Here is a 57259-nt window from a genome sequence, read left to right on the forward strand (position 1 = left end):
TCGGGCGGCCGATGCGAAAGCTCGCCGAGGCCGTGCCCAGTCCAGAAACAACGATGCTGGCCACCGTCTTCGAGATTGCCGAGGCCTCGGGCGGCCGGGTACGGGACAACCTGCAGCGCATCGGCGGGACCATCCGCCGGCGCCTGGAGATGGCCAAGGAGGTTCGGGCCCAAACCGCCGAGGCTCGCAACGAGCTGCGCATGGTACTCGGAATCTTTGCGGTGATGCTGGTGGCCGGCCGGATCTTCATGGCATCGGACATCCTGCGTGCGATGAGCAACACCACCGGCGCCATCATTGCGCTGGCAACCCCCTTTGCCGTGCTGCTATGGGTCGAGTCGATCCTTTCGATGGGCCAGGAGTAGAGCACAAAAAGGAGGGAAGACCCGTGCCCCTGGTACTGGCCGTGCTTGCCGGCCTTGCGTTCGTGACGGCCGGAGCGGGATTGCTCCTCTTACCTGTCGAGCGTACCAAGGCCCTCCATCAAGCGCTTTACGGAGCCCGTCCGGAACGAGTGGCACCACCGACTGTCCGAAGCCTGGGGCCGCTCATCATCGCGATGGTCCAAAAGCTGGCCCGCCGCGGCCGCTCTGAGCAGGACGAAGGGTCGGAGGACGAAAAACTGGCGGAGCTTGTCGCCCAGGCCGGGGCACCCTTTGGCTGGGGCGTGCGCGAATGGGAGCTGGTGCGGCAGATGGCCATGGGTGCCGGGGCGGCAATCGTCCTGATCGGCGTGGTCGCCCACGACATGCGCCTGATGGTGGCCGGCGCCGCCGTGACCCTGGGCGGGATGAAAGGGATCGACAAATACCTCCACACAAAAATTGCCCGCCGCCAGGCCCTCTTGCAGCGCCAGATCCCCGATCTTGCGGACGTCGTGGCCAGCATCACGGCGGTAGGATTGCCCCTGGCGGCCGCGCTGGAGCGGGCGGCCGCGTCCATCCCGGCGCCGCTCGGCACGGAGCTGGGCCAGGCCGTCGAGGCGATTCGCAACGGCGTTCCAGCCCCGGAGGCGCTCCACGATATGGCGAAACGCATCGGTGGCGAGGATCTCAAGCACCTTGTCGATGCCATGGTCGAGGCCCAGCGGAGCGGCGGCGAAGGCCTGGCGCGAGCAATGGGCGAGCAGGCCGAGATGTACCGGAACATCTACCTGCAAACCCAGAAGGAGCGCATCGCCGGCTTGAAGGGGAAGATGATATGGGTGCTTTTGGCCGCGGCGGCCCCCATTCTCGTGCTCATGTTTTCGATGTTCGCCGGGAACTTTGGTGCGATGGGTTCGTTCTAGCGCCTTGCGATCGCACCACTGCTGTGGTATATAGTGTCTTGGAAAACTCACCAAGCGAAGGGGCAGAGAGAGCGTTCTCCTGTGGGGGAACGCTTTTTTGTTTTGCGCGGAAGGGGGTGAGGGGGATGGGAGCGATGTTCAAGCAGCTGCTCACCGTAGCCAGGAACGGGCTCCGCACGGTGATCCGTGACGAGCGGGCAGCCGGGTTTGCGGAGTATCTGATCGTGACCCTCGTCATGGTGGCCGCCGGTTACGCCATCTTCAACGGCGTCATCAAGCCGGCCATGTCGAACCTTGGCAATCGGGCCAAGACGGCAATTGATGCAGCCCAATAAGAGCAACACCCTCGTGGATCGGATCGGCGGTCGGTGGGAGCGGCGGGGAAGACGGTTCCCCGCCGCTCCCGCCCAAGGGGGTGAGACGATGGGTAGAGTTCGCCGCAACCGTCGTCGGGAACGCGGCAGCATAACCGTGGAAGCTTTGATCTGGATTCCGCTGTTGCTCTACGTGGCCATGATGACCCTGGACTTTGGCATGGTGATGTCGGCGAAGACCGTTGTGACGGAGGCCGCTCGGGAGGCGGTACGCGACGTTTCGGTATCGCCCGGTTGCCCGTCGGCCGATACCGTCTGGAGCCGTACCGTCGATCCCATCATTCAAAAGGCCCTCAAGACCACCACCCCGTCCTGGGGCGCGGCGGGTGCGGCGGTGCCGGGCTATCCCGGCAAGACGTACCTCACCGTCCGGTGCTATAGCAACAGCGGCCTGCCTTACGTGGAAGTGACCGTGAATTACCTGCAGGAGGCGGTGGCGCCGTGGCTCCCTCGGGTAGTCGGCTCCGCGCCCAACCCCGATCACTGGCTTGTGTCGACCACGCTGGTCGCCTTCGACGAGCGCTAAGGAACGAGCAAGGCTCCATCACCGCCTTTTCGCTCGTTCTGCTCATGATGATGGCGACGGCCCTTTACGTCTTTACCGCGATCAACGCGGGCGAGCTGGCCAACAGCCGTATCCGGATGATGCTCGATGCTGCGGCCACCGCCGGTGCAGCGTATGGTGCAACGATTTCGTATAGCGTGACGCCGACAGGTACCTCGGTGTGCACCGTCGACATCGATCCGCAAAAAGCCGAAGCGGCGGCGCTGACGGTGTGGAGCCTCAATGCAAACCACACGGGATGGGACGCCATCGGGGTCGAGAATACGGGGCTTGCGGTCGATGTCGTGACGCAAGGGGGGCAAAAGGCGGTCCGGGTGCGGGGCGACTTTCGCCAGTACCGGCCGATTGGCCCCGGGGGCCTGTTCCGCGACCACTTCGTCCTGCAAACCATGGCCACCGTCCGCTGCCAGTAACATCGCTTCAGTGCCTAGCGAAAAGGAGTTTTGTCGCCCACCGCGAAGAATTCCCCTATCCCACGTGAAGTCTTCTGCGAAGGCCCTCCACGGGCCTTCCGAGCACCTCGATCGGGTGCCGTCCTGATGGGCGGCGCTTTTTCTTTTTCCCCTTTGAAGGAGGCGAGGAACATGCCGCTCGTCCCGCTCGTCGGAGCGGTCGTCACGGCCGTGATCGTCCACGAGCTGGGCCACTGGCTCGTGTGGCACCTCCTCGGAAAGGCGCCAGCCCGGTTGGTGATCACTCCGGCCGGCCCGGGTGTGTACGTGCCCGAGGCCATCCGAATCCGTACCCCATGGACCGTCCGGGCTCTGGCTGCGGCCGCTGGGCCGCTGGCCAATGCCCTGGTCGCCGTTGGGTTAGCGTGGTCTGGCGATGGCAATGCGGCGTGGATTCACGCCGCATTTGGGGGTGCCAATGCGTTGCCCATGGTCCTGGGGCGGGCCCCATCGGATGGGGCGCTACTCCTGGCCCTGGCCGTGAGCCGGGGCGACCATCGCACCGCTGCAGCCTGGCTCGAGCAGGCACGGCCGGCCCTGCAACGAGCCGGAATCATGGTCATGGCAGTTCTTGTCGTCGTCACCCTCGTGCTCCTGGGTAGTTAGTTTAGTGCAGGCACTCAGGTTCAGGAGGGGGGTGGGCACCTCGCGGGGCGAACCCCGCGGGGTGTTTGTTTTTTATGGGACGGTAGAAGTGGCGTGGCAGGACCTGGTACGATAAACCAGGACTGCAGCCGTCGAGGAAAGGAGGCCGGGGAAGGCGTATGATGCACCTTGTACAACAACTTTTGACGCCCGGTGAATTTGTGACGCGCTGGATGGCAGGGGTGGGGCTAGAGGGCTGGTTCACCACCATGTCGGCTTTCCAACTCCTGGCCCTGACGATCGTAGCGGAACTGCTGTCGGTGGACAACAAGATGCTGTTCGTCGACGCCAAGGTCCGGAACACGATCCCTTGGCTCGGCCTGCCGGTGATGTGGGCGACGGTGTTTGGCACGCCGTCCATGCTGGCCCTCATCCAGGCGGTCTACACCGGCACGGTCGACCCATCGAGCGAGATCTTGCGCCGGGCGGTGCTGTGGTCGATTGGCGCCGTCGGGATCACGGGCCTGTGTTTTGCGCGGCGGTGGATCGTGCCCTGGCCCACGGCCCTGGCTTTTCTGTACGCCCTCGCCATGATGGCAGCCGAACGGGTGCTCGCGGCATAGCGACATCGTAGTGCGCAGGGAAGCGGAGGTCGCCGCATGGACCACAGGCGCGGTTGCGGCTTGTACCGGCAAGCGGGGACGGATGTGCGACTCGTCGCGGTCCGGCCCGGCCCGGAAGATTACTTGCTTGACGTGCTGCTGTATCCGGGGCTCTGGCTTTCCCGCCCAAGTGAAATCGGGCTGGCGTGGGTGCGCGAGCAGCCCGGTGCCGGGGAGGACGGAGGCCCGCTCGGGTCGTGGGAGCGGCTGGAGTGGATCATCCCCCCCGGGTCGGACCGGTTGCCGGATTGGCTGGCCCGGCAATGGTCGGCTGCGGGCCTGGGGCCGTTGCCGCCAGCGGATACGCTCAACGGCGTGCCGCTTTTCCTCTGGCTGGGCTTGCTGCCGTCGCGGGTCGTGATGGAACGGTTGCAGATCGCATCGCAGCGGCGGCTCACAAAGCTGTTGCGGGAGGCGGCGATTCCACAGCCGGTGCCGGTGGGCGAGGCGGAGGAAGGCCAGCGGCCGGCCATGCGCCTGTGGTGGCTCGGCGACGTGCTCCGGGCGGAGGCCACGGTCGAGCCGGAAGAGCCCGTCTCCCGCTGGTTTTCAAGGGCTACCTTAAAGGCCGTGCTTGATGTGCTCGGGCAAGGGCGCAGGCACGTCACCGTGGAGGAGGCAGCCCACCTGATTGGCCGCTCGGTCTTCAGCGTGTGGCGGTGGATCCGCCAGGGGCGTCTCCAGGCCGAGCGCAACGAGGAGGGGCGCATGTTGGTGGACCTGCAAAGCCTGGCCCATTACGTCCGGGAGCGGCTGGATCCGGAGGAGGGGCGGCGGTAGTCTTCGCGATTCCAACCCACCCAGGGTGCCTGGTGGACGGCACCCGAAGGACCCTTAATCGTACAGACTTGTACAGGCACCACGTGCCGTCCGGGCGGCGATGTTCCAATTCGGCGACGGCACCGCGCTCCAGCACGATACGGTAGACGGTGCGTTCGGTCGGCGGGTCCTCGTCCCACCAGACTCCCATTTCGCGCCAGACCTCCAGGACATCGGCTACCAGGTAGATCCGGCCTCGCCACCGGAATCGGCGCGGCCCGTCCGGTCCCGCTTCGCCAAGCTCGACCGCCTCGTTCACGATCCGTGCCATCGTGTTCCTCCCCTCATCTCAACTTGTGCCCCCTCCGCATCTTCTGCAAGGCCAACTTTGTGTTGCTGCCCAGGCATACGACCACCTGCGCTGGCGATGGTGTGGTAAAATGCGGTGCGTGCACATGCTGTTGCCAATACGGAACGGCTAAAGCGGGGTGGCTCGCCCCGAACCTTGAGGGCTACGGTCTCGCGCTCCATGCAGCGCTGGGGGTGGATACGCTCCTCGCCTGGGAGACGATCCGAGTTATGGAGTAGTTGACCCTCCCTCAAGTCGTGGACCCACGACCGTGGGCCGGTAGGGCACCTTCTGCCACCGCCCGTGGCGGCCTTTCCGCTCGAGTCGTCCCTCCCTAACCTAATTCGGTAAGGCTGCCCAGTCGCCTCGCCTGCCGGATACATACCCAAAAGGGCGCCCGGAGGAGTCAGTCCTCCGGGCGCTTGTAGGTGGGAATGTCCACCATGACGATCTTACCCGTGTCCTCGTCTTCAAAGATGGTGAGATTGCGCTCGCCCCGGAACCGGACGCGGACGATGGGCTCGTGCGCCATGATAACCTCAATCTCCTGTACGTTCGTGGCGTTTGCTGGGTCGGATGGGCCCACCGGGAGCACCACCGTCGCATCCGCGGGGATGTCGAGGAGGCGGTGTTCGGTCCCGATCCGTAGCCGGTCCCATAGGTCCCGCGGCTCACGGTCCGGATTCGGGCTGTACGGGTCCTCCGTGAAGACCAGGCGGCCCTTTGCAACAAGCAGCTCCTGCACACCAAACGCCCTCGTCTCTCCGTTTTCGCCCCTCAAGAGCGACACGCCCATTGCGCTTCACCTCCTCTTCCAGGTTCTCGTCGGTCTACGCCAGCCTGTTCACCGCTTCCCGCAGCCGCAGCTGCGCCACGTGGGCGTAGATCTGGGTCATCGCCACCGTCACGTGGCCGAGCAGATCCTTGATGACCAGAAGGTCCACCCCCGCCTCCGCGAGTCGCGTCCCGAAGGTATGCCGGAGCCTCCGGCCTGGACGTGGGACTCGGGGCAAGAAACCCCCTACAGAACCTGGTAGAATGTCTCTGTGATGTAACGGTGCACCACGCAGCGGGGGAGGGGGCGTTTCTTGTACGCGGTGGGCTCGTTGGTTCGCTTTCGAGAGCGCGAGTGGATTGTACTGCCGTGTGAGGATCCCGACCTCGTGATGCTCAAGCCCCTGCAGGGTTCGGACGACGAGATCACGGGTGCCTTCTTGCCCCTGGAGGGAGCGGCCCTCGAACCGGCGTCGTTCCCATGGCCCGATCCGCAACAAGCCCGGGAGTTTGCCGCTGCACGGCTATTGCGGGATGCAGCACGCCTTGTGGTGCGTAACACGGCAGGACCGTTCCGTTCTGTGGGGCAGATCGCCTTCCGCCCCCGGCCGTACCAGATCGTTCCGCTGCTGATGGCCCTGCGGATGAATCCGGTACGCCTGCTCATTGCCGACGACGTGGGCGTCGGCAAGACCATTGAGGCCGGCCTGATCGCCAAAGAACTTTTGGCCCGGGGGGAGGCCCAGCGGCTGCTGGTCCTCTGCCCGCCGGTGCTCTGTGAGCAGTGGCAGCGGGAGCTCGCCACCAAATTTGGGCTGCAGGCGGTGGTCGTCCGCACCAGCACCTATAGCCAGCTGGCCCGGGATCTGCCAGCCCACCAAACGGTCTATCAGGCCTACCCATTCATTGTTGCCAGTATCGATTTTGTGAAGACCGAGCGAAACCGCATGGCCCTGCTTGCCGACCCGCCCGATCTTGTCATCGTGGATGAAGCCCACGGCGTCGCCCGGCCGCCAAGCGGCGCAGGGCGCGACGTCCAGCTGCGGCACGAACTGGTCCAGGCCCTGGCGAGTGATGCGAAGCGACACCTGATCCTTTTGACCGCGACGCCGCATAGCGGCATCCGCGAGTCCTTTGCCTCGCTGCTGGGATTGCTTCACAAGCCCCTGGAGACGCTGGCGATGGCGGAGCACCTGCCTCCGGAGGACCGGCGGCAAATCGCCCGGCATTACATCCAGCGCCGCCGCGAGGACGTGAAAGAGTGGTTGGGGGGCGCCGAGGTCTTCCCGGAGCGGGACCCCATCAACCCCGACAAAACAGGCTACAACCTGCATCCGGACTACAAAGCCCTGTTCGACGACGTGCTGGCCTTTAGCCGCGAACGGATCCAGCGCACCGACGGTCCGGGCTATCAGCAGCGGATGCGCTACTGGGGCGCCCTGGCCCTGCTTCGGTCGATCATGTCAAGTCCCGCAGCCGCCGTTCGCGCCCTCGAACGCCGTATCGAACGGCTCGAGGCCCGGGAGCTTGAGGCGGAGACCGTCGATGCTGTACGCCGGCCGGAAGTCCTCGACCTCGACGACGTGGTGTTTGACAGCGTTCCGCAGGATGCCATCGCTGACCTTGTGCGCCTGGAGGGCGACGCCCTGCGCAACCGCCTGGCGCGGTTCCGCAGCCGGGCCCAGGCCCTGATGGGGGCGAAGGACCACAAGCTCGCCATGGCCCGCCACATCCTGGCTGGCTGGCTGCAGCAGGGTTATCAGCCGATCGTTTATTGCCGGTTCGTCGACACAGCCGAATACGTGGCCACGGCGCTGAAGGCGCTTGAGGCGACGTTCGAGGGGCTGGCGGTCGGCGTGGTCACGGGCCTACAGGCGGACGAAGAGCGGGAAGCCCGCATCCGGGCCCTCCTTGAGGCGCCTCGGCGGATTCTGGTGGCAACCGACTGCATGTCCGAGGGCGTGGACCTGCAGTACGGCTTTAACGCCGTGCTCCATTACGACCTGCCCTGGAACCCGAACCGGCTCGAGCAACGGGAAGGACGGGTGGACCGCTACGGTCAGCCCTCGCCGAAGGTCCCGACAGCGGTCCTTTGGGGGATGAACAACCCCATGGACGCCACGGTGCTGGATGTCCTGATCCGCAAAGCCCGGGAGATCTACAACCATCTGAAGATCGCCGTGCCCGTGCCGATGGACAGCACGGCCATCATGGAAGCGCTGGTCGCGTCGATCTTCGAGGGGCCGAGACGGGAGGGGGTCGGTCAGCAGCTGAGCCTGACGCTGCCGGCCGTGGACGATTTTACGCGGCGGTGGGAAACCTCGGCCAGGCGGGAACAGGCGACCCGAAGCCTGTACGCCAAACTGTCCCCCCAAGCCCAGGAGGTTCTTCCGCTCTACGAGGCCGCTGAAGCCGCCGCGGGTACGCCCGACGATGTCAAAGTCTTTGTTTTCGGGGCGTGCCGGCGCCTTGGGATCCGGGTCGAAGAACGGGGCTCGCGGTTATGGGTTGAGCGGACGGCACTGGAGCCCTGGCTGCCGCCCCGGTCCGGGCGTGGACGGGCACCGGCGCTTGTGCCCGTGGTCTTTGATGAGCCGGTGCCGGAGGGGGCGGTGCTGCTTCACCGGCTCCACCCCTGGGTGGAGGCGTTGGCCCAGCAAGTCATCGGGGAGGCGTTGCGTCCGCATGGTTCGGACCGCATAGCGCGGTGCGGAGCCTTTCAGACCTTAGCGGTGAGCCGGCGGACGGCCGTGCTGTTGCTCCGGATTCGCTACCGGATTGCGAGTTCCCGCAGCCGGTTTGAGCAGTTCGCCGAAGAAGTTGTGCTGGGCGGCTTTCGGGCCGGGCCCGACGGGCTGTCCGTCGAGTGGTTGCCGCTGGACGGCGAGGAAGTCCGCGACCTGTTGAGCGCCCAGCCGGATTTAAATATCGCACCGGTGGAGCGACGCCAGCAGCTGGAATGGGCCCTTAAAACGGTCAAAGAGGAGGACCGGGCCCTAAACCGGCTCGTTGCGGGCCGCATGGCCGCGCTGGAGGAGCTGCACAACCGGCTCGTTGAGACGAACGGCGGAGGGGTGTCTGTGGAGGCGTACCCGCCCGATGTGCTGGGGGTTTGGGTGCTCGTTCCGGTGCCGGGCCGAAGGAGGCAGGGGGCATGAAGGACGCCGGGATTCGCATCGAAGGCGGGTTGCTTTCCGCGGATGTCATCGAGGCCATCCGGACGGGGGAGGCCCCCGGCCAGAAGGGGAAAGATTTTGGGTTCGGCCCCCGCGAGCGGCTTGAGGAGATCATCCTCGGGCACTGGACGTATGCAAAGCGCCTCTGGGGCGCCTTCGGGGCGCTAAAGGCCATTGCGGCCGAGGACCGGGCCACGACGCTCACCCGCGAGCGCTGGCTGATCCCACTCTTGAGCGATGTGCTGGGCTATTCGCTGGAATACCAGCGGACCGCGGCTGTGGTGGGGCACCAGCGTTATGCGATCTCTCACCGAGCGGGCACGGACGAGGGAGCGGTACCGGTCCATCTCGTGGGCTGGGATACTGATCTGGACCGCCGGAACGAAAAGCGCCAGGAGCGGCGAAGCCCCCAGTCGCTCATACAGGACTATCTGAACCGGACGGACAACCTCTGGGGTCTTCTGTCCAACGGCCTGAAGCTCCGGCTCGTGCGGCAAAACCTCCGGATCACCCGGCCGATGTACGTGGAGTTCGATCTGGAGGCGATCTTCGAGGGCGACCGGTTCGAGACGTTTGTATTGTTGTACCGGCTGGCGCATCGGAGCCGGTTTGACCGAACGGACGGCAACCCGGCGAGCAGCTGGATCGAACAGTACGCGCAGATCACCGTGGCCAATGCCCACCGCGTCCGGGACCGGATGCAGGCGGGGGTCAAAGCGGCCATTGAGGCCTTGGGCCGAGGCTTTTTGCGGCACCCACAGAGCGCCGCGCTGCGCCAGGCGCTGGACGAGGGACGCCTGACGGCACAGGATCTGTATCAGCAGCTCCTGCGCCTGGTGTACCGGCTGATCTTTCTGCTTGTGGCCGAGGAGCGGCACCTGCTCCATCCCAATCCCAAGGCCCGGGAGGCTCAGATTTACGCGGCGCACTACAGCCTGCGCCGGCTGCGGGAGCTAGCGCAGCACTGGCGAAAGGTCGAAGGGGCGTATGGGGACCGCTGGCAGGGTCTCGTGACCTTGCTCCGTACGCTGGCGGAACCGGGCAAGAACAATCCCTTCAGCATCGCACCCCTCAACGGAGACCTTTTTGGGCCGAACGCTTTGCCGGATCTGGAGGCCGCGTCGATCAGCAACCGAGACCTGCTGGAGGCCCTATGGCATTTGACGACGTTCAACGACGAGGGGGTTCGCCGGCGGGTCGATTTCGCCGCCCTGGACGCCGAGGAGATCGGCTCGATCTATGAGGGGCTTTTGGCCTACGCCCCTGTCGTAAACCTCAAGGGCGGCGAGGTCCCGTTCCAGCTCGTAGCCAAAAGCGAAGAGCGGAACCGCTCAGCCTCGCACTATACCGATTCGGCACTGGTGAAAGAGATCCTCGACCACGCCCTGACCCCCGTGATCCAAGAACGGCTATCCCAGGCGGGCCCCGATCGGCAGGCCCGCAGGGCGGCGGTGTTGAGCATCCGGGTATGCGATCCCGCCTGCGGATCGGGCCACTTTTTGCTCGAGGCGGCCCGGCGCCTTGGCCGGGAGCTGGCCCGGATCGAAACCGGCGAGGACGAGCCGACGCCGCAGGCTTTCCGGCGGGGGGTGCGGGAAGCCATCCGGCATTGCATCTACGGGGTCGACAAGAATCCGCTGGCCGTGGAGCTTTGCAAGGTCGCCCTCTGGATTGAAGGCCATTGCGAGGGTGAGCCGCTGTCGTTTTTGGATCACCGGATTCGCTGCGGCGACAGCCTGGTCGGCATCACGGACCTGGAGGTGCTGGCGGACGGCATCCCGGATGCTGCGTATCAGCCCAAAGAGGGGGATCAGCAAAACCTGGCCCAGAGCTTAAGGGACCGGAATCGTGAGGAACGGGCCGGCCAGATGGCCGTGTCGATCGGAGCGGTGCCGCCGGCGGAGACGGTTGTCAAGGAGCTGTCGAACGCCCAGAAGATCGTTGGCGCCATGTCCGAGGCGACGGCCAACGACGTGCGGGCCAAGGCCGCGGCCTATGCGAAACAGCGCGAGCCTGGCACGCCGTGGTGGCGGGTATGGACTGCCGCGAACCTCTGGACCGCGCCGTTCTGGATGCCTTTGACGCGGGCGACGGGTGGGCAAGTCCCCACGACCCACGATGTCCGTGCTTGCCTGGCCGAGGAACCGGTGCGCCAGGCCGCGGTCGATGCGGCAAACCGCATGGCCGACGAGCTGCGGTTCTTCCACTGGCCCGTGGAGTTTCCCGAGGTGTTTGCCGAGGGCGGCTTCGATGTAATCGTGGGAAATCCGCCGTTTTTGGGAGGCACGAGGATTAGCACGGTATTCGGCAATCGTTACCGCCATTGGCTGGTCACGCAGGTCGCGGGCGCCAAAACGAATAGAGCGGATCTCTGCGCGTTCTTCTTCCGGCGGGCGTTTGGGCTGCTCCGGCCCGGGGGCCGGATGGGCATGCTCGCGACCAACACGATTTCACAAGGCGATACACGGCAAGCAGGCCTGGAACCCATTTGCCGACAGGGAGGCACCATTGTCTGGGCCGTACCAAATCGCCCGTGGCCAGGGGATGCAGTCGTTCACATTGCGGAGGTCGTGATCGTTCACGGTGAGTCAACGGAACCACCGATGCTGGATTACAAGGAAGTGCCAGTCATAACGCCATTTTTGGACGACGGGACGGCCGGTGCTGGCAACCCTGTGCCGTTGCACAACGGAATGGCGTACGAAGGTGTGAAGACGCGAGGGTCCGGCTTCCTCCTTACGCCAGAACAAGCACATACCCTGATTCAGAAGGACCCACGTAACGCGGACTGCCTATTCCCGTACCTCACAGGCGAAGACTTGAATAAACGGCCCGATCACTTGCCCAGCCGCTGGGTCATTGACTTCCATGATTGGCCGCTTGAAAGGGCAAAGGAATACCCGGACCTTTTCCACATTATTGAGCAAAAGGTAAAACCGAAGCGCGAGAAGGTGAAGCAGGACGCGCACCGCAGGTATTGGTGGCAATTCGCAGACCGACGTCCAGCCATGTACGCCGCCATTTGGTCCTTGCCACGTGTCTTAGTGGCGTGTATCGTAACGAAACACTGGGCTTTAGTGTTCGCGCCGACTAATCCGCGGACGGTGTTTTCCAACAAAACCGTAGTGTTTGCCCTCTCGACATGGGATGCATTCTCGCTCTTGCAATCCTCTGTGCACGAGCTGTGGGCGCGGAAGTATAGCTCGACCCTTGAAACACGGCTCAACTACGCGCAGAGCGACTGTTTCGACACCTTCCCATTCCCTCCAAAGGAGGCGATATCACAGCTGGAGGCCATTGGGGAGGCGTACTACACGCACCGGGAGAACATACTGCAAGCCCGTAACATCGGCCTGACCGATTGCTACAATACCTTCCACGACCCCGAGTGCACGGATGACGACATCGTGCAGCTCCGCGAGCTGCACCAGGCGATGGATCAGCAGGTTGTGTTCGCATACGGCTGGACGGACCTGGCCCTGCAGCACGGCTTTTACCCGCACCGGGTGACGGGCGAGGTCCGCTTCACCCTGGAGCCGGAGCAGCAGGCCGAGATCCTCCGTCGCCTTTTGGCCCTCAATCACGAGCTGGCTGAGAAGAACGCCGGCCAACCGCACACCTGACCTGGGCGGGAAGGGGAAGACCGGATCATGGCGATGAACGCGTTCGAGCTTCGGAACCGGGTCGTGGGTGATTACGAACGGTACGTGAAGAGTTTCGTCCGGATCCGCGACGAGCGGCTGCGGGAATACGCCGAAGCCCAACTCGAATCGGGCCGGCTCTGGCCTGACCCGCTGCTGCAGATCAACCCGGCGTACGAGCGGGGGGCGACCCTGGATGAGCTGGCGGACCAGGGCGTGGTGCATCCCACGACGGCCGCGTTCTTCCGCCGTGACGGCCGGCCGATCCGCCTTTACCGGCACCAAGAGGAAGCCCTGCGCCTCGCTAAGCAGGGGCTGTCCTACGTAGTAACGACCGGGACCGGGTCGGGAAAGAGCCTGACGTATTTAATCCCCATCGTAGACACCCTGGTGCGGCAGCCGAAGCCCGCGAATACGCCGGCGGTGCGGGCCCTGCTGATCTACCCGATGAACGCCCTCATCAACAGCCAGGAGGCGGCGCTGAAGACCTTTGCATCCGCCTACGAGAAGGCTTACGGCCAAGTCCCGTTCACCTTTGCCAAGTACACCGGGGAGACGCCCCTGGAGAAACGGCATGACATCCTTGAAACCCCGCCGGACATTCTGCTGACGAACTACATGATGGCGGAGCTGCTGCTCGTCCGACCCCACGAGCGGCGGCTCGTGGAGGCGATGGCGGGGAATCTGCAGTTCCTTGTGCTGGACGAGCTGCACACCTATCGGGGGCGGCAAGGCGCGGACGTGGCGATGCTCGTGCGCCGCCTGCGGCTCAACGCGAACAACGACAAGCTGGTGTGCGTCGGTACCAGTGCTACCCTTATCAGCGAAGGCGGCCGGGAGGAGCGGCGCCGGGCGGTGGCGGAGGTGGCGCGTCGGCTGTTCGGCGTGCTGCTGGGGCCCGAGCAGGTCGTTGACGAGACCCTCCAGCGGATCACCGTTGTGCCGGCCCCGTCGGACCGCGACGCTCTTCGGGCCGCCCTCGATGCGCCGCTTCCGCCGGACGACGACGAGGAGGCCTTCCGGCGGCACCCTCTGGCGGCCTGGGTGGAAACCCACTTCGGCGTGACCGAGGACCCGGAGGACGGCCGGCTTGTGCGGCACCAGCCGAAATCGCTCAGTGAAGCGGCCCGGGAGCTGGCCAATGTCACGGGCCGGCCCGTGCCCGAGTGCGCCGAGCGGCTGCAGGCGATCCTGGACTGTGGCAACCGGATCCAAAATGCGGACGGCGAGCCGCTCTTTGCCTTCCGGCTGCATCAGTTCGTCGCCGGGGGAGCGACGCTCTACGCCACGCTGGAGCCGCCGGCCGAGCGGCGCTTCACGGCCCGCCCCCAGCAGGCCATCGAAGACGATCAGGGTGCGATCAAGCCGGTTTATCCTCTGGTCTTTTGCCGGCACTGCGGCCAGGAGTACTACCCCGTCCAAAAGGCGGTTCTCGCCGACGAGGACGGCACTCGCCTGGTGCTTCAGCCACTCGCGGACGAGGTGTCTGCCACGGACGACGATGAGGACGTCGAGGTAATCGTCGAAGGCCGCCGGCACGGGTATTGGGTGGTAGACCCGGACGGGACCTTGTGGGAGGAAGGAGACATCGAGCGGCTGCCGGACAGCTGGCTTGAGGTCCGCCGTAACAAGGTCCGCGTCCGCTCGACGTATGTGCCGTACCTGCCCGAGCCTCTGTGGGTATACCCCGACGGCCGCATCGCCCAGTCGGAAGCCGATGGGGCCGTGCGGGGCTGGCTGTTGCCGAAACCGTTTCGATTCTGCCTTCGTTGCGGGGCCGTGCATTCGCCGAAGCGCAACGACCATGCCAAGCTGACCGAGCTCGGCCAGACCGGGCGGAGCTCGTCGACGACGATCCTTAGCACGTCGGCCATCACGCACTTGCGGTCCTTAATCCCCGACGACGGAACGGCCCACAAGCTCTTGAGCTTTACGGACAACCGGCAGGACGCCTCCTTGCAGGCGGGCCACCTGAACGACTTTGTCCTCCTGGTCCGCGTTCGCGCCGCCCTGGCGAAAGCCCTCCGAATGGCCCCGAACCACGCCCTACCGCCGGAAAAGCTGCCGCAAGCCGTGGCTGCCGCCCTGGCGCTGGATCCGGAAGAGTACGCGCCGGCCAAAGACGGCAGCGCGTTCGAACAATCCCAGAAAGCATTGGAAGCGCTGGTGGAGTACCTGCTGTATGCCGACTTGGCCCACGGCTGGCGAATCGTGCAGCCGAACCTTGAGCGGGTGGGCTTACTGACCGTGGAGTTCGAGGGCTTGCGCGAGTTCTGCCAGGATCACCCGCGCTGGTCCGTGAACGAGGTCCTGGGGAGTGCGACGCCGGACGAGCGGTATCGTGTCGTGCATGCGATCTTAGAGTACATGCGGCAGGAACTGGCTCTTGATGCGCCGGTGCTCAACCCCAAGAAGCAGGATGAGCTCAAGCGATACATCGGACAGCACCTGCGTCGGGATTCGGCACTGCTCCAAGGGCAGATGGGGGTACAGTGGATCGAGAGCCGTCTCTTCGTGCCGGAGGGGGCTACAAGCGGTGACGACGGGGAGGACCGTCTCCGTCGCCTGACGGCCCGCAGCGCCATTGGCCGCTACCTTGCCACAGCGTTCGCACGCCAGCCCGGCGAGGTGTTGGCGACCGAGGCAAGGGCCAAACTCATCGAGGCCCTGATTGAAATCTTGGCAGGCCACTACCTCGCTTGGGTACGGGTAGGGCCGCGAGAAGGATTGCAGGTCCGGCACGGGATGCTTCGGTGGCGGATGGGGCAGGGCACGCCACCCGTGCCGAATCCCGTTCGCCAGGCCTGGATGCGTGAGCCAGCCGAGGTGACGCCGCCTGCGACGAACGCCTTTTATCATGCACTGTACCAGTTGGATCCGGCGGCCTTCCGGGCCCTCGAGGCGCGGGAACACACGGGCCAGGTCCTGCCGCGGCGCAGGGTGGAGCGGGAGAATCGCTTCAACGAGGGCACGCTGCCGGTGCTGTGCTGTTCGCCGACGATGGAGCTCGGCATCGACATCCGGGATCTGCACGTCGTGCACATGCGCAACCTGCCGCCCACGCCGGCAAACTACGCCCAGCGGAGTGGCCGGGCCGGCCGCAGTGGTCAGCAGGCCCTCGTTCTGGCCTGTGCCGGCCAGCGGAACTCGCACGACCAGTACTACTTTGACCGGCCTGCGGGGATGGTCGCCGGCGCCGTTGCGCCACCAGCGTTCGATCTGACGAACCAAGACATGGTGCGGTCGCACCTGCAAGCCATGTGGCTAGCCACGACGGGGATTGACCTCGGCAACAGCATGGAGACCGTTATCGACATCCAGCAGGAGGCGTTGCCGCTGCGCGAATCGGTCGAGGCAAAGCTGACCCTTTCTCCGGAGCGCCGGGCCTGGCTGCACGAGCAGGTCAAGCAGCTTCTCAACAGCCTCGCCGAAGAGCTGGAGCAGGCCGGCTGGTACCAGCCCGGCTGGGAGGACCAGGTCCTGACGGAGGCCCCCGTGGCCTTCCGCGCCGCCTTCAATCGGTGGCGGACGCTCTTCCAGCAAGCGCGGGAACGGTTCGTTCCCCAATCTGCCTTTGCCCAGGCGGACGAGACGGCGTGGATCACGATGCGGCAAGCCTTGCGGGAAAGGGCCGTGCTGCTCAATCAAGGCGAAGGGTCCGAGCGGCAACCGGAAGAGTCCGAGTTTTACCCGTACCGGTATCTGGCGGCAGAGGGCTTTCTGCCCGGCTACAATTTCCCGCGCCTGCCGGTCTACGTCTGGGTCGAGGTTGATGATCGGGATCAGCTGATTAGCCGGTCGCGATTCATCGGGCTGGAGGAGTTCGGCCCGCGGAATCGTCTCTACCACGAGGGCCGGCGGCATATCGTGCACAAGGTCGTCTGGCGCCACGGGGCCGGGCAAGAGGTCTTGCGGTCGGCCCGGTTCTGCGCGCGGTGCCATTATGTCGTGAGCATCGGCCCGCAGGCGCCGGACCGTTGCCCGCACTGCAACGCCGCGCTCGAGGGCGGCAACCTGATTGAGCGGGATGGGCTGCTTGAGATGCATTGGAACCGTGCGGTGCCGGAGGTGCGGATCACCTCGGATGAGGAAGTCCGCCAGCGCCGACCGTACAACATCGAAACCTTCTACCACTTTGCCCAGCGCCCCGATGGGCGGCCGCTGCTCGAAACAGCCCAGGTGGAACTGGACGGAGTGGCGTATTTGCAGTTCAAGTATGCCCCCCAGGCCACCCTGTGGCGTATCAACCAGGGGCCCATGGCGGACGACGCGGGCAAGAAAACCGGCGGCTTTCGGATCGACTTGCGGAACGGGATGTGGCACCGCCTGTCGTCGAGCGCAGGGACTGCCCAGACCGCGGCTTATGCAGAGGCAGCCACACCGAATGAAGAACAACACGTGGTCACGGTGTTCCCGTACGTAACGGATACGCGGAACTTGCTGCTCATTCAGATCGAACCCAGCCGTCTGCCGTCGGGGAAGACGCCGCGGCGCCGCTTTGTCACAACCTTTGCGCACGCCCTCGCCCGGGCGATCCGCGTTGTCCACCAACTTGAAGACCAGGAGCTCGCCGTCGAAACGCTCGATGAGGACGCCGGCCGGATCCTACTCTATGAGGCTGCAGAAGGCGGGCTTGGCGTGCTGGGGCGGCTCGTGCGGCAACCCCATGCCCTCGCTACGGTGGCTCGAACCGCCTTGCAGTTGCTCCACTTTAAGGAGGATGGCAAGGACACGGAGGAAGACCGGGAGGATCGGTGCGTCCGGGCGTGCTACCGCTGCCTGATGAGCTATGGCAACCAGGCTCACCATGTGCTCCTGGACCGGTTCGCCGTACGGGATGCGTTGCTTGACCTGATCCGGGCTGGTGTCGTGCCGACGACCTATCCTGTGGTCGACGAGGCGACCTACCAGGCGATGCTGTCCAAGACGCACCCGGCTTCGAAGATTGAGCGGCTGTTCTTGCAGCGGCTGTGGGAAACGGGCCGGCGACTGCCCGATCCAGACAAGGTGCACTACCTGGTACCGGACGCCCAGGTCGAAGCAGACTTCTACTATACCATGACGACCGGAGCCGACGTGTGCGTGCTCTGCCATGGCGGCGTCCACAACGATCCGCAGGTCCAGGAAAAGGACCGGATCCGGATCGCGAAGCTGCAAAACTTGGGCTACCGCGTGATCGTCGTGACCGAGGCGACGCTGGACGAGGTTCTGGCGACTTACGAGGATGTGTGGGGCGCCGGTACCGGACCAAAGGACGCCTGACCTGAGCCGAACCGGCTCTTTCGGACCGGGGCGGTGCCCACCGCCGGGTGATGGCCGCCGCCCTCGCGGGGTGGGCGGGCGGGCAAGGGGCAGCGGGCATCGCCCCTCGACGATTGGGGACGCCCCCACGGCCCCCTGGCCCGAAGGTCAAAGCCGCTGCCCCCCGCCCAACGGCGCCAGGGTGGGCGGGCGGGCGAAGGACGACCGCCCGATGCCCACGGGGCCCTAAAAGGTGACGGCCCCCATGCCCAGGACCGTCGCCCGCCCGGGCAACCGGCCAGCCCCCGGCGGCCCGAGGGCGGGACAGGAGGTCGGCCACCATGCGGAAGCCACTTGTCATCGCGCTCATCGCGCTGCTCGTCCTCGCCGTCGCCGGGGGCGTCGCTTATACCCTGCTGCCCAAGGGCAAGCCCGCCCTGGCCGAACCGCCCCGGGCGGAGGGGGCGCAGGGCGATGGGAAGACGGGCGGCAACGAACAAGTCGCCGCGCCGAAGCAGTGCTTGGATGTCGAGCCCAAGCCCGTTCGGTACAGGTTCGATAGCCCGGACTTCCCTGTCGGGAAGCTGGGCGAGTGGTACGAGGTGAAGAACGAGCAGGGACAGACGATTCTGCGGGTGAAGGTGGACATCGAGGATGCCGTTGCGTTGGCGGGAACGGACAAGGATGTGAATGTCCGGGCGCTGTTTCGGCTGACCCTGGACAACCTGACCTGCCGACCCTTCGAGTGGGATGTGATGGGAACGCAGGGGATTTGGTATGGATTCCGGCCAAAGTCCAAGCTTCGATCCGTTGAAAGCGAGCTTGATGGATGGTATACCGAACCTACCCCTACCGGCACCACTTGGGGCATTTTCTTGGCGCGCAACGGCAAGATCGTGTATCCACCTGAAGAAGAGGCTAGCGTCCCTGACTTCGAGGAGAATGAACGTATCTTCATGGAGCGGTACAAGCTGCGGGTTCCCGAGGAATTCCCTGCTAAGGAGTTCCCGCCGGGCCGGAGCACGGGGGAGTTCTACATCGGGCTGCACGATGTGAACGGCGCAACCAAGGGCATTTATCCCGATAACTCTCACCTGGGGCCCAAGGGCGACGGGCATATCCCGCTGGTCCTGGGCGGGTACATGGGATTCGCCAAGATCGACCTGGGGACGGGGAAGGATTGGGCGCGGCAGTTCGTGGGCGACCCCGATGACCCGAAGATGCAAGACCCTACCCAAAGCAGGCTTCTTAGCGCGGAGCGCAAGACAGCGCAACAGTAACACCTAGACCAGTACCTCGCGGGCATTGGGCAAAGGGGGCCGATCCGGCCCCCTTTGCCTGTTGAAAGGAGGTTCACTGTTTATGTTCCGACCGTGGCGTCAACGCAGTTTCTCCACCGCCTCCCGCAACCGCCGCTGCGCCACATGCGCGTAGATCTGGGTCGTCGCCACCGTAGCATGGCCGAGCAGGTCTTTGATGACCAGTAAATCCACGCCTGCTTCCGCCAGCCGCGTGCCGAAGGTGTGCCGGAGCTTGTGGGCGCTCGCTCGCCAGAGCCCGGCCCGGACCAGGTGGCGCTTGACGGCAACCTGGGCTGCGTTCTTCGTCAGGGCCTGGCCGGTGAGCGTCCACCAGAGCGGATCCTGCGGCGCCTTCGGCTTCTTCGGGCCGGGCCAGGTTGCAAGATAGCGCAGCAGGGCTTCCTTCGTCCGGCGGTGGAGGGGGAGGAGGCGTTCCTTGTCGCCCTTGCCGATCACCCGCAGGGTGTCCTCGTCAAAGTCCACGTCCCCGTACCGCAGCCCCACGGCCTCACTGATCCGCAGGCCCTGATACAGCAGCAGCGTGATGAGGGCGTGGTCGCGCTCCTTGAGCCGGGCGTGGTGGGCTTTCTGTCGCGGCGTGAGGCCCTCGTCCGAGAGGACGATCCGCAGCAGGCGCTCGGCCTCGGCCTCGGAAAGGTAGACCGGCAGCCGCTTGTGCCGCTCGCCCCGGACGGGCCGTTCCAGGCCGGCAAAGGGATCGCGGGGCAGAACGCCTTCCGCGACCATCCACCGGAACCAGCCGCTCACCGTGCTCCAGCGCCGGTCCCGGGTCGCGGGCGCCAGCTCCCGGTCGGCCAGGTGGGCGAGCCACCGCCGGGCGGCGTCCCGGTCGAAGCCGGCCAGGTCCGCGTCGGTCAGATCCTCGGGTTGCTTCCGCAGCCGGCCGGCCAGCCAGCGGCAAAAGTCGGCCAGGTCGCGGCGGTACTCGAGGAGGCTTGCGGTTTGCAGGCCCCGTTCGACCCGCTTCGATTCGACGTACTGTTCGGCTCGCAGGGGGAGAGAGCTCAACGCGGGGCCTCCCTTCGACGAAAGCTGGCAAGCGAGAAAGCTGGCAAGCGAGGCGGTCCGCATGACGGCCGCCTCACGACCCGGACGCCACAGGCACGGTTCTACGGGGTGTTGTTTGCATCGCCCGCCAGCTCCCGCTCCATCTCCTCCCGGGAGGAGCCCATCCTGAACGCTTCGGCATCGATCCGCAAGAAATCCAGCAGGGACCGTCGTGAGAGCACGCGCGCCTCAAAGTGTCCGGGGCCCCGCGCTTCCAGAATCAGCATCAGCAGATCGCCAGGCTTGACGCCCACAGCCTTCCGAAAGGGCACCGGCAGCGTGAGCTGGCCTCTGTCCTGGACCCGAAGGACAGCCACGGCCCGCACCGGCACTTCCTCCTCGTGGCCCCACGACCGTGGGCCGGTAGGGCACCTTTTGCCACCGCCCGTGGCGCCCCTTCCGCTCGAGTCGTCCCTCCCTAATTCGGTAAGGCTGCCCAGTCGCCTCCGTTAATGCGGCCAGGGTATCTTCCACCGCGGCCTGGGTCCAGGCCGGCCAGGCGTCCTCCCGCCAGCTGAGCAGCCATAGCAGCGCCTGCTCGGCGCCGAGCACCAAGGACCGTTCTAAATGCTCGGCGGCTGCCGCTTCCACGTATGACTCCGGGGGCGGGGCATCGAAATCGGCCGATCGGGGTCGGGAGCCCAGCCGGAACATCGCTTCGGCCGCGGTGGCCACATGAATGCTCGCCTCCCAGAGCCGGTGCGTTCCCGGCATCGCCGGCACCGTGAGGGGCTGCAGGCCCTGGCGCTTCTGCGGCGCCTCTCCACGGGCGAAGGCTTCGATGTCCTGGCGACGCCACACCGGCCCGGACCGGAGTACGACCAAGGGCGCGGGTAGGAGGCCCCGGGCGTGGTAGACCGACACTCGGCGCCGGTCCCAACCGAGCAGTTCTGCAACTTCTGCGACCCCGACCAGGTCCATGCTTTCTCCACCTCTGTTGTCGTTGGCAACAGCGTGCCACGACCATCCGATTGCGTCAACGACCTACTTGGGCGATTAGGATCGGAACATGCGCCATATACTCTGAGACAGCGGTGACTTTATTGAAAAGCCACCGGGCGGGGGGTACGATGATAGGGCGAGGTGATCGGGCCGTGGCAATTGTCAAGATCCTGCAGCGGGGACAGATGACCCTGCCCAAGGCCATCCGCGAGCGCGTGGGCCTTGAGGAAGGGGACGACGTGCTGGTGTACGTCAACGGCGAGGGAGAGATCGTGCTGTACCCGCTGCCGCGGCCGCGGAGTCTCAAGGAGCTGGGCAGCGTGCTCAAGATCGACCGGCCCGTGGACACGGGGGAGGCCCGGGAAGCGATCCGTGCATCCCGTGCTCGGCGGTGGGGCGAAAAGCAGGGCGTGGACGGGGCGGGCACAGAGGCGCTGGCGCAGGCGGCCGTGGGCCGGGAATCGGCCGAGGACCGGGTGAGGGAATAGCTCGTGAGCACGTGGTTGCTCGACGCCAACGTCATCGTGTATTGCCTGGCTCGCCATCACATCCTGTCGAACCCGCGGGTCGCCCACCTTCACGAGCGCCTGGATGCGCTCGACCGGGCCGTGGAGCGGGCCATCGCCGCCGGGCACCGGCTGATCGTCACGCCGGTGGTGGTCGCCGAGGCGCTTTACGTTTTGGAGGGCGCCTACCGTTACAGTCCTCCCGAGGCGGTTTCGGCCCTTTTGCAATTCGTCCGCGCCCCTGAGGTCGACGTTGAAGACGAAGAGGCCGTGCTGGCCGGACTCCGCCATCACGCGGCGGGACAGGTCGACTTCGTGGACGGATACCTGGCAGCCCGGACGACAGAAGAGGACGTCCACCTGCTCACGAATGACCACGCGATTGCGAGGCGTACCGATGCCCGCGTTGTGGAGTGGTAGGGACCCTGTCCCGGGTCGACCCTAATCGCGGGGAAGGGGGGCGAAATGCGTGATTACCTTGGCCCGGGTGGGGCCGCGCGGTCTGGTCACCATTCCCGCAGCCATGCGGCAGGCCCTGGGGATCCAACCTGGCGACACGCTCCTTTTTACCGCGGACGGGCCTGATGGGGGCCGGTTTACCGTCATCCGAACATCGCGTCCCCTCGCCGAGTTCTTTGCCCGGCACCAGGTCGAAGGGCCGGTCCCGGCGAGCCTGGAGGAGCAGGTCGCCGAGGACATCGCGTGCGACGTGGTCAGCGACAGCTGAAACTGGAGTGGGGGGTGGGGCGATGCGGAAGTGGGTCGGTTTGCTCGTTCTGGCCGGATTGCTCCTCGCCGTGGCGGGACCGCTGGCAAGCCAGGATACGCCTTCGGAGGCCGCAAGCAAGTACACGAAGGCGGTCGTCGTCCGCGTCGTCGACGGGGACACGATCGACGTGCGATGGGTTTCGGGGCCGCGGCTGCCATCGAATCGGATCCGGATGATCGGCGTGAACACCCCCGAGAGCACGACGCGAGTGGAGCCGTACGGAAAAGAGGCGGCAGCCTTCACGAAGAAGCGCTTGCAGGGCCGCACGGTGTGGCTGGAAAAGGACGTCTCCGAGAAGGACCGGTACGGCCGGGCCCTGCGCTACGTGTGGCTGAAGGAACCGCCGGCAAAGCCCACGTCCGCCCAGGCCCGGCAGTTCATGTTCAACGCCATTTTGGTGGCCGAAGGCTATGCCCAGGTCGCCACGTTTCCGCCCGACGTGAAGTGGACGAAACTATTTGTGGACCTGCAGCGGGAGGCCCGGGCGAAGGGGAGAGGGCTCTGGAGGCCGGCCAAGGCGTCCGTGCCGGCCGGGGCGGTGAAGGGGAGCGGCGGCTACAGCTGCCCACGGGGATATCCCGTGAAAGGCAACATCGCGTCCAGTGGCGAGAAGATCTACCACGTGCCGGGTGGTGCGTACTACGCGAAGACAAAGCCTGAATACTGTTTCCGGACCGCTGCGGACGCCCAACGAGCAGGTTTCCGCCCATCCTCGCGTTGAATCCGCATGATGGCGTGGGAGGCCCTGACGAAACCGGGTCAACTCCACCTGGCCCGAGGGAGGGGGGCTCCGGTGAGCGAAGACAGGGCGGAGCGGATCGGATGGCTCATCGTCCTGTTGCTGTTCGGAGGCCTGATCCTGGCCGCCTACCGGGCGGACTGCAATGCGGCCCGGGAGGAACTCGGCCGGATGCTCAACGACCTGGAGGACACCTACATCGAGTACGAGGTTGCCGATGACCCGCAGCTAAAATGGGCCTACCGGATCCTGTACGAGGACAAGAAACGCCGGTACGAAGCACCCCGGGAAGCTTACCGGCAGTACCTGCGCGAACGTTGCAACAAGCTGTGGGGATGGCCGTAGTCGCTGCGACCTGGTCCGTGAGTGCCTCGAGCTCCGGGGTCCGCAACCTATGGGGGCGATCAACATGAGGCTAGTCCTACCACTTCTAGCCTTTACGCTCCTCCTCGCCGGCTGTGGGAGCAACTTGCAACATGCCAACCAGCAGCTCGAGCAGCCCAAGAAGGAACGGGCGGAGTTGGCAAAGATTGGACTTGCCCCGGTTTAGTGGACACCCCGATACTTGGGGCGTAAGCCCCGGAAAGGGTGATCCCCATGCCGGCTACCAAGCCGCCGTATCCTCCCCAGTTCCCGGCCCCCGGCGGCCCCGACTCATGCCGGGACCGCCGAAGCCCGTCCGGCGCTCACTCCGGGTCGGCCCACGGCCAGAGCCCGTGCTCTCGCATCACGCGCTCTGCCTCTTCGATGCGTCGCTCCCACGCCTCATCCCACAAGTGCCTCTCTAGGACCCGAGACCGCCACTCATCGGCGCTCAACCCATCGGCATGGGCCCGCATGGCGTCTGGCAGTAGGGCGCCCCAGACATGGACCGGCAGCCCAAGATCCTCTGCGCGTCGCATGGAGTCCATGATGCGGACAGTCAGATCATCGTCGGCCATCTTTGCCATCTCACGGGTCGCCCGCTCCTCGATCTGGAGCTCGATCCATGGTTCAATGGTGCCAGCCAGCCAGACCGGACCCATCGCCAGCTCCTCATCGGGCGGGGGGAGCTTGCCACGGTGATGCCACTGGGCGACGGTCTGCCGCCGCTCGCCCAGAGCCTCCGCGATCTCCGCGATGCCGTATACCTTGCGCTCTCCCATTACGCGATCGCCTCCAGCACATCATCGTAGTCGATCTCGACCAGCTGGCCGCCCAGCACCCGCCAGAACCCGCGCTCCTCCTGGCGGCTGCTCACCGCGAAGCGGTACTCATAGATGGCGCCCTCCTCAAGGTCGATGGCCCACTCCATGGTGCGGTAGACATTGGTCCGGCGCGTGGTCACGTCCCGACGGCGGACGAACTCACGCGCCAAGCCGTACTTGGGATCCCGCCCCGTGATCCGTGCCACCCAGTTGGTCGAACGACTGTAGACATACCGCTGAATCGTCGTCGCCTGCATCGGCACCGCCGCCCCGTGGTGTAATCTCTGATTACATTGTGCTGGCCTTGGCCCATGGTGTCAACAGAGATCACACAATTTTTCGTCCGGCGCCGGCCCGGCGTTGGCTCGCGTGCCAATCGCGTGCCAAAGAGCCGGGGACAGGGGCCCGAATCGGGGTCCATGGAGAAGGTGGAGAAAACGAAAAACCCGCGCCAGACAATGGTTTGTCGGTCTGGCGCGGGTTTGTCCGGTGCCCTTGCGGGAGCCGGATTATGACTGCCCATTGTGCTGTAGTCGGCCATGGCTGCACGGGCAATGGGTCGGAGATGGACCACAGAAAACACGGGCGATTTGTCCGCTACGCCTGCAGCGTCCTGGCCGGGGCGTTACGGTGAGGTCAGGAGGTGTTTTGCTGTGGAGAGAGTACGCCACGAGGTTAACCAGGGTAGCGTTGCGACGACCGGAGATTCGGCGACGACCGTGACGACCAGTACGCCGGAAGCGCTCGACCGGTTGCCGACACTGGTCCCGGTCCGGGCTGTGGCCCGCAAACTCGGTCTGAACGAGCGGACGTTATACCACTACGCCCGTACGGGTGTGGTGGGAAGTTACCGGTTGGAGGGCCTGGTCATGTTGGACCTCGAAGAGGTCGCTGCCTGGCTCCAGGCGTCGTACCGCCCCCCCAAGCGGTCGGGTTAATATGGCTTGTTGAAGACGGTGGCCCGGTCCGTAACTCCGGACCGGGCCATTGTTGCTTTGCTGGCTGAGGTGGCCGCTGTGAGCGGCCAGGGGCCGGGTGGAACGGTTCTGCTCATGGGCGGGATGTCGGGGTAGCCGCTGTGTGCGGCCAGGGAACATGCGATCGATCTGAGCGTGGGAGCATTGCCGGGGCATCTCTTTCATTCAACAAAATGTTCATTTGGTGCAACGATTAATTGGCCTACAAGGCCCCTTTCAAAGCGCCCCCTATCCTTCGGGCGGCCGCTAAGGCGCCGGACCCGCTCGTTGGCGCGGTATCGGCGCACCTCGTTACGGACTTGTTTGCACGTTGAGCCGACCGGGCGGCGAAATCATGAGAATGCACCCCGCCCCAATCCTCGGGGCGGGGTGTCGGCCGTTTAATTTGCAACAGCCTCCTTACTGATGGTGATCTGGCCGCGCCGGCCCAGACGCACGAGCTCCACGGTCGCGACCTCCCTATCGGTCACATCGGCCGGATCACATAGCCCGCGGGCTGAGCCCTGGTACGGCCTGCGAACGGGGCGATCCGGTGCGCACCACAATCGTCCGGGCAATACGGTCGTGAAGGGCCTGTTTGCGGGGTGTCCAACCTGCCATAAGAAACCCAACACCCAAGGTGAAGTATGATGCAAGCTTGGAATAGTGCCGGGCCGTTGCATCACCAAACGTCAGCGGGGTCCCGTCATCGGATAGGGTGCGAAGTCCCACAAGCCACTTGCCCACAGTGGCTTGAAGCCGGGAACTCTCCATCATTGCATAGTAAAACCAGGTGCCAACCCAGTACCCCAGCGGCCCCCGGACCAACCCCGTCACGACTTCGGGCGTCGCGATCGTCGCAAGGACTGCGTCGAACAGCACAAAAAGGACACCAAGGACCAGCCCATCGATCCAGTACGCGGCTGCCCGATGCCAGAACCCCGCATAGACGAACCGCTCTTCCATCACCACCACCCCCCTATTGAACCGGCAACCGTCCCGGCGGGTCAGAATCCAACTAGGCTTTGGCGGATGGAAAGGTCCACCTGGCGTACCCGCTCCACGGACACGACCAGGTGCCCGAGCATACCAACTAGCACCAAAAGCACCAACGCCACCACAAGCGCCTTCCTCCCCATTCACGACCCCCCTCCTCGCCGTTTTGGCGCCTGGTGGAACCTGCCGGTTACGCGGGCCGCGCCCGCCACTGCAGAACGTCAGGAATGACGTGGGATCGCAAGACCCGCTCCAATGCCCCCTGTCCCCCGCGGGCGGTGTAATAAACTGGTGCATCGGCCAGTTTGTCGAGCAGGTACTGCGTTTTATGGCTCCCGTAGGCCGTCACGTAGACGATGGCATCGTAACGGCCCGTCAGGGTCGAACGGACCTCGTGGGTCCGGGCCGCGTCCACGAAAATCATTTCCGCGCCAAAGCGGCCAAGCACCGCCCGGTAGCCTGCCTCCCGCACGGGATCGCCGCAAAGCAAGATCCGGCAACCCTCGAGCGGTTTATAGCCAGCCAATTGATCGTTTGCAGCCTGCAGTGCATCAAGCTCCGCCCGGAATTCCCGCACCATTTGCCGGCACGCCTTGGCGACGCTCCGCAGGACCTGGTGCAGCCGGTCCCTTTCGGCTTCGGCCCGTTCGGCCCGGGCTTCGGCCTCGCGGACCAGCTCCTCCGCCAGCTCCATCGCCTCGACCGATGCGTTAAAGCGCGGATACCGGGCCATGCGCTGGCGCCAATCCGCCGTGTCCTTGAGCCACTTTGTCCAGACCTGCTGCCAAGCTGGGTCATCAATCTCATGGCCCATGGCCCACATGAGGCCCAGGGCAAGACCCTGTTCGGGCCGGCGTTGCACCAGGGCCATGACCGTGGCCGCATCAGGCCGGCCCGGCGAGCGGGTCCAGTGCCGGGTGATCTCCGCGATGAGACGGGTCAACAGGCGGTGCGAGCGGACCGCACGTTCCCAGACGCGGTCTCGCAGATCGCCCCGGCGGGATGGAGGTTGCAGGGGTATGCGCTGCAGCAAGAGCAGAAGGCTCGCCTGATCGAGGACTTCAAGGGCGAGATGAAGGCCCCCCACCTGTTGGATGGCGGGAGGCACGTGGTCCTGTGCGTCCGGCACAGCAATCCCTCCTCCGAGGCGTGATCACGGTGTTGGCGTGGAACCAGCAGGGATGGGCGTGGTCGCCGGCGCCGCGGGCGCAGTGCGCAACACAACGGTGCGGGCAACCATGTCATGGAAGCCCTGCTTCCGAGGTTCGAAGGCGATGCTGAGATAGCCGATGCCGAAGCTGAACGCGTTGAGAAAACGCCCGAAATGACGAACTGTGGCACGACCAAAACCAATGCGCTGGCCCTTCTCGTCCGTCACGCGCAGCCCGAGCGCCCGCTTCCCAAGGGTGGCCTGGGAGATCGACGACTCTAAAAAGGCGAAGTAGAGCCAGACCGCGATGTGCGAGATAAGGGTGGCAGCCCATTGCGGAAGTTCCGGGATGGCGGCATAGAGGACCGCGAACCCTAAAAAGCCTACGGCGTTGAGCACCACCCCATCGATCAAATAAGCCACCAGGCGGCGCCAAAAACCCGCATAGATCATCCCGCCCACCTTCCCCTCCCGCGTCCGGAACTTGCCCAAAATGCAAAGGGAGTGCACCGCCCTTGAGGTGCACTCCCTGCGGGAATTGGCTGTTTAGTTGTCCGGTAATATTCTAAAGGAAGGCAGAAAGCGGCGCCAGAGGGCGCCGCTTTCTGCTACCGGATCCGCTCGACGATGCTCCGCCCCGCCTCATCCAGGCGGACGGTGTAGGCGGCATCGGCCACCTCCGCCAGGTCCTGATTGTGCGTCACCATCAGGATCTGGCGGCCGAACTCGCGGCTGACCGTGGCCAAGAACGCCGCCAGCCGCGGCGCCAGGTCGGCGGAGACGTGCTTACCCGGCTCGTCGAGCAGGGCCGGGCCGCCCAGGCCGGTGGCCCCCTCTAGCAGGACGAACCGGAGGGCAACCGACACGACGTCCGCAACGCCCCCGCCGTGGGCGTCGAGCGGATGGCCGACGAAGGCCGGCCCGGCATCGGGCTGGGTCCGCACGAGGATCTCCGCCACGGGCCGGCCCCGGCTCTCGCCCATCTCCACGGCCAGAGCGAGGCGGGAACCGAAGACCGCCTGCAAGGCCTCCGTTCCCATCCGCTCCGTCTGGAGCCGGGCCGTCTCCCGAGCCGTCTCACCGGCCATTTCAAACAGGGCCCGGACCTTGCGCAGCTGCTCGGCCCGTGCCTGGGCGTCCTCGCGCCGGCGCAGAAGTTCTTCCCGCCGGCGCTCCAGCGCCCGCTGGGCCCCTTTCCGCTGCTCAAGGGCGGCCCGGGCCTCGCGGACCCGAGCCGCCACCGAGCCAAAATCAGAAGGGGGCCTCATCGGCCTCATCCTCCATCAGGTCATCAAGATCCGGCATCAGATCGTCGTCGTCGGAAATGCCGGCCATTGCCTCGTCGTCGGGGACGGGGACGAGCTCGTCCTCGCTTCCACCACCCACGTCGTCAAAGAGCGAGACGGGCGTGGGCTGGCCGGGCATGGGCCCCTTCGCCCTGTCCGGCTTCGCCGGCACGGGCTCTTCCGGCAGCTCCACATCCTTCGGCGAAAGCTCCCCCGCAAGGAGCTTTTCGGCCTGGTCGAGGAGCCGACCGACCTCTCGCTGCAGACGGCTGATCTCGCCCGCAATGGTCTCGGGCGAGACCCCCTCCGCCTGCATCTCCGCTCGCAGCCGCGCCTCCACCTGGCGCAGCTGCTCAAGGCGTCCCTCGGCGCTGTAACGCGCCGAGCGGGCCCGCTCGAGTTCCGCCTGCAGCCGCTGCAGGCGATCCTGAATCGCCTCCGGCACGGCGGCTTCCCCCTTTCTTTCAACCCGTCCGGATGGGCTGCCCGCAGGTCGGGCAGACACCGAGTCGGGCGAGGGTTTGCTGATACGCCTGCTCGGCCCGGGCCGCCACTGCCCGGGCCTGTTCGATCTGCCGCTCCAAGGCGGCCCGCTCGCCGGCCAGCTCCTGCCAGCGGACGGCCAGCGGCCGGAGCCGCTCGAGCCGCCGGGCAAGGGCATCGGCCTGGGCGACCACCTGGGCGGCCGGTTCGACCCGCGCCCACTGCCGGGCCGCTTCAGCCAGTTCCGATCGTTGCCGGACCAGGTCCTCCCAGGCCTCGGCAATCTGGCGCAGCCGCGCCAGCCGCTCGGTCCGGCGGCCAAGGGCCGCAAGCAGCCGCTCGGCGACGGGCAACCCGGCCGTTCGGGCGAGCACGTCACGGGCCTCAAGCTGGGCGCGGACTGCCTCGTCAAGCCCCGCCGCCAGGCTGAGCAGCTTCTGGCGCCGCGCCTCCAGCGTTTGGGCCCGGGCCATGACGGCCTCGGCGGCCGGGACGCCGGCCAGCCGGGCCAGGGCCGTATCCGCCTCTTGGCGGCTTTGCAGGACCGCCGCATGCTCCCGGGCCAGGCGGCCGAGCCGCTCGGCCCGATCGTTGCGGGCCTGGGCGGCGGCCACCAGCGCCTCCGCCGTGCGAACCCGCGCCTCCTCCTCGGGCAGGTCGGCATAGGCCGCCAGCTCGGCCTCCAGCTCGGCAATGTCCTGGCCCAGCCGTGCCCCCTCGCGCTCCGCGGACTGCTCGTCGCGGCGGACGGCCACGGCCGCCTGGCCGAGCACGTGCACGCCCGTCAGGCGCCCGATGGCTTCCGCCTGGACAGCGCCCGCCTCAGAAAGCAGAAAGGGCGGCTCGAGCTGGCCGGCATAGCCGAGCCAGATCGCCTTGCCCCCCAGGTGCACCGGGCGGATGCCGAGCACATCGAGCACCGGCGCCGGCACGTCCCGGCCAAAGCCCTCGATGACTTCGGGCTCCTGCCCAGGCCGCTCGATGACGTACCGGTTCGTCGCGGAGGACCGCTCGCGGATCACCCGCGTCCCGTCCTCCAGCTCGACGTCCACCCGCACCTGCGACGCCCCGGCCCGGAGGATCTCCAGGCCCGCCGGCTGGTTCAGATACACCCAGCGCAAGGCCCGGAGCACGGCGGACTTGCCCGAATCGGACGGCCCGACAAGGACCGTGAGCCCCGGGGCCAAGTCCAGCGACGTGTCCTCATGGGCCTGGAAGTTTTGGAGGCGGATGCGCCGGATCTTCATAGCATCGCCTCCTCGCCGCGCTCCTGGGCCGCCGCCAGCGCCTGGGCCAGATAGGCCCGCGCCGTTTCGACCGTGGCGGGGTCGACCTGCGCCTCGGCCGCCACCCGATCCAGCAGCGTCAAGAGGCTCTCGCCCGGCTTGCGGACCTCGCGGATGGCCTCCACGAAGGCCCGCAGCTTCCGTTCGGCCTCAAGGTCGGCCGTGGCCTCCGCGTCGTCGCTGCGGATCGCCTCCGCCGGCTGAGCGCTCTGGAGCGGCAGGTCTTCGACCTCCACCCCATGTGGCCCGGCCTCGATGAGGACGGCTTGTACCGTCCGCCCCATGTCCCGCGGGTCTGCCGTGATCCGGACCAGAGCGCCTGGGTTGTAAAACAGTCGGCCTCCCCGCTCGGTGAGCGGGAAGCCGAGGTGGTTGTGGCCGGCCAGGGTCAGGTCTGCCGCCGTCCGATCCCAGATGGCCTCCAGGGGCGTGTACGGGGCGCCGGGGTAGATGGGCTCCCGCACGAGCATGCCGTGGACCACGTGGATCACCCGGTCGGCGCCGGCCTCCCGGACGACGTAGTCAAGGGCCGGATCGCGCCGGTCGATCTCAAAGTGGTACGGCGCTCCCGTGATCTGCACGGACGTGCCATCCCGCTCGAGGATGACCGGTTCCGGCCCGAGCAGCCGGTAGCAACCCACCGCAGCCCCTAGCCCCAGCATCGTGCGGTCGATGAGCCCAGGGTTTTGGCCGAGCTCATCGTGGTTGCCCGGCACGACGTAGGAGGGGATCTCCCCCATCGCCTCACGCCAGGCCTGCAGCAGAACCGCCGCGACGCTGGGCGCGGGGTGGTGGGCGTCAAAGAAGTCACCGCCGTGCAGCACAGCAGCGACCCCATGGGCTTTGGCCAGCCGGCCGACTTCCTCGATCTTGGCCAACAGGGCTGAGAGGAAGTCGTCCTTCCGGCACCGGGGCGTTTTCCCCCTCCCATGGGTATCCGTCACAAAGAGGAGGCGGACGCTCATGGCGCCACCGCCTCCCCGAGTGCCGGCACCGGGATGCCAAGCCAGGCCACGGCCAGGTCGACATCGAGCACCGGCCGGTTAAACATCACGGCGAGGGCGTGCGGATGCCAGCCCTCACTGACCATCTCCTCGAGCACCCGCAGGCTGAGCGGATCCCACGGGCGCACCGTGGGGCGGTACTGAAGCTGCAGGTGCCCGGCATCGAAGAGCCCTGTTTGCAACAGGGCTCGGCGGGCGACGACGGGGCTGATCCCCAGCCGTGCCGCCGTCGCCGCCAGGCTCCGGGTCTCCGCAAAGGTTCGGAGCACCCGGGACCGAAAAAGCTCGCGCTCGCGCGTCCTCGCCATCCTCACGGGTGGCGACAGCACGACGGCCACGATGCCTCACCTCCTCCCCGCCGGAAGCGGGGTGAAATGAAGGCGGCGGAGGCTCAGGACGCCTCCGCCGCCGACCTTAGTTGCAACGGCACCGGCCCAGCCGGCGCCCACAATCGGGGCAGATCGCCGGCCGGGACCGGCCCGGGCGAATCCGGGCGAGTGCGTCGGTACGGCGCGTCCGGGGCCGCGGCCGGCGCCGCACCCGCCCGTACCGGACATGGCGGAGCATGCCGCTCCCCCCTTTCCGGCCCCGGACGGCAGCAGGCCGGCCGGGGCGTCGTGATTTGCAGCCCACCGCCGCAGCCAGCGGTGGACCGTGCCGGCCAGGCCGATAAGCCAGCAGACCAGGTCGACGATATAGCCGACCAGCCAGCCGGCCGCGAGCGGCCGCAGGGCCGCTTCGCCCAGCCAGATCGTCACCGCGAAAGCCCACCGGTACCCCCAGGGTGCGGGAGGCAACCCGGCCTCGCGCGCGGTGGATTCGATCCTTAGGGCCGCTTCCGTTGCCTGAAGGTAACCCGCCAGGCCCGAAAACGACCCCACTGCGCCCACCACCGGCACGATCGCAAGCAGCGGGAGCACCTCCCGCCGCCGGTCGTGCTCGGTGACGGTGCGGGCGATCCGAAGTGCCTGGACACCGTATGCCATCAAATTGCAGCTCGGCGCACCCAGGCGCAGGATCGCCCCGCCCATCACCACGGTCACAATGCTCATCAGCAGACCGTAACGGCGGGCGAAGTCCAGCACATCACCCGCCAGGCTGACCTGGAAAACCCAGGAACCAACGCGGGCGATGCAGCATCCGAGCAGCGCGGCGATCAGAACGAGCCAGCTCGTCCCGGCCACCGCCTGCCCGTACAGTCGCCACAAACGGCGCCCAAGGCGCCGCATGGGATCACCTCCTTTCCGCCCGGGGCGCAAAAACAAAATGCGCCCCGCGGCGCTCGGGCCGGCCGCTTGAGCGGGCCGGTCGGAACGGCCCCGTCTGGGGGCCGCAAGCGCGCGGATGCGCAGTCGATCTGCATCCATGGTACACAAGCCTGGGCTAGGCTGGCAAGAAGTGGGCCGAAGAATCCTGCGGGCGGGTGTGCAGGTAGCGGCCCATTGTCGCAACCGATCGGTGGCCCAGCGTCACCTGGACGAGGTGCATCGGGGCGCCGCGCTCAAGGGCGTGGGTCGCATGGGCGTGGCGCAACCAGTGGGGTGATACCGGCTCGCCAAGCCGGCCGCCCGGGCCGCCCGGCGCACGATCCGCCAGGCCTGAACGGCCGACAGGGGACCGCCGGGAGCGGAACATGGGATCGGCCGGTCCGTCCCCGGGCCGGCGGAGTCGCGTCATGGCCTGCCAGGTTGGCGCACTGACCCGGACCGTACGCTCGACCCCGCCCTTCCCCACCACGTGGACGAAGCCACCATCGCCCTCCGCAGGTGTCAGGTCACGCCAGCCGCGGCGGCACACCCCGGAGACTCGCAAGCCGGCCCCGTACAGTAAGCGGACCAGTGCCGCATCACGCGGGCGCGGCGCGGGCACGATCATGCCGAGAACGGCTTGCTCGGGGATGCGGGGAGATGCGGGCGGAAAGGTGCCGTGGCGTCCGGGGAAGCCGGAGGATCGCCACCGGGTTGGTGGGCCGAAGCCCCCCGGGTGGCCAGCCAGCGGAAAAAGGACCGCGCCGTCGCAAGGTAGCGGGCCTGGGTCGCCGGGACCAGGCTTCGAGCTGCAAGGCGCTCGGACCAGGCCTGAAGATCGGCAATGGAGATAGCGTGCCACGCGGCGGAGACCGATGCCTGCAGGTCGGCAAGCGCCGCGGCGTAGACCCGGCGCGTGGTGGCGGGCCGCCCGTGCAGCCAGCTGGCCAGCGGGTCCATGGGGCGCCCCTCCGCGTGCTTTCCTCGTGCTTAAGGAAAGAGAAGTGCTCTTCTCTTTCCTACGCGCGGCGCCTCCGTAACCATCATCTCCTCCCTGCCCTTGTTTATGCCCCCCTTTATAAAGGCGAAAGGGCATGCGGAATCACCGCATGCCCTTTCAAACCAAGGTCAGAACGGAACCTCTTCTTCGGCCGCCGCAGCCGCTTCGGTTGCGGGGTCGTAGGCCGGGCCGAGGGGGGTATCCCGCCGGTGGAGCTGGCCCGCCGCCACGAGCTCTTCCAGCGCCGCTTCGACCTCGTCCAGCGAGATCTCCCGGCCGAGTTCGCGACTCGCCATCTGAGCCAGCCCGCCGAGGCCCGTCGGCTTAACGCCGCCGGCCTCGGTCACCAGGGCCAGCAGCTGCTGCGGCAACGGATCGGCCTGGTGCAGCTGATCGAGCTCCTGCCAGGGCGATCCCTGGACCCGGCCCGTGGTGGCCGGCACCCGCACCCGAACGGGCACGGTACGCCCCTGGGCGGCCAGGCAGAGGTAGCCGTCCCCGCTGCGCAAAAAGGGCAGCCGCGCCACCTCCTGCGGCCCCAGGTCCGTTTCCTGGCGGATCGCCAGGATGTCCTGCGACCGCACCGTCCGGAGCACGAGTTTCGTGTTGAGCTGCGCGGTCACGGTGTCGGCCAGCAAGGCCGGACGCTGGGTCGCCAGGACGAGGTAGACCCCGTACTTGCGGCCCTCCTGAGCGATCTCCGTGAGAATCGCCCGGGTGGCCGAGCGCACCTCGGGATTGCGGGGGGCGAACTGGTGGGCCTCATCGGCCAGCACCCAGAAGGGCGGCACGACAGGCCCTGTGGGCGGGAGCCCCTGCTCGACGGCCTCCCGGTACGCCCTCCGGCCCCGGTAGAGGGCCTGCAGTGCGTACTGGGCGACGAACTCCAGGGTCCGGCCCGGCCCGCGCAGCACGGCGGACTTGCGGGCCCGCAAAGCCGAAAGGGCCCACTGGGCCGCATCCTGGCCGCCCGAAAAAAGCCCGAGGCGGTCCAGATAGTTGAGCCGCCGCTCAAGCGCCGCCAGGGTCTCCAGCGGCGCCACTTGCTTGCCCAGGCCATCAATGTCCCGGTGGCGCTGGCGGAGCGACTCCAGTGCCCCCGCGCCGCCGCCGGTCCCTTCGGGCAGATGGGCGGCCTTCGCGACGGCGATGCGGTCGCGGAAGGTTTGCAGGTCCTGCCCCCGCTTGTGCAGGACCCCCACCGCGGCCTCCATATTCGGGGACCAGTCCTGATCCCCGAAGGCCGACGCCAAGAGCCGCCGCACCTGGTCGGTCGACAGCTGCCGCCAATCAATCGCCACGTCCTGCCCGATGGTGGCGACGACGTGGCGGCCCGCAAAGCTCTGGGCCCAGGGGCCGGCCGCCGGATGGGGCCGGGCAAAGTCCATCTCCTGGTGCGGATCCAGGATCAGGGCCGGGTGCCGCGCCGCCATCATCGCTTCCGCCAGCACCCGTAAGGCGACCGACTTGCCGGACCCCGAGCCCCCGAAAATACCGATGTGGGGGTACTCGTGTTGGTCGTCGGGATCCAGCAGGACGGGCAGCCCGGGCGCTGGTTCGGGTGCCTGCCCCGGCTCGGCGACGGGAGCCCGCTGGCGCAGATCGGCCGGCACCTGATCCGCCACGGCCTCCGTCCCGCGGACCACGCCGATCGGCCAGGCACGGTCCGGATCGGTGAGGCCAAAATGGCGCTGCAGGTCCTCCCACTCGGGTGCGATGACCCGCCCGCCCGATCGGACAGGGGTAGGCCGCTCCTGCAACAGCCGGACGGTGGCCCGGTAGAGCGCATCGCCCGCTGGGAGACCGAGCCGCCCGAGGGACTCGAGGAGGGTGTGCGCGCCCTCGGGCTGCAGCAGGCCGGGCCGCTCCGCGCCGGTCGCCACGATCTGCCCGAGGGCCCACCCCCCATCCTCCGTCTCAACGCGCACCAGGCCATGTAGCGGCCACGGCGCCCGGGTCGTGTACACCTCCGCCCCCTGGTCCGTCGTCGGACCGAGGGCGTAACCGAGCACCTCCATCGAACCGCCCCCCTTCGACGCGACGGCGCAGCGGGTGTTTCCCCCGCCGCGCCGTCGCGGTGTGGGTTTGTCTTAGCGCACCGCGGCCACGGTCGTGGCCGCACTAGGCGCCCGGTCGCCGGCACGGGACCCCAGAACATCGTCCAGGGTCACCGCCCGGGCCGCCGGGGCGCTGCAGCGGGTGCAGGTGCGGTAAGGAATGCGGGACGGGTCCACGGCAACGGTCAGCTCCGCACCGCAGCGCCGCACCTGCCCCGCCATCTCGCGGGTCGAGGCCCACCGGCGCCCCTCGGGGGTGTTAAGAGTCCGCCGGGTGCCGCAGCGGCGGCAACGAACCGTCGGGCCAAAGCGGCCCTTACGGACCCGAAGCCACCGCCCGCAGTCACACTGGTAAGCGGTGGGCCGCCGGCATAGCGCCGGCGATCCCGTGGCAAACAGCACGGGATTCCAATCACGGTGTGTGTGCACCGCGACGACGCCCGTGAGGATCTCGAGCCACTCGCGGGCAAGCGCGTCACGCCCGTCCGATTCGCGGAGACGCTCCCGGAGCGCCTCGATCCTCCGGGCCCGTTCCCGGGGCCCGCCATAGGCCGAATCGCCATGGAACACCATGGCGGTCACCTCCTCCTCGCCCCCTCTGGATCTGGGGACGGACTGTGTTTTAAAAAAGGAAGACCGGCTCCCGAAGGAGCCGGTCTTCCGAACCCCCTTTCCCCTGTGCCAGGCGCAAGGCACAGGGGTTGCGCCGGCCCAGACGCAGGAGGGGGTGAAAAGAAAAACGGCCCATCTGGGCGGATGGCACGGTGCTTTGGCACCGTGGCGGGGATGGCCGTTCAGGCCATCCAACGCGCTGCCCGAAGGCAGCCGTGCCCGACTGGGCCTTTCATCCTCAGGTTAAGTCGACATCGGGCTGTGCGTCAAGGAAGATTTCGACAGCCGCGCGAGAGAACCGCAACGCCGCACCGGGGAGGTGGACAACGAACTGAAGCAGCTCGCCTTCGAGGTTGCCGGAAAATCCAGACGTGCCCGGACCCGCCTCGGCCAACCGGACCAGGAACCGGTGCCGTAAATGCAGAGGCTCCAGCCCCAGGTATCGTTCTGAACATGTTGCCAGGCCGGGATCAGCGATGCCCCGTCCAGATGCTGGCGCGGGGCCTCGTGCAAGGAAGCCCCGCCGTACACCGCCTCGTAGATCGCTACGTAATGGCCGAACACCTTCCGGGCGCGGGGCTCGCCGACCTTGCGCACCACGTACCGCTGCCGAAACGACGCCGGATCCGTGTCGTACGCCTCGCGCAAGGCACGATCCAAAGCCCGGTCCAGAACCGACCGGCCCCAGCGTCGGGTTCGGCGAGCCGCCTCCCGCTCCGCCTGGTCCGGAAAGAGCGTGGCCGCCAGCGCATCCTCCTCTTCGGGCAGGATCAGCGCATGCACGTTCCGGTACGTCCAGTGCCGCATGGTCACCGCTGCCTCTGGGTTAACCCGCACGAAACGCGGCCACCATGCCTGCCGGTAGCGGCGGGCCGGCATGGTCTTCCGGTCCGCTCCCGTCCCGGCGGGAGAGTGGGTCGGCCGGGTTGCGCGGGCCAGGCACGTAAGCGACTGCCGCCGGACGGCCTGCCAGGAGGCGCCGGCACGCGGCGACCCAGCGGGTCAGCTGCGGCTTGCGCGGGTTGTCGTACTCGAGGCGGAACCACTGGTTGTCCGTCACCAGCACGACGGGTGCGTTGGGAGGGCTATGGCGGCGCGCCAGCCCACAGGCCAGCACAAGGGCCAGGGCCTCGGCTTCCGTCTGCGGAGGGTGTTGCAAATTCCGCGAAGCTGCTGTCAAAAGCCTGGCGGAACTTGCCTGGCGCACCTCATCCGGGCCGCGCCGGGCGTTGCCCGGCGTCTGACCGCCCGTCCTTGCGCCTTCACCGGGATCGGGACGTCCGACCCCGGCGGCCCCACCCCATGGGCCCTACTCCTCCCGATCCGCATCAGGCGGCCAAAACCGCCTTCTGCCGATCGGGGCGGAGATACGTCGTCTGCTGCTCCCGCGGCATCGGCCGCCCCGGCCGAAGCCCGCCCCAGAGGCCCATCGCCAGGATGTTCACCGCCCCCACCACGTCCCGGTGGGCCGTATGGCCGTTCGGGCAGGCGAACACTCGCCCGGAGGGCTTGTGCTCGGCCCCGCACGCGGGGCACGTGCGCGAGGTCCCGCGCTCCGGGATCACGCGCACCTCGATCCCGTGGCGGGCCGCCAGCTGGCGAAGGCGTCGGAGCAGCCGACCCCGCCGCCAGAAGTGCATCCGCTGGCGGTGCCGCCGCCCTTGCGCCCGCCGCTCGATGCCGCCCAGGTCGCCCACGTAGAGGGTGGTGACCCCCTGCTCCAGGCACCAGGCCACGGCATGCCGGGCGATGCAGCACTCCAGGTGCTCGATCTGCCGGAGGATCCTGCCCAGGGCCCGCTCCTTGGCCGCCTGCAGCCGTCGCCAGCGGCGGGAGCCCTTCTGGCACCGCGCCTGCAGCTTCTGCAGCCGGCGCAGCGTGAGGTGGTACCACCGCCACACCGAGCGAAGCTTCCGGCCCGTGAGCACCAGGTGCCGGTCGCCCGTGCTCAGGGTCAGGGCGTGCACCTCGCCCAGATCGCCCCCTGCCGCCTTGCCGGCCAAGCCCTCCGCCCGTGGCGACGGAGCCGGCTCAACCAGCGTGACATGCAGCCAATAGGCGCCGTGACGGTAGACGAGCTGGGCCTGGCGCACTCGCTCCCACGGCAGGCCGAAGGCCGGGACGACCAGCGGCTCGCGCCCCCGGCCGCAGGACAGCGCCACGCGGCCGCCCTCGAAGTGGATCTCGCGCGCCTTCCACGTCACCGCGAAGTGGCGCTTTGGCCGGTGGGGCGGCCGCTGGGCCGCGCCCTGCCGGCGGCGGAACCGCTCCACGGCCTCGACGTAGGTCTCCACCACGGCTTGGACGCTGTTGGCGGCCAGCGCGAAGTCCCCGCCCGCCTTGCGGGCGGTCGCGGCCTTGAGCTGCTTTTCCAGCTCCCGGTCGGAAAGCTTCAGCCCGGCCTCCCGCCAGGTGCGGTCGAGCTCGACGCACCGGTTCCAGACCCGCGCAGCCTCCCGGCGCAAGAAGTCGCATCGGGCCGCCTGCCGGGGCCTAAGGCGCAGCCGGAAGCGCAGCACCCGCACGGCTGTCGCGGCCTGCCCCTTGCGGGCCCGCTTGATCGCGGACACGGTTTCACCTCCTTTCGCGGCCCAAGGGCCGGAAAATGAAAAACGACGCCCTGTCCGCGGGAACGCGGCCGCTTGGGCGGCCGGCCCTCGGGCCCCGCTTGCGCGGTGCCCGACCCCCGATTCGGGGTGCGGCGTCAGAGCGCCATGCTTTGAGCAAACTTCGTCGCGTCTTCGTCCGATCCTGCCTCGCTTCGAGCAAGGAGCAGCTCAAGCCAAAGGATGGCGAGCACCCGCTCCAGGTGCGCCACCGAGGCCACTGGGGTCACCAGGACGGGGTGCCGCTTCAGCCACCCAAAGAACCGTTCGATCGCTCCCCGCAGGCGGTAGAGCCGCCGGCCCGCAGGCATCGCAAAGAGCACGGCCGCCTTTCGGCGGTAGGGCGTCCGCGGCCCGCCGATGCCCAGGCGCCGGGGCCGGGCGAAAAGGCGTACACCCGCTTGGGCGTAGGCCCGGGCAAGCCGCTCGGAATCGTAGCCCCGGTCCGCCAGCAGCACGGTCAAGCCCGTGCCGCGGAAGAACACCCGGCTTTCGCGGACGGCCGCCGGCGTGAGGACGAAATCCCGCAAAAGGCCGGACGGCGTGACCACGGCATGGAGCTTGAGCTCGCAAAAGAGGCCGAATGGCCGGCTCCAGCCCCAACCGCTGCCCCTTGCCCGCGTCCGGATCCCTGTCGCATCCATTGCCCCGATCCAGGATGGATCGACCCGCCGGGAGAGCCTGCGGCAAAGGAGAAGCAGTTGTGGCCCAAGGCGCCGGAGCCGCCGGCTCAGCGTGGCGACCGACGGCGCCTTCGGCAGGCCCAGCGCTTCCACGAGCGCGGGGCTTGCCTCAAGAAGCCGCACGAGGTGGCGCAGGCTGCGGGCCTGAAGGCGGGCGCCGATCACCAGGCAGGCCACGATCTGGGCGTCTGTATAGCCGGCCGGTCCGGGGCGGCGCGCCGCAGACGGGAACCACTGCTGCAGGATAGACAGAAGTTGCGGCGAAATCATGAGAATGCACCCCGCCCCAATCCTCGGGGCGGGGTGTCGGCCGTTTAATTTGCAACAGCCTCGTCTGCGATGCGGCCCGCACCCGGCGGCTCGTCCAGTGCCCATCCTCGCTCACGGCCGCGGCCCGATACCGGCCGCCACGGGCTGGCGCGGCATCCGCGAAGACGACATAGGGCGACGTGGCGCCCGCCCCCCGAGCGGCCAGCTCCCCCCAGCACCCTGGGCAGACCGGCCGGCCGTTGAAGCGTTCTGGGGCAGGGCTCTGGCAAAACACACAGCGGGGTGTATGGCGCGTGAGGATGATGCGGTCGCCATCGACGGCGATGTGCACCGGATCCTTGCGCCCAATGCCTGCCGCCCGCCGGGCCCAGGCCGGGAGGTACACGCGCCCCATCCTGTCGATGTCCGTCCGACCGTGTTCCAACACAACCCCTCCTTTGGCCGGTGGTCATGCCGATCCGGCACGGCGCCGGGTCCCGGCCCGCACGGTGGCATCGAGCCATCCGCTCGAGCGGGGTAAAGCGGCCTGGTGGTGGGCCGATACAGTGATCCGCCATCCGGTCAGGCGGCTGGCAAGACGTACGTTGCGGCCGTGGGAACCGATGGCCTGCGCCACATAGGCCGGGGGGACAATGACCAGGGCCTCGCCCCGGTCCGGATCGAGCACCACCGCATCAACAGGGACGGGGGCCAGGGCATTCTGGACGAACTTTGCCGGATCCGGATCCCAGCGGATCACCTCGATCCGCTCGCCCGCAAGGCTCTCCCGCAGGAGGGCGATCCGGTACCCGCCAACGCCCACGCAGGCGCCGACCGGGTCCTGCCCCATGTCGCCCACCACAGCGACCTTGGCCTGCTCGCCCGGGGCACGCACGATACCCAGGATGCGCACGCCCCCGGCCGCCACCTCGGGCACGATCCGCTCAAGCAGCCGGGCCACCAGTTGCGGGTGAGTGCGAGAGACCTTGAGCTCGGCCAGTCCATCCCCCAGGTCCGTGCGGGCAAGCAGGTAGACGGGCAACAGCATCCCCGGCTCGTAGTTCTCTCCCGGGATCTGCTCGCCGGCCGGCAACAAGGCCAGAGCGCCCCCCACCTCGATCCACACGTCGCGTCCACTGATGCGCTCGACCCGGCCCTGCAAGAGCTGCCCAGGCTCGACCTCGAGCTGGCCGCTCTCCAGCCAGCGCTGGATGCGCCGGAGGCTGCGGCGCAAGGTCTGTTGCACCGGCTCGTCGTTGGCCGGCTTCCCGTCGTCATCGCGTACTTCAAAGACACCCCGCCCCGGATTCCACGCCACCACCAGCGGGCGGCCTGCCGCCTGGGAGACGGCCGCTTCGAGCAGTCGCAAGATGGCGTTTTGCCGGGCTCGGTCAAAAGCTTCAAACGCAAGCGCCATCGGCCGGCTCCTTCCCCTCGCCGGTCGCCAGCACCAACCAAAACAAAAGGCGCCATGCGATCACTCGCATGGCGCCCTCAAGGCGACGGTTCCGTTGTTTTCTTTCCTTTGCCTAGGTTAGCATAGTCGGGCCCATTCCTCAAGGTCACAACATGGCCGCCATCATGGCCAGGCCGAGCGTGGCCGCTGCACCGTAGAGGGCGCTGCCCACCAGCCGCTCGCGATCGGGCGCCTCACTGAAAGCCCTCGCCCCATCGGCGGCATACACGCCAATCCAGGCCCCGGCGAGCAGCACGCCCAGAAGGGGCACCAGGATCGCCACAACACAAAGGGCTGCGCCCACAACGTGAAGCCGCACCGCACGCCCCGCGACATGCTGGGCCGCCTCCAAAAGTCCGTCGGGGTTCAGCGCCTTCCGGGCCCAGGCCTCAAGCCCCACGGCGAGGACCAGGGCAACAGCCGCTGCCAGCACGCCCCCTGCGATGGCACGCCCGGCGGAAAGGCCCACAGCCGACCCGGCCACCGATCCCAGCATCCGGCCAAGGCCCAAGTCCCGCAAAAGCGGATCATCCCGCAAAAGGCCGTCGCTGACCGTGCGGGCCACCCAGCCCAGGAGCACCGTCTGGGTTCGCAGGGCGAAAAGACCGAGGAGGACACCCGAAAGGACCGCATGGGCAGCCAGCTTGCCGCCGGCAAGAAGCCAGGGATTGGCCTCGGCCCGGGCGGTCAGATCGGACCCGATTGCCGCCAGCCCTTCCGTCGCTGCCCCAGCGTTCTGAGCCTCGGCGGGCGCACCGCGGTCCGAGCCCGCCGGCGCCGCTTCCTGCGTCGAGTCGTCCGTTGTGTCAACCGCCTTTGCCTGCTCGTTCTCCACGACGACCACCTCCTGCATTGGCCTTACTTACTTGGCCGAAACCAGGCGCCAGGCCAGAAGGCCGGCCAGCAAGCCCGCCCCGACCCCCACTCCCAGCGGCAAGCCCCATTCCGATGCCAACACCTCGTCCGGCAACTGCTGGACCATCGAGACCAGCCCGGATGTCGCCGCCGCTTCCAGCACCACCGGTCGATCCAGCGGAAGAGTCCAGGTGACGGTGCGGCCGTCCTCACTCAGCGCCGCGGGCCCCTTGAGGGAGGCGGGATCCACCCGGCCAGGCAAGGTCAGGCGGAAACGCATCCGCATCCCTGCCAAGGCCAGGTCGAGGACGTCCTCGGCCAATGGGTCGTCTGCGCCTTGGGCGGCAAGGATCTCCATCACCTGCGCCCGCAAGGGCTTGTCGAGCCGCGCCACAAACCGGTATCGCCGACCGAGCCAGCCGCCGGCTTCTTCCAGCTCGAGCTCCGACCAGGCCGACGGGACCTCGATCCGGCGTCCATCCGGCAGAGCGAGCGACTGCGGCTCCCGCAAGACCTCAAAGGCCTCCCTGGCGCTCGGAAAGTGCACGACCACCCGCACGCCTCGAAGGCGCCCTTCCTCGACCTCCTCGACCTCCACCCGCCGCCCCTCAAAATCCTCACGTAATGAGGCCTCAATCGATTCGAGATCGGCGGGGCCTGCGAGGTCGTACAAAGCGGCGTCCATGAGAACGGTGGCGTCGAGCTGTGCCTGGCCGTTCTTCGCGACCGTCAGTCCGATCTGCTGTTCCATCCCCCCGCAACCCGCCAGCAGGACGGTCGCCGCGAGTACCAGGCTGAGTTTCAGGGCGGACCTCCCGCGTCGCTCGCGGCTTGGCCAACTCGGTAACCCGGACAATGCGCATGCCCCCTGCCCAGAACCTGTCCGGCTGCGTTCGCTCGAGGTGTTTACGCTCGCGGACCATCCGCCGGATCCGCTTCTCATGCCGCCACCACGCCAACGGCAACTCCCACCAGCCTCGAGGAACAGGGTCGCCAGGCCGAAGCGGGGAGCCGCTGATGAGCCCCGGAACATCGGCCACGGGCGGCAACGTGCACGGGACCTCCCGGCCTTCGGCCACCGTGCGGATGAACACGTGACCGGCCTCCTGGGCCGCAATCGGCTGCAGGTCGCCGATCCGCGCCGTCAGCGTGATGCGCTGCATTTCCCAACCCAGAATCGGGGCCAGAAGGGCCATGAGCCACAGGCCCAAGAAGGTGTCGAACAGATCGCCGCGGCTTGCCCAGAGCAGCGCCCAGAACCCGAAAAAGAGCAGCGTGCTGATCACGATGTGGGACGTGCCGCAGGTCGGCGAAAAGGCGAGCCGCCACTCGCCAGCCCGCAGGCGTGCGGCCGCTTCCAGCGCCGCCTTGAGGTAAAGACGCGCCAGGTCCTTTTCTTCGGCCTTCTCCGAAGGTTCGTCCCACACGAGCCAAAAGCCCGTCGGCCCCGAAACGCCCAAAGACGGGCCGTAGCGGGTTAACCCTCTTTCCCGAAGGATATTGAGCGTTGCATGCTCGAGCGCGTGGTTGCGCCGGGTGCGCGAATCGAACCAGAGCTTGGCGATGCCGAACAGGGCTAGAAGGCTCTTCGTGCCATGCCAGGCCCCTGCCGCCAGGCATTGCAACCATACGCCGAACATCAGCACCACGAAGAACAAGACCGTGATGGCGCTCAGCCCGATGAACAGCTGCCCGCCGATCTGTCCCCACCGTCCCATCCAGACGATGAGGTCGAGCGGCAGCGCGAGCACCAGGCCGAATCGGTCCACAAGCCAGCTCACGCCCTGGGCTACGGCTTCACCCGCCCATTCCGTGAACCATTCGAGTAGCATCCGCACCGCCCCCCTTCCGCCCTTGGGCCAAGCGCCAGAGCAGCAGGCCGTGCCGCCGCACACCGCGCTGGCGGGCCACCGCCTGGTCCAGCGCATCCGCTTCCTCGAGGATCAAAAGCCGCTCCTTGGCCCGCGTGACAGCCGTATACGCCAGGGCGCGGCTTAGCATCCGCCCATGGGACTGGGCCAGGGCCAGAACGACGAGGCCCGGAAACTCCAGACCCTGCGACTTATGGATCGTGATCGCCCAGGCGTGACGCAAGCCCTGCTGGGCGTCCTGGGGACCGTAAGCGACGGCTTCGCCGGTGCCAAAGTCCACGACGATGCGGCTCGGCCCGGCCTCCTGCACGGTGCCCAGCGTGCCGTTCGCCACGACAAGCCGGCCGTCCGTGGCGTAAAGGTTTTGCGTCTGCATGACGCGGTCCCCCGCCCGGAAGTGGCGGCCGCCGATCACCATGGCCGGCTGCCCCGGCGCCGGCGGGTTGAAGATGGCCTGTAGCCGCGCGTTAAGGGCCTCGGTGCCGACGGGGCCGCTGCGCTGGGGCACGAGCACCGTCAGCGTGCTGTTGTTGCGGCGGATCGCCCGGGCAATCCGGTCGAGCCGTTCAACCAGATCCTCGGCGCTGCGCACCCGCACCCGCAGACACCGAGGCGGGGCATGGGGCACCTCGGGTCGGCCCCGGCGGATGGCATAGGCCGCCCGAACGATGGGGCTGTCCTGGGCTTGCCGGTAGACCGTCTGCAGGCGCACCACCTGGGCGTGCTCCGAGCGAATGAGGTCCGAAAACACCGAGCCGGGCCCCACGGCCGGAAGCTGCTCCTCGTCCCCGACGAATACGATCCGCGAGCCGGATGCCACCGCCCCGAGAAGCGCCGCCGCCAGCTCCAGGTCGACCATGCTCGTTTCGTCGACCACCAGCAAGCCCTGCGGCAACGGATTCGACGGGCCCCGGCCAAATCGGATCCGGCCTCCCTCGACTTGCGGCTCCAGAAGCCGGTGGATCGTCCCCGCCTCCCGTCCCGTCCGCGCCGCCAGGTTCTGCGCCGCCAATCCCGTGGGGGCCACCAGATACAGCGGCCAGCCGGGCCAGAGGGCGGAAGCCACGTCGCACAGGACCTGGACCACCGTCGACTTGCCGGTCCCCGGACCCCCCGTGAGCACCACCAGAGGCCGCTCCCCCGCCACGGCGGCCCGCACCGCCTCGGCCTGTTCCGGCGCAAGGGAAAGCCCCGAGGCCTGGCTCACCGCTTCAAGCACGGCCTCTGCTGACTCCGGCGAAGCCTGCCGCACGGGGGCCCGGCTCAGCCGAAGCAGGGCCTCGGCCAGTTGCCGCTCGGCCCAGTAAAGGCGCGGCAGGTACACGTGATCGGCATCGCCCACCACGTCCTCTGCCGCGGCGAGGATCTGATCGATCTGCCGGCGCACGTAGGCGGCCGGCAGCGCCTCCGCATAGACCGGACCGGGCCGGCCGACCAGGGCCTGCACCGCCGCCTCAAGGTCGGTGCGCGGCAATCCGACGTGCCCTTCCTCGGCCGCCTGGCCGAGCACCCAGAGGATCGCCCCGACGATGCGGCACCGGGCCGTTGGGGCAAGCCCTGCCTGCTGGGCCCACCGCTCCTGCACTGGCCAGGGCGCTCCCAGTCGCCGGCCGGCCCGGTAAGGGTCGGCGCGAAACACCGTCCAGGCCTGGGCCCCCTCCCACTCCAGCAGCTGGCGGATCGCCGCCGGGGGCACGCCGCAGGCCGCAAGGCGCTGGTGGATCTCATGCTCGACGGCCAGGGCCTCAAGCTGTGCGCGGATCGCCCGTGCCCGGGCGCGGCCCACACCGGGGACCCGCTCTAGGGCGCTGGGATCGGCCTGGATCACGGCGACCGCATTGGGCCCCAGCACACCCACGATCCGCTCGGCCAGGACCGGGCCGATGCCCCGCAGCACGGCCTCCATGAGCTCCGCGGCATACTCGGGCCGGGCCAGCGCCAGGTCCGCCGCATGAACCCGGAACTGCCGGCCGTGCTTCGGGTGGTCCGTCCATTCCCCTTCAAGACGCAGCCGGTGGCCGGGGCTGTAGGCGGCGAGCGGGCCCAACGCCCGAACCGTCTCGCCCTCCGGATCCCGCAGGGCCAGAATGGCGAACCCCCGGGCGGGGTCGGTATAGAGCACAGCCTCGACCAGACCGTAGACGACCGCCAAGGGGGCTCACCTCCTCTGGCGAACGGCTGGCACGGGTTGCCATGCCCTGTTTCCATTCTACCGGCCCGCGCTGCGAATTTCTTGCGTTCACGGCAGCGGCGCGGCCGTCACGCCACGGATCCGCAGGACGTAGATGACGAGCGGCACTGCGGCGATGACGAACGTGTACAGAAAGGCGGCGCTAAACAGCGCCGTAACCCCGATCCATCGGAATTGGGAATTCCAGCGCCGTGGCCAGAGCAGGAGCAGAAAACCGAAGGCCGCAAGGGCCACCGTGGCCAACGGCAGGACGTTCCGGAACTCGGCCAAAAGCAGGCCGCCCGCGTGCATCGCCTTGCCGACGAAGTCCTCAAAGGGAACGGGCTGCACCGCCGGATCTTGCATCGGGTGTCTCCCTCCCCCACGTTCCCAAGGTGCTAGCGCAGGTCGGGGAAGAACAGTCGTGGATTGACCGGTGCGCCGTGGACGATCGTCTCAAAATGCAGGTGTGGCCCGGTGGACCAGCCCGAGTTGCCCGACAGGCCAATGACCTGGCCGGCTTGCACGGTCTGTCCGGGTGTCACAAGCGGCTGGGCCAGGTGCGCGTACCGGGTTTGCAGGCCGCCCCCGTGGTCGATCAGCACGTAATTGCCGTAACCCGTGGTGCCGTGAACGACGCGGACCACGGTTCCGGCCTGAGCCGCAGCGACCGGAGTCCCGATCGGTACGGGCACGTCGATGCCGGTGTGGATCTTGTAGCGACCCGTGATGGGATGGAGGCGCGGCCCGAACTCGCTGGAGATGCGCGTCGAGGCCACCGGCCAGGTCAGGCCCGATGCGGAGACCGGCAGGTCCAAGATTGCCCCTGGGGTCAGACCGCTCCAGCCCATCTCGCCCACGGGATCGGGGTAGACGATCTCATCGCCCTGGCTGGCGAGGCGGTTGAGCAAATAGACCACCCAGCCGACGTCGCTTTCGCTCAGCCGCGGCTCCCCCTCCGGCGGCGCCGCCAGCACGGCACGCACGGGCTCATACGTCGGGAGCGAGGCGATCCCGCCCAGGTCGACGACCTCGCGCTCGGTGACCTCGCGGTAGTGGTACACCGCCACCACTTCGCCGGTTTCCGGATCCCGCTCCTCCTCGGTCCAGGTCCGCTCACTGCGCTCCGTGCGGGTCACATACTGAAAGGCGTGATCGCCCTGCCAGTTGCGCACCTGCTTGATGACGGGCTCGGAACGCGTCGTCGTGTCGGTGGCCGTAATCTGACCGTCGCGGTAGACGGTGGTCGTCGTCTCCAGCTCGACCGATCCGCAGGTCACCTCGAAGGGAAACTGGCGCGCCATGGCCTCAATGGCCGCTCCCGAACGCCGGGCCAAATCGAGGTCCCGGGCCATATCGACGGCCGCCAACAGCTCCCACGGCGTCAACAAGGCCTCAAGCTGCGTCGCCCACGGGCCCGCGCACTCCAGCCGGCTGACGGCCGCGAGCTGGGCGTCGGTCACCCGGTGGGTCGCATCCTGGTAGGTTTGCTGGATCAGGGTGTTGGCGACCTCGTCTCCGAGGCTTCCCGCGAAGGCATGGGTTTCAGCCATGTCGGTCAGCACGGTATAAACGAGCGATGCGACGAAAAGCAGGATCAGCACCGCCAGGGCGACACCCAAGGCATAGGGCGCGACCTTCCCGAGCAGCGCCTTGACCCCCGTCCCCAGCGCTCGCTTCAGCAAGGCCCGGCCGGCCGCTCGCCCGAGGCGCCAGGCGCCGCGGCCGGCCATGCTAAGCATGGTACGCCCGGCGTTGAGGAGCGTCTGGTTGTGCTGCCCGTCATCCCACGCCATCAGCCCACCTCAGTTGGATCAGCCGTTGTGGTAATGTGCATCCATGCCGGGCGGCACCGGGTTCCGCGATGGCCGGGCGACGGTGTGCGGAGCGTAACCGAACCGGCCGCGTTCCACCGGTGCATGCCGGCCCGGCAGGATCTCCGTAAGCTGGTACCGTACGCCCTGAACCACGCCATGGCGCGGCAAGCTCGGATCGCCGCCCTTGAGCAGCACGGGTCGCACCGAGCCGTCCGTTGAGCGAAGCTCGGCAAAGGCCCCGTGGTGGGAAGCCTGTACGAACAGCTCATCACCAGGCTTCATCTGGCTGAATACCTGCGAGAGGGGCTGAATCGAAAGATCGGCTCCCGCCTCTGCGGCCTCGGCAACGGACGGGATCGTGTTGCCGGGCATGCGGGACAGGCCGGCGGCCGCCCAACCGCCCAGGTGACCGCCGAGCCATGCCCCCACACGCCCACCGATGCCATAGCCAACCGTCGCACCCAACTGGGTGGCTGCGAGCCGGACGCCCTCGCGAGTCTGGGCAAAGGCCGCTGGCGCTCCGCCGACGGCAGCCGTGGCCAGCTGCAGCCGGTCTGCCGTGGAGAGGTCCGACACGGCGCTTTTGAGCGCCCCGTATGTCTGGCGCATCGCCCGAACGGTCTGTTGCGCACCCGCAACTCCGCCGAGCATACCCCCTGCGGCCGCGTGCCCAATCCGCTCGCCCACGTCGGCGCCGATGCGGCCAACCGATTCACCGATGCGATGATCGCCGATGCTGGCCCCAAGCGCCGCACCAGCGATGCCCGCCGCCGTCCCAAAGGCCAGCCGCCCGATGGTGGAGCCTAGCTGTCGCCAGCGCTCCACGGACTGGGTCGGCAGCGGCGAGCGCAACACCTCGCCGGATGCCTGGCTTGCACTGGTTCCGGAAGGTGCTCCGGCCACATCTTGCCCAATCGGGCCGGTGCCATCGGCCCCGGCCACGCCGCCACGGCCCCGAAACATCGCACCGGCGGTGGCACCTGCCACACCGCGAACGGTCGAGCTAACGTTGCGATAGGCATTGATGGCAAAGGCGGTGGCCGCGACCGCCGACCCGATCCCCACCGCTTGCGCGATGCCGGTGCCCGGGCCAAAGAGTACGCCGCGTAGGGCGGACGAGAACATCCAGACACCGAATACCAACGAGAAGATCAGCAAGGGGTCAATCGACGAGACACGTCCAAGCCACGTAAACAGAAAGCTCAGCAGCAAAGCGTGGATCGACTGCATGAAGATCTCGCCGAGCAGAAGTCGCCAGTACTGGCCCACCACGCCGCGGAGCTTAGGAACAAGGAGCATGGCACCGCCCAGGAGCGGTGCAAGCCCCCAAAGGATGGACACGACCCACGACCGGGTGAGATACGTGATGTGGAGTGCCAGACGCAGGAAGATCGTGGCGAACAGCGCCAGGGGCACACCGATCGTCATTTGAACCTGGCCGCGAGCCAACGCCTCGGTCACGGCGGTCTGCAGCGAGAACACACCCGCCTTTTCGGCAAAAAGACGGACCAGGGTCAGGTTGATTTTAAGCGCCATGCCGACGAGCACCGGCGCCAGTGCCATCATCACAACGGCAAAGATCATCCACTGGATCCGCTCGGAAAGCGACACCCGGCTGTCCGGATTGAGCCCGGAGAACATGTACTCGTAAGCGACCCACACCACGGCAATCAGAAACATCGCCGTCCCCAGGGTGCGGGCGGTCCACTGCCAGGACGTGATGACATCGTCGTAGGTCTCCCAGCTGGCGACGCCAAAAACCTCCCAGACCCCGTCGCTCAGCGCGATGCAGCCACCCTTGGGGTCCCGGCACCCGAAGACCGTGTGCTGCGTATCGATGTTGCGCACCAGCATTGCAAGCGCCTGGTACAGCCAATTCAGCATCCCCGCCAGGGCCCGGGCCATTAACGAGGGTTCCTGGCAAAGCCCTTCCGGGTCAAAGGGGTTGTTGGGATCGTACTGTTGGGCTTCGGGACAGTCTGAGGGCATGTCGGGCGGCGTATAGGGTGTTGAAATGGTACTGCCCGTTTGGGCGCCGGCCGGCACGACCCATCCGGCCAGCACGGCGCCGAGCACGGTCAGCACCGCAATACCGCCAAAGACCCATCGCAGGGCCCTATGCGGACCGCGAGGTAAACGCCCACGACGCCTCATAGGGGGTCACCTCATTCCGAAACAGGTAGGGCCGGCCGCCGCACACGAGAATGCCGGAACCCCGCTCAAGCTGGCCGAGCTGCTGCAGCACCCCGGAGGGCAGGTGGAACTTTTCACGTAGCACGTCGAGATTCGATCGGCCCTGCCGCAAGAAGATCCAGGTTGCACAGTTGTTGTGGATCGCCTCGCCCGCCCGCTCGCCCAAAAAGCGCCAGGCGTCCTGGGCAATAACCACCAGGCCGGCATCCCGCTTCCGGCACCTTCGCACGACCCGCTCCAAGAAAGCGAAGGTCCGCGGATGGTCTGCCAGCTGCCACGCCTCGTCGACCACGCAAACCTTGTGGGACTGGCGAGGCCGCTTAAGGAAACGCTCCCACACCCACGTCAGGGCCACATAAAGGGCCAGGGCCTTTTGGGACCAGTCGCGATCGCCAAGCCAATAGAGGCTGAAGACGACGAAATCGGACTCTTCGATCGGTACCGTCGTCTGACCGTCAAGCCAGCGGGCGCTCGGGTGGTCCCGCCGGTAGCGACCCACGATGTCGGCCACCGGCCGGAGCACGGCGCTGAGATGCTCATCCTCGGCCATGCGCTCTTGCATCAGCTCGTACAGGTCGCTGAGGGTCGGCATCGGCTTTCGTACCCGACCGTCGGGGCTGACGACGAGACCGTCTTCCACGGTCGCCGGCCGAGTGAGGCTTGCGGGATCTTCTGTGATCCCAAAACGTGCATAAAGCTCTCCAACCAGATGCTCCAGATGGCCTTTTTGCACGGGTGTGAGCTCCATCCCGGCCGCCATCGCCTCAATGAGCCCCACAATGTCGAGGATCTTGCTCTCCAAATCGACCCGCTGCTGGCCGGTAGCCTCGTCAACCTCGGGCGAGACGTCAAAGGGGTTGATGACGGCATCCGAGCGGCCCAGCTCGATGAACGTCCCGCCAAGCTCCCGGGCCATCGTGCGGTACTCGCCCTCGGGGTCGAGCACGACCACCGAGCGGCCAAGCAGGAGGGGCCGCCCAATCAGGGCGGTTTTGACCTGCGTCGATTTGCCCGCTCCGGATTCGGCATAGATCAGGACGTTGTGGTTGGCCAGGCTCCGGTCAAACTGGTCGTACAGAAGCGGCGCACCCGTGGCGAGGTTGATGCCGAAGTAGACCCCTTCGGGGTGCACGAGGTCGGCCGCGACGAACGGGAACAGCGTCGCCAGCGCATCGGCGTCAAGATTGCGCCGGCGCGCCAGCCGGTCGGGCAGAATGCCCTGGGGCATCGTGGCCAGCGCCCCGAGATCATGCAGCGCCTCGGCGATCCGGCCAAAGAACCCGGCCCGCTCGATGTCCTTGATAAGCTGTTCCATCGCCCCCTCCAGCATCTCCGGTTGGCGGGCATACAGCGTCGCCAGGAGGGAGACAGCGTACAGGTTGGTGTGCCCCCCCTGAATACCGTGCCGGAGGGATTGGATCTCCTCGAGGGCCTGCTGCAAAAGCTCGCGCTCCTTGAGTTCCCCCGATTCGATCTCGGCGCGGAGCCGCTGGGTGAGCCGCACCTGCTGCCGCCCCAGGGCATCCCGGGCGACCCGTCCCTCGTACGGCTCGACATGGATCGCGACATCCACGTCATATGGCAGCTGCAACCACGCATTAAACCAGCCAAACTGCAAATAGCGCGGCCAGCCGATGATCTGGTGGGTCTGCGCGTAATACTGGCCGATCTTCACATGCCGCGGGGACGACCGGTCCACAATATCCGGCGTAAGCAGATCGAGCAGGTTCGGCGCATTCGCGCGCAGATCCGGCCCCTCCGCCGCCGCAGGTGCTACGGGAAGAGCCGTCGCGTCGGGAGTTGTCTTTGCCTTGTCCGGCCGGCGGCCTTGAACCGGTCCCGGACGCTTAGCGCGTCGGAAGAGCGACATCCTCAGCGGCCACCTCCTCCTGCGGGGCGGTGTGGGGTGCATCGAACACGGGCCGGAGGACCTGGCCCGGGGCAAGGGGCACCGTATCGGGGTGCAGCGGCGCTCCCGTCACCCACAGCGCCTCGGGCTGGTAAGTCGATAGGTCGCGGAGCGAGGTGAAACGGGCCCGGTCCCGCAGCCAGGCGGCATAGAGCAACTGGGCCAACTCTTCGTCGTCAAGCCGCCGCGCACGAAGGCCCATACCGCGGAAGGCGTCCATGATGGTCCGGCACCAGATGCCGAGGTCGCGAGCAGCCATGTCCTCCGCCGTGCCGGCCAGGACGGGGCCAACACGGGCCTCGTCCCAGACCACGACGATGTAACAGCGCTTGACCAAAAGCGCGTCCGCCGCGGTGTACGCCCAAAGCTGTGCCCGCAGGGTCTCCGCATAGACCCGCCGGTTGCCGGTCAGATACGGCATGCGGGCGTCGAGGGCGGCGACGACCTCCTGCGGATCGAGCCGCTGCGAGCCGATATAGATTTGGATGGGGTGCCGGAGGGCCATGAGGAGGGATCGCCACTTGGCGAGCATCGCATTGACCTCCTGTACGTCCAGCAGCCCCACGTTGGTCGGCTCGACCTCGACGACGGCGCGATAGCGGCCCGGGCCGACGCAAAGCATCTGGCGCCGGATGCCCTCCAGGGCAATAAAATCCTGGGCCGTTGCGGCATCCCGGGCCTTGCGGGCCGGGTGATGGCGGTTCCGGCCCGTCAACACCACCAGCAGCAGCATGCCGCCGACGAGACCGAGCATCACCAAAGGCAGCACTTAGCGACGGCCTCCTTCAGCACCCTTAGGACTCCGCCGCCACGGGAAGGGGAGCACCTTCCGGCAGCGGCGCCAGTCCCAGTAGATGAGCAACCACTCGTCCAGCCGCAGGGGCTCTTCCTGCACGCTCGAATAGCGATCGCGGGGCCCCGGCAAGGGGCCCCATCCAGCAGGGAAGATGGCCAGGGCGAACGCTGGCGGCAACAGCAAAAGCCACAGCAACGTGCCCAAAAGCCACTGCCAGACGCCATTGGCCAGCCAGGCCGCCACGATGCCCGGCGCCAGCCCGCCCACGACGTAGGCCAGCTGCCGGAACGTGATCGGGAAGAGCCCGAACAGGTTGACGGCGTGCTCGTCCCGCCGGAGGTCAAGCGGCACGGGATAAGCGCGGGTCGCATCCATTGGTGACCTCACTCCCTGGCCGCGAAACGATCACAGCTTGTCGGCAAAGCCCTTGAGCAGTCCCGCAAAGTAGTAGGCCGACCAGGCAATGACGGCGCCGATACCTGCCTTGATAAGCACTTGCTTGCCGGATTCGTACTTGCGCTCGTTGGTGCCGGACGTCATCATCACCACGCCGCCGTAGATCATCATCGCCACCGCGACGATACCCACGAAGCCGAGGAAGAGGTTGACGTAGTCCCGAACGGCCTGATAGAGCGCATCGAACGTGGCCGAACTAACCGCCCTGTCCCGAGCTGCTGCGGCGGCGTGCTGTGTCCAGAGCGCCACCCATGCGGCAGCCCACGCGATTCTGGCGGCCACGCGGGCCCCGCGACCGCGCCGTACAAGCCCCTTCCAGGCCTGGCGCATCTGACGTGCCATCCAAGGCGTCACCCCTTCATCCCGTGCGCCCGCGAAATGCAAAAGGGCGATGGGGCCGCAACGGCCCACATCGCCCTCAAGGCGCACGTGCATTGTTCTGGTCCTGATTCTACCCGGCCCGGCCCGGTGGGGCAAGAGGCGCCCGGCCGCCGGCAATCACCTCGCCAGGCTGGTACGACCAGGACAGCGGCCCCCGAGCATCGAGAATGACGTCCAGCACGGTGGCCGTATCGCCGGAGCGCTGGATGCTTTCACACAGCGCAGCCGCGGCTTGCTCCAAGCCGGCCCAATCCGGCTCGGACGGCGCGGCGGCGAGGTCGCCCAGGGTGTCTCCCAAACGAAAGTTCATCCGGACCTGCCGACCCTGCCGGCCGCTCGTACCCTGGAAGCTCAAAAGCATCTGCCCCCGCCCCAAGGTGCTGCCACACAGGGCGCGGTGGAGCCGCTGTACTTCTTCAACGATCCGCCGCGGGTGCGGCGGAATATAGCGATAACGATCCCCCCGCCTCATACCCCCACCACACTTCCTTGGACAAACAGCCGTATTACCGATTCCTCGTCGGTGAGAACGATATGGAGGGTTGCGGTGTCGACGCGGGCGATCACCGGCTCGATCCACTGCAAAGAGAGGCGATCCAACGGCATCTCCCGCGGGCGGAACCGTATGCTGCTACCGTACTTGTGGTCGAACAGGAGCAGTTGCGTCGGGTCCACCCATTCGTAGCGGCGCAGCCACTCCTGCCGGCCATTGGTATAGCGCGCATGCAGGTAGGTGAGCGGTCCTTCTGCGAGGACCGCCGAAGGACGTCTTTGCAGAACGCGTTGGTTCAGGGTCATCGGACTCCCCCCAGGGTGCACCTCTCTGCCCTAGTGCACCGCAGCACCCGAAGGACTTCAACGTCTTTGCCCCGTCTTTGCCCCGTGCTGGTACCCTGCCCCAAACCCCAACACAAAACGCCCTTCCGTCCGAGACACCACCTCCTCGTCGTTAGGGAAACCAATGGATGTTATCTCAATGATGGGATACATCACCAAGTCGGTGCAAGTCCCAAAATCCATTCAAAGGGAGACGGGACATGAGCGAAGGAAGGGAATATTGGAGAGGGAAACGCCCTTTGCGAAGCGCAGCCGGGTCCTTGTGCATCCAGTCCCTGTCAGGTCGTGTCGGCCCATGGCGAAGGGGTCGACCCGGACGGTTAGTGCACCGTCCGGGCCCCCGCGAGCAGATAGTCGTCAAGCCCCTTATAGGCCTCATCCCACGCAAGCCGCGCGGGCTGAAGCCCCATCGCTTCTAACGCCCGGGCCAGCGCCGCAAGCTGCCGGGCCACCGCCGGATTCGTGCGCCAGTCGTTGTCCCAGGCGAGGAGCACCCGACGGGGACCGAGCCGCCGCAGCGGCTCCAGGCACGGCCGCCAGGTGTAGGCGGAGGTGGCCGCCATGACGGGAAGGCCCGTCCGCTCGGCAATGACGATCGCCTTGAGCGGCCCCTCCGTCAAAATGACGTCCGCCGCCTGCGCCTGTGGCCGGCCGCCCGGCCACGCCATGTGATACGGCGTGCCCGAGGAGGCACCGTTGGGGCGGTGGCCCGAGGAGACAAGGCAGTATTTCGCCCCGCTCTCACCCGGATGATCGGGCCGAACCTGCAAGGCGTACACCCGGCCCCGCACGGTCCGGATCGGGATCACAAGCCCGGACAGGCCCGCCAGCTGCCAGCCGCCCGCCGTGTCCGGCCGCCAGAATCCCGGGACGCCCTTGACCCCCTCGGGCCCGAAGCGGTCACGGAGCCGGCGCACGAGTCGCTGCCGCTCGATCCCGGCGGGAAGCGAGCGGAACCCGTGGGCGGCGATCGCCGCGTCATGCAGCCCCCGGACCGTGACAAGGTGCTCCCGATGACGGCCGGAAAGACGCAGGATCTCGAGCATGGCCTCGTACACGGCGATCCGCCGGGCAAGCGGCGCCAGGGGCGCTCGCTCCGCCGGCGGCCGCACAGGCTGCCAGCGAGGCAGGGCCCCCTCCTCCCGGGGGAGATGATGCACCCAACCCGTCGCGGTCTGCCGGACGGCGCCCTGGCCGATGCGGACGCAGTGGACAACCAGGACCCGATCGTACTCCGCCACCCCGCAACCCTTGGGCTTACCGCACACCGGGCAGGGCCGGGAGCGGCTGACCCGCACCATGGGGACCCGCTCCCGCAACGCCACGGCTCCCATTGTTCGTCCCCCCTCGAAAGGCCCGGCCGGCCGTCAGGAGACGGCCGGCCGGGACGCCGCAACTTCTCGGAACGTGGGGCCCGACCCCTCGTCCACGACCTCTGCCGCGTGGACGTAGAGCCAGGCCCCCTTTTTGAGAAGGCCCCGGGCCCGGAGCGTCTGGCCGACGCGAAGCCCGTCGGCCAGATCCAGGGTGGCACCGAAAAAGATCAGCTCGGCACCCTCGATGACCGACTCTTCCGGCTCGCGGCAGACGATCCGGGCGGTGCAGCTCGTGACCGTCTGGCCGTTACGGGCCGGGTGGCGGTAGAACAAGGTGGGCTGCGCCCCCGGGCGCCGGACCGCAAAGTCCGTCACAACGACTTCGTAGGGCCACGCCTCGCGCTCCTCGGACCGCCGCGCCGGCGCCCCGTTCCCCGCCGCTTCGTCCGTGCCGTTGCCCCGCAGGTCCCAGCCGAACCCCAGGGCAAAGAGGCCCTGCTTGAGCGCATCGCCCCGCGCCGCCTTAACAGCGCGGTTGTAGGCCTCGGCGAAGGCTTCGCCGGGGCGCTGGTCCCAGCTGTACCAGCCGACCACGTCGTTCTGGTACAGCGGGCCTCCCTGAAGCCGCGCCCAGAAGGTGGCGAGGACCCGGATCCCGGCCAGGCGGCCACCGGGCTCGAACACCTCCTGGACCTCGCGGAGCCGAAGACCGTAGCGGAAGGGTCCGAACGCCCGCCGGGCGCGATCTTCCGCCACGGCCCGCGGCGCGACCGTCAGGCCGGCCTCAGTCTGAAACTTGACGTCCTCCGGGATACGCTCCCAGAGGACGCCAAGGATCCGCCGTTCTTCCTCGGAGAGCGAGGCCGGCGGCTCCCAGGCCGCCGGCGTACCGTACCCACCGCTCATCCTCTCCCCTCCTTGGCCTGGATCCGGACGACCGTCCGGGCCCAGGCGGGTGTTTCGACGTCTGCATCGCCGATCAGGGCGATGGCGACCGGAACGGGCGGCGCCTCATCCGGCCAGGGCGTCAGGCCGTCCGTCATCACGACGATGACGTCCGGCTGCGTTTCCACCGCCCGCGCCAGGCCTTCGCCCATGTTGGTCCCCCCGCCGCCAACGAGCCGGATCGACTTGGCGGAAAAGACCCGCTGGGCCGGTCCGGCCGCCGCATCGCAGGGGATCACGGTGATCGCTCCGCCCTGCGCCGCG

The 57259-nt window shown here is 67.4% G+C and carries 57 protein-coding genes and 1 pseudogene (2 of these 58 only partly in view); 18 read left to right on the forward strand and 40 right to left on the reverse strand.

The features are described from left to right. The 8 genes from ACYQ02_RS01460 to ACYQ02_RS01495 form a co-directional block, all read left to right on the forward strand. Positions 1–365: the final stretch of a type II secretion system F family protein gene (locus tag ACYQ02_RS01460; RefSeq protein WP_460038663.1), read on the forward strand. 517 nt of this gene lie to the left of the window's left edge; only the last 365 of its 882 coding nucleotides appear in the window; its start codon lies off the left edge, out of view; it ends in the stop codon at positions 363–365. A 23-nt stretch (positions 366–388) separates the two neighbouring features. Beyond that, a complete protein-coding gene (locus tag ACYQ02_RS01465; RefSeq protein WP_460038664.1) occupies positions 389–1288 on the forward strand; it encodes a type II secretion system F family protein in 900 nt (299 codons plus the stop codon). Positions 1289–1422: 134 nt separating this feature from the next. Continuing rightward, positions 1423–1623, forward strand: coding sequence for a hypothetical protein (locus ACYQ02_RS01470; RefSeq protein WP_460038665.1), 201 nt, complete (start codon positions 1423–1425; stop codon positions 1621–1623). An 88-nt stretch (positions 1624–1711) separates the two neighbouring features. Next, on the forward strand, positions 1712–2188 hold the full coding sequence (locus tag ACYQ02_RS01475; RefSeq protein WP_460038666.1) for a TadE family protein: 477 nt from the start codon (positions 1712–1714) through the stop codon (positions 2186–2188). 44 nt (positions 2189–2232) lie between these two features. After that, the gene (locus ACYQ02_RS01480; protein WP_460038667.1) at positions 2233–2640 is read left to right on the forward strand and encodes a hypothetical protein; all 408 of its coding nucleotides are present in this window, start codon (positions 2233–2235) and stop codon (positions 2638–2640) included. Positions 2641–3102: 462 nt separating this feature from the next. Next, the gene (locus tag ACYQ02_RS01485) at positions 3103–3285 is read left to right on the forward strand and encodes a hypothetical protein (RefSeq protein ID WP_460038668.1); all 183 of its coding nucleotides are present in this window, start codon (positions 3103–3105) and stop codon (positions 3283–3285) included. Positions 3286–3443: 158 nt separating this feature from the next. Then, positions 3444–3887: a hypothetical protein gene (locus tag ACYQ02_RS01490; protein ID WP_460038669.1), complete on the forward strand. Its 444-nt coding sequence runs from the start codon at positions 3444–3446 to the stop codon at positions 3885–3887. A 36-nt stretch (positions 3888–3923) separates the two neighbouring features. Next, entirely contained in the window at positions 3924–4706 is a 783-nt protein-coding gene (locus tag ACYQ02_RS01495; protein ID WP_460038670.1) for a helix-turn-helix domain-containing protein, read from the forward strand. Between the two features lie 79 nt (positions 4707–4785). Here ACYQ02_RS01495 and ACYQ02_RS01500 read toward each other — a convergent pair. The 3 genes and pseudogenes from ACYQ02_RS01500 to ACYQ02_RS01510 form a co-directional block, all read right to left on the reverse strand. Next, a pseudogene (locus tag ACYQ02_RS01500) lies at positions 4786–5016 on the reverse strand (DUF6504 family protein); the annotation flags it as partial. A gap of 424 nt (positions 5017–5440) precedes the next feature. Next, positions 5441–5830: a hypothetical protein gene (locus tag ACYQ02_RS01505; protein ID WP_460038671.1), complete on the reverse strand. Its 390-nt coding sequence runs from the start codon at positions 5828–5830 to the stop codon at positions 5441–5443. Between the two features lie 34 nt (positions 5831–5864). Then, entirely contained in the window at positions 5865–6047 is a 183-nt protein-coding gene (locus ACYQ02_RS01510; protein ID WP_460038672.1) for a tyrosine-type recombinase/integrase, read from the reverse strand. 84 nt (positions 6048–6131) lie between these two features. On the opposite strand from ACYQ02_RS01510, the gene ACYQ02_RS01515 reads away from it, so the two are divergent. The 4 genes from ACYQ02_RS01515 to ACYQ02_RS01530 all read left to right on the forward strand — a co-directional run bounded on the left by ACYQ02_RS01515 (position 6132) and on the right by ACYQ02_RS01530 (position 19146). Beyond that, the gene (locus ACYQ02_RS01515) at positions 6132–8966 is read left to right on the forward strand and encodes a helicase-related protein (protein ID WP_460038736.1); all 2835 of its coding nucleotides are present in this window, start codon (positions 6132–6134) and stop codon (positions 8964–8966) included. Continuing rightward, positions 8963–12607 (forward strand): Eco57I restriction-modification methylase domain-containing protein, encoded by a 3645-nt coding sequence (locus tag ACYQ02_RS01520; RefSeq protein ID WP_460038673.1) that lies wholly within the window; start codon positions 8963–8965, stop codon positions 12605–12607. Before ACYQ02_RS01515 ends, ACYQ02_RS01520 begins: the two co-directional genes overlap by 4 nt. 27 nt (positions 12608–12634) lie before the next feature. After that, a complete protein-coding gene (locus ACYQ02_RS01525) occupies positions 12635–17887 on the forward strand; it encodes a DEAD/DEAH box helicase (protein WP_460038674.1) in 5253 nt (1750 codons plus the stop codon). Positions 17888–18207: 320 nt separating this feature from the next. Continuing rightward, the gene (locus ACYQ02_RS01530) at positions 18208–19146 is read left to right on the forward strand and encodes a hypothetical protein (protein ID WP_460038675.1); all 939 of its coding nucleotides are present in this window, start codon (positions 18208–18210) and stop codon (positions 19144–19146) included. A 99-nt stretch (positions 19147–19245) separates the two neighbouring features. Here ACYQ02_RS01530 and ACYQ02_RS01535 read toward each other — a convergent pair whose 3' ends face one another. After that, entirely contained in the window at positions 19246–20196 is a 951-nt protein-coding gene (locus ACYQ02_RS01535; RefSeq protein WP_460038676.1) for a tyrosine-type recombinase/integrase, read from the reverse strand. A 101-nt stretch (positions 20197–20297) separates the two neighbouring features. Continuing rightward, entirely contained in the window at positions 20298–20561 is a 264-nt protein-coding gene (locus ACYQ02_RS01540; RefSeq protein WP_460038677.1) for an AbrB/MazE/SpoVT family DNA-binding domain-containing protein, read from the reverse strand. A gap of 768 nt (positions 20562–21329) precedes the next feature. Between ACYQ02_RS01540 and ACYQ02_RS01545 the strand changes: the two genes are divergently transcribed. The 5 genes from ACYQ02_RS01545 (at position 21330) to ACYQ02_RS01565 (ending at position 23536) form a co-directional block, all read left to right on the forward strand. Beyond that, positions 21330–21665: an AbrB/MazE/SpoVT family DNA-binding domain-containing protein gene (locus ACYQ02_RS01545; RefSeq protein WP_460038678.1), complete on the forward strand. Its 336-nt coding sequence runs from the start codon at positions 21330–21332 to the stop codon at positions 21663–21665. 3 nt (positions 21666–21668) lie between these two features. Continuing rightward, positions 21669–22103 carry a PIN domain-containing protein gene (locus ACYQ02_RS01550; protein WP_460038679.1) on the forward strand — a complete coding sequence of 145 codons (435 nt, stop codon included), beginning with the start codon at positions 21669–21671 and terminating at the stop codon, positions 22101–22103. Between the two features lie 49 nt (positions 22104–22152). Beyond that, positions 22153–22410, forward strand: a complete 258-nt coding sequence (locus ACYQ02_RS01555; RefSeq protein ID WP_460038680.1) for an AbrB/MazE/SpoVT family DNA-binding domain-containing protein — start codon at positions 22153–22155, stop codon at positions 22408–22410. 22 nt (positions 22411–22432) lie between these two features. Beyond that, positions 22433–23173 (forward strand): thermonuclease family protein, encoded by a 741-nt coding sequence (locus ACYQ02_RS01560; protein ID WP_460038681.1) that lies wholly within the window; start codon positions 22433–22435, stop codon positions 23171–23173. Positions 23174–23245: 72 nt separating this feature from the next. Continuing rightward, positions 23246–23536: a hypothetical protein gene (locus ACYQ02_RS01565; protein WP_460038682.1), complete on the forward strand. Its 291-nt coding sequence runs from the start codon at positions 23246–23248 to the stop codon at positions 23534–23536. A 341-nt stretch (positions 23537–23877) separates the two neighbouring features. On the opposite strand, the gene ACYQ02_RS01570 is transcribed toward ACYQ02_RS01565, so the two are convergent. Together ACYQ02_RS01570 and ACYQ02_RS01575 are read right to left on the reverse strand one after the other, a co-directional pair. Further along, complete coding sequence (locus ACYQ02_RS01570; RefSeq protein WP_460038683.1) at positions 23878–24336, reverse strand: hypothetical protein; 459 nt, start codon at positions 24334–24336, stop codon at positions 23878–23880. Further along, on the reverse strand, positions 24336–24584 hold the full coding sequence (locus ACYQ02_RS01575) for a hypothetical protein (protein ID WP_460038684.1): 249 nt from the start codon (positions 24582–24584) through the stop codon (positions 24336–24338). The genes ACYQ02_RS01570 and ACYQ02_RS01575 overlap by 1 nt, the downstream gene beginning before the upstream one ends. A gap of 447 nt (positions 24585–25031) precedes the next feature. On the opposite strand from ACYQ02_RS01575, the gene ACYQ02_RS01580 reads away from it, so the two are divergent. Next, a complete protein-coding gene (locus tag ACYQ02_RS01580; protein WP_460038685.1) occupies positions 25032–25316 on the forward strand; it encodes a helix-turn-helix domain-containing protein in 285 nt (94 codons plus the stop codon). Positions 25317–25835: 519 nt separating this feature from the next. Here the strand turns inward: ACYQ02_RS01580 and ACYQ02_RS01585 are convergent. The 33 genes from ACYQ02_RS01585 to ACYQ02_RS01745 form a co-directional block, all read right to left on the reverse strand. Further along, positions 25836–26300 carry an RDD family protein gene (locus ACYQ02_RS01585; protein WP_460038686.1) on the reverse strand — a complete coding sequence of 155 codons (465 nt, stop codon included), beginning with the start codon at positions 26298–26300 and terminating at the stop codon, positions 25836–25838. A gap of 220 nt (positions 26301–26520) precedes the next feature. Then, complete coding sequence (locus tag ACYQ02_RS01590) at positions 26521–27459, reverse strand: hypothetical protein (protein WP_460038687.1); 939 nt, start codon at positions 27457–27459, stop codon at positions 26521–26523. Positions 27460–27483: 24 nt separating this feature from the next. Beyond that, entirely contained in the window at positions 27484–27933 is a 450-nt protein-coding gene (locus ACYQ02_RS01595) for an RDD family protein (RefSeq protein WP_460038688.1), read from the reverse strand. Between the two features lie 155 nt (positions 27934–28088). Further along, entirely contained in the window at positions 28089–28748 is a 660-nt protein-coding gene (locus ACYQ02_RS01600) for a P-loop NTPase family protein (RefSeq protein WP_460038689.1), read from the reverse strand. Beyond that, positions 28732–29211, reverse strand: coding sequence for a hypothetical protein (locus tag ACYQ02_RS01605; RefSeq protein WP_460038690.1), 480 nt, complete (start codon positions 29209–29211; stop codon positions 28732–28734). The genes ACYQ02_RS01600 and ACYQ02_RS01605 overlap by 17 nt, the downstream gene beginning before the upstream one ends. Positions 29212–29230: 19 nt before the next feature. Then, positions 29231–30496, reverse strand: coding sequence for an AAA family ATPase (locus ACYQ02_RS01610; RefSeq protein WP_460038691.1), 1266 nt, complete (start codon positions 30494–30496; stop codon positions 29231–29233). Then, complete coding sequence (locus ACYQ02_RS01615; RefSeq protein WP_460038692.1) at positions 30493–31500, reverse strand: metallophosphoesterase family protein; 1008 nt, start codon at positions 31498–31500, stop codon at positions 30493–30495. Before ACYQ02_RS01615 ends, ACYQ02_RS01610 begins: the two co-directional genes overlap by 4 nt. Next, positions 31497–31877, reverse strand: a complete 381-nt coding sequence (locus ACYQ02_RS01620) for a hypothetical protein (RefSeq protein WP_460038693.1) — start codon at positions 31875–31877, stop codon at positions 31497–31499. Before ACYQ02_RS01620 ends, ACYQ02_RS01615 begins: the two co-directional genes overlap by 4 nt. A gap of 6 nt (positions 31878–31883) precedes the next feature. After that, the gene (locus tag ACYQ02_RS01625; protein WP_460038694.1) at positions 31884–32768 is read right to left on the reverse strand and encodes a hypothetical protein; all 885 of its coding nucleotides are present in this window, start codon (positions 32766–32768) and stop codon (positions 31884–31886) included. Positions 32769–32922: 154 nt separating this feature from the next. After that, positions 32923–33414 carry a tyrosine-type recombinase/integrase gene (locus tag ACYQ02_RS01630; protein WP_460038695.1) on the reverse strand — a complete coding sequence of 164 codons (492 nt, stop codon included), beginning with the start codon at positions 33412–33414 and terminating at the stop codon, positions 32923–32925. Further along, a complete protein-coding gene (locus tag ACYQ02_RS01635) occupies positions 33411–33746 on the reverse strand; it encodes a site-specific integrase (protein ID WP_460038696.1) in 336 nt (111 codons plus the stop codon). Before ACYQ02_RS01635 ends, ACYQ02_RS01630 begins: the two co-directional genes overlap by 4 nt. Before the next feature lie 168 nt (positions 33747–33914). Continuing rightward, the gene (locus ACYQ02_RS01640) at positions 33915–35804 is read right to left on the reverse strand and encodes an ATP-binding protein (protein WP_460038697.1); all 1890 of its coding nucleotides are present in this window, start codon (positions 35802–35804) and stop codon (positions 33915–33917) included. Positions 35805–35876: 72 nt separating this feature from the next. Beyond that, positions 35877–36053, reverse strand: coding sequence for a hypothetical protein (locus ACYQ02_RS01645; RefSeq protein WP_460038698.1), 177 nt, complete (start codon positions 36051–36053; stop codon positions 35877–35879). A 645-nt stretch (positions 36054–36698) separates the two neighbouring features. Continuing rightward, the gene (locus ACYQ02_RS01650) at positions 36699–37334 is read right to left on the reverse strand and encodes a hypothetical protein (RefSeq protein ID WP_460038699.1); all 636 of its coding nucleotides are present in this window, start codon (positions 37332–37334) and stop codon (positions 36699–36701) included. Between the two features lie 449 nt (positions 37335–37783). Further along, positions 37784–39025 (reverse strand): RNA-guided endonuclease InsQ/TnpB family protein, encoded by a 1242-nt coding sequence (locus ACYQ02_RS01655; protein WP_460038700.1) that lies wholly within the window; start codon positions 39023–39025, stop codon positions 37784–37786. Positions 39026–39159: 134 nt separating this feature from the next. Further along, positions 39160–40014: a transposase gene (locus ACYQ02_RS01660; RefSeq protein ID WP_460038701.1), complete on the reverse strand. Its 855-nt coding sequence runs from the start codon at positions 40012–40014 to the stop codon at positions 39160–39162. 448 nt (positions 40015–40462) lie between these two features. Beyond that, positions 40463–41410: a hypothetical protein gene (locus ACYQ02_RS01665; RefSeq protein ID WP_460038702.1), complete on the reverse strand. Its 948-nt coding sequence runs from the start codon at positions 41408–41410 to the stop codon at positions 40463–40465. 145 nt (positions 41411–41555) lie between these two features. Further along, the gene (locus ACYQ02_RS01670; RefSeq protein ID WP_460038703.1) at positions 41556–42284 is read right to left on the reverse strand and encodes a hypothetical protein; all 729 of its coding nucleotides are present in this window, start codon (positions 42282–42284) and stop codon (positions 41556–41558) included. Positions 42285–42311: 27 nt separating this feature from the next. Continuing rightward, on the reverse strand, positions 42312–43055 hold the full coding sequence (locus tag ACYQ02_RS01675; RefSeq protein ID WP_460038704.1) for a hypothetical protein: 744 nt from the start codon (positions 43053–43055) through the stop codon (positions 42312–42314). Continuing rightward, complete coding sequence (locus ACYQ02_RS01680; RefSeq protein ID WP_460038705.1) at positions 42937–44136, reverse strand: DUF6391 domain-containing protein; 1200 nt, start codon at positions 44134–44136, stop codon at positions 42937–42939. Before ACYQ02_RS01680 ends, ACYQ02_RS01675 begins: the two co-directional genes overlap by 119 nt. Next, positions 44102–46327 (reverse strand): SF1B family DNA helicase RecD2, encoded by a 2226-nt coding sequence (recD2, locus tag ACYQ02_RS01685; protein WP_460038706.1) that lies wholly within the window; start codon positions 46325–46327, stop codon positions 44102–44104. The genes ACYQ02_RS01680 and recD2 overlap by 35 nt, the downstream gene beginning before the upstream one ends. A gap of 87 nt (positions 46328–46414) precedes the next feature. Continuing rightward, positions 46415–46711, reverse strand: coding sequence for a hypothetical protein (locus ACYQ02_RS01690; protein ID WP_460038707.1), 297 nt, complete (start codon positions 46709–46711; stop codon positions 46415–46417). Positions 46712–46743: 32 nt separating this feature from the next. Beyond that, entirely contained in the window at positions 46744–48141 is a 1398-nt protein-coding gene (locus tag ACYQ02_RS01695; protein ID WP_460038708.1) for a M23 family metallopeptidase, read from the reverse strand. Between the two features lie 18 nt (positions 48142–48159). Then, positions 48160–50247 carry a hypothetical protein gene (locus ACYQ02_RS01700; RefSeq protein ID WP_460038709.1) on the reverse strand — a complete coding sequence of 696 codons (2088 nt, stop codon included), beginning with the start codon at positions 50245–50247 and terminating at the stop codon, positions 48160–48162. A 31-nt stretch (positions 50248–50278) separates the two neighbouring features. Continuing rightward, a complete protein-coding gene (locus ACYQ02_RS01705; protein WP_460038710.1) occupies positions 50279–52225 on the reverse strand; it encodes a VirB4 family type IV secretion system protein in 1947 nt (648 codons plus the stop codon). Then, on the reverse strand, positions 52203–53033 hold the full coding sequence (locus ACYQ02_RS01710) for a TraC-like domain-containing protein (RefSeq protein WP_460038711.1): 831 nt from the start codon (positions 53031–53033) through the stop codon (positions 52203–52205). Before ACYQ02_RS01710 ends, ACYQ02_RS01705 begins: the two co-directional genes overlap by 23 nt. Further along, positions 53034–53435 (reverse strand): PrgI family mobile element protein, encoded by a 402-nt coding sequence (locus tag ACYQ02_RS01715; RefSeq protein ID WP_460038712.1) that lies wholly within the window; start codon positions 53433–53435, stop codon positions 53034–53036. A 30-nt stretch (positions 53436–53465) separates the two neighbouring features. Continuing rightward, positions 53466–53858: a pilin gene (locus ACYQ02_RS01720; protein ID WP_460038713.1), complete on the reverse strand. Its 393-nt coding sequence runs from the start codon at positions 53856–53858 to the stop codon at positions 53466–53468. A 109-nt stretch (positions 53859–53967) separates the two neighbouring features. Then, positions 53968–54258, reverse strand: coding sequence for a hypothetical protein (locus ACYQ02_RS01725; RefSeq protein WP_460038714.1), 291 nt, complete (start codon positions 54256–54258; stop codon positions 53968–53970). Positions 54259–54365: 107 nt separating this feature from the next. Beyond that, positions 54366–54695, reverse strand: coding sequence for a hypothetical protein (locus ACYQ02_RS01730; protein ID WP_460038715.1), 330 nt, complete (start codon positions 54693–54695; stop codon positions 54366–54368). A gap of 359 nt (positions 54696–55054) precedes the next feature. After that, entirely contained in the window at positions 55055–56068 is a 1014-nt protein-coding gene (locus ACYQ02_RS01735) for a primase/helicase family protein (RefSeq protein ID WP_460038716.1), read from the reverse strand. A 33-nt stretch (positions 56069–56101) separates the two neighbouring features. Next, entirely contained in the window at positions 56102–56956 is an 855-nt protein-coding gene (locus ACYQ02_RS01740) for a hypothetical protein (protein ID WP_460038717.1), read from the reverse strand. Then, positions 56953–57259, reverse strand: partial view of a vWA domain-containing protein gene (locus ACYQ02_RS01745; protein WP_460038718.1) — the final stretch only. It continues 980 nt past the right edge of the window; the window shows 307 of its 1287 coding nt (coding positions 981–1287); its start codon lies off the right edge, out of view; its stop codon occupies positions 56953–56955. The genes ACYQ02_RS01740 and ACYQ02_RS01745 overlap by 4 nt, the downstream gene beginning before the upstream one ends.

The organism is Thermaerobacter litoralis (genome assembly GCF_054654595.1).

Excerpts from the sequence above, each read along its gene's own strand:
- ACYQ02_RS01690 (WP_460038707.1), bottom strand. The coding sequence starts at position 46,711 with ATGCAAGATCCGGCGGTGCAGCCCGTTCCCTTTGAGGACTTCGTCGGC.
- ACYQ02_RS01610 (WP_460038691.1), bottom strand. The coding sequence starts at position 30,496 with ATGAAGATCCGGCGCATCCGCCTCCAAAACTTCCAGGCCCATGAGGAC.
- ACYQ02_RS01525 (WP_460038674.1), top strand. The coding sequence starts at position 12,635 with ATGGCGATGAACGCGTTCGAGCTTCGGAACCGGGTCGTGGGTGATTAC.
- ACYQ02_RS01660 (WP_460038701.1), bottom strand. The coding sequence starts at position 40,014 with ATGATTTCGCCGCAACTTCTGTCTATCCTGCAGCAGTGGTTCCCGTCT.
- ACYQ02_RS01505 (WP_460038671.1), bottom strand. The coding sequence starts at position 5,830 with ATGGGCGTGTCGCTCTTGAGGGGCGAAAACGGAGAGACGAGGGCGTTT.
- ACYQ02_RS01720 (WP_460038713.1), bottom strand. The coding sequence starts at position 53,858 with ATGGCACGTCAGATGCGCCAGGCCTGGAAGGGGCTTGTACGGCGCGGT.
- ACYQ02_RS01630 (WP_460038695.1), bottom strand. The coding sequence starts at position 33,414 with ATGATCGTGCCCGCGCCGCGCCCGCGTGATGCGGCACTGGTCCGCTTA.
- ACYQ02_RS01640 (WP_460038697.1), bottom strand. The coding sequence starts at position 35,804 with ATGGAGGTGCTCGGTTACGCCCTCGGTCCGACGACGGACCAGGGGGCG.
- ACYQ02_RS01650 (WP_460038699.1), bottom strand. The coding sequence starts at position 37,334 with ATGCCGGCCCGCCGCTACCGGCAGGCATGGTGGCCGCGTTTCGTGCGG.
- ACYQ02_RS01735 (WP_460038716.1), bottom strand. The coding sequence starts at position 56,068 with ATGGGAGCCGTGGCGTTGCGGGAGCGGGTCCCCATGGTGCGGGTCAGC.
- ACYQ02_RS01595 (WP_460038688.1), bottom strand. The coding sequence starts at position 27,933 with ATGATCTATGCGGGTTTTTGGCGCCGCCTGGTGGCTTATTTGATCGAT.
- ACYQ02_RS01490 (WP_460038669.1), top strand. The coding sequence starts at position 3,444 with ATGATGCACCTTGTACAACAACTTTTGACGCCCGGTGAATTTGTGACG.
- ACYQ02_RS01470 (WP_460038665.1), top strand. The coding sequence starts at position 1,423 with ATGTTCAAGCAGCTGCTCACCGTAGCCAGGAACGGGCTCCGCACGGTG.
- ACYQ02_RS01530 (WP_460038675.1), top strand. The coding sequence starts at position 18,208 with ATGCGGAAGCCACTTGTCATCGCGCTCATCGCGCTGCTCGTCCTCGCC.
- ACYQ02_RS01480 (WP_460038667.1), top strand. The coding sequence starts at position 2,233 with ATGATGATGGCGACGGCCCTTTACGTCTTTACCGCGATCAACGCGGGC.
- ACYQ02_RS01570 (WP_460038683.1), bottom strand. The coding sequence starts at position 24,336 with ATGGGAGAGCGCAAGGTATACGGCATCGCGGAGATCGCGGAGGCTCTG.
- ACYQ02_RS01675 (WP_460038704.1), bottom strand. The coding sequence starts at position 43,055 with ATGGAACAGCAGATCGGACTGACGGTCGCGAAGAACGGCCAGGCACAG.
- ACYQ02_RS01625 (WP_460038694.1), bottom strand. The coding sequence starts at position 32,768 with ATGCGGCGCCTTGGGCGCCGTTTGTGGCGACTGTACGGGCAGGCGGTG.
- ACYQ02_RS01705 (WP_460038710.1), bottom strand. The coding sequence starts at position 52,225 with ATGTCGCTCTTCCGACGCGCTAAGCGTCCGGGACCGGTTCAAGGCCGC.
- ACYQ02_RS01600 (WP_460038689.1), bottom strand. The coding sequence starts at position 28,748 with ATGAGGCCCCCTTCTGATTTTGGCTCGGTGGCGGCTCGGGTCCGCGAG.
- ACYQ02_RS01665 (WP_460038702.1), bottom strand. The coding sequence starts at position 41,410 with ATGGCGCTTGCGTTTGAAGCTTTTGACCGAGCCCGGCAAAACGCCATC.
- ACYQ02_RS01695 (WP_460038708.1), bottom strand. The coding sequence starts at position 48,141 with ATGGCGTGGGATGACGGGCAGCACAACCAGACGCTCCTCAACGCCGGG.
- ACYQ02_RS01585 (WP_460038686.1), bottom strand. The coding sequence starts at position 26,300 with ATGGAAGAGCGGTTCGTCTATGCGGGGTTCTGGCATCGGGCAGCCGCG.
- ACYQ02_RS01725 (WP_460038714.1), bottom strand. The coding sequence starts at position 54,258 with ATGCTTTTGAGCTTCCAGGGTACGAGCGGCCGGCAGGGTCGGCAGGTC.
- ACYQ02_RS01740 (WP_460038717.1), bottom strand. The coding sequence starts at position 56,956 with ATGAGCGGTGGGTACGGTACGCCGGCGGCCTGGGAGCCGCCGGCCTCG.
- ACYQ02_RS01520 (WP_460038673.1), top strand. The coding sequence starts at position 8,963 with ATGAAGGACGCCGGGATTCGCATCGAAGGCGGGTTGCTTTCCGCGGAT.
- ACYQ02_RS01635 (WP_460038696.1), bottom strand. The coding sequence starts at position 33,746 with ATGGACCCGCTGGCCAGCTGGCTGCACGGGCGGCCCGCCACCACGCGC.
- ACYQ02_RS01495 (WP_460038670.1), top strand. The coding sequence starts at position 3,924 with ATGGACCACAGGCGCGGTTGCGGCTTGTACCGGCAAGCGGGGACGGAT.
- ACYQ02_RS01680 (WP_460038705.1), bottom strand. The coding sequence starts at position 44,136 with ATGCTACTCGAATGGTTCACGGAATGGGCGGGTGAAGCCGTAGCCCAG.
- ACYQ02_RS01560 (WP_460038681.1), top strand. The coding sequence starts at position 22,433 with ATGCGGAAGTGGGTCGGTTTGCTCGTTCTGGCCGGATTGCTCCTCGCC.
- ACYQ02_RS01715 (WP_460038712.1), bottom strand. The coding sequence starts at position 53,435 with ATGGATGCGACCCGCGCTTATCCCGTGCCGCTTGACCTCCGGCGGGAC.
- ACYQ02_RS01730 (WP_460038715.1), bottom strand. The coding sequence starts at position 54,695 with ATGACCCTGAACCAACGCGTTCTGCAAAGACGTCCTTCGGCGGTCCTC.
- ACYQ02_RS01615 (WP_460038692.1), bottom strand. The coding sequence starts at position 31,500 with ATGAGCGTCCGCCTCCTCTTTGTGACGGATACCCATGGGAGGGGGAAA.
- ACYQ02_RS01475 (WP_460038666.1), top strand. The coding sequence starts at position 1,712 with ATGGGTAGAGTTCGCCGCAACCGTCGTCGGGAACGCGGCAGCATAACC.